Raw genomic sequence first — 57,671 nt, forward strand, 5'->3', positions numbered from 1 at the left:
GACCATGAGACACCGCGCGAGTTCCTCGCCGCCAACGATCGCAATGCCAGCAAAATAGCGGGCCATGGCATTGACGAAGAGGATCAGTGTTATGGCGACGAGCATAAGCCCGAGCATCCAGGCCGTAAGCTTGTCGGTCAGTCTCAGTGGAAATTCGAGCCAGCGCATCAGGGGTCTCCGACATTGGCAGAAAGGGAAGGTGGCGGGACGAGCCGCCACCTTGTGCCTTTACTATTCGCCAGAGGCGATGGCAGCTTCAACCGATTCGAGAACCTGCTGACCGTTGTCTCCATTCTGCGACAGGAAGAGCTCACGGACGGGCGGAAGCGTAGCTTCTTTGAGGGCTTCAAGCTGCGCGTCGGTCAGCTCGATGATTTCCACGCCCTGATCTGCGAAGGCCGTCATTGCCTCGTCTTCAATCCGCAGCGTTTCGTCGATGACCACCTGCTGCCCTTCGCTGACAGCAGTGCTCAACTCATCCTGACATTCCGGCGTCAATCCATCCCACCAGGCTGACGAGACCATGAAAATCTGATCGAGATTGCCATGGTTGGTCATCATCAGGTGTGATTGAACTTCCTGGAAGCGCATCGAGTAGGTTGTCGGCACGGGGTTTTCCTGAGCGTCAATGGCGCCCGACTGCAGTGCCGAATAGGTTTCCGCAAAAGGCATGTCGACAGGTGTCAGGCCGAGCGCTTCCTGCTGCTCGATCAGCACCGCAGAAGGCATCACGCGCGCCCGCAGCCCTGCGTAATCGGCAGGCTCGACCAGGGCCGAATTTGCAGTCCATTGCTTGTATCCGGTGTGCCAGACAGCCATCGAATACACGCCTTGCTCATTGGTGGAGTCGAGCAACCCGCGAAGAGCGTCTGAATTGTGCAGCGCAACGAGCTGGTCGAGATCGGTGGGCCAGAAATAGGGGAAATCAAACAAGCCCATGAGTGGCTGAAAGCCAACGAGGAACGAGGCGGGAAGCACGACCGCTTCGATCGAGCCGATCTGCATGCCTTCAATCAGGTCAGTCGTCTGCCCCAGCTGGCCCGCCGGGTAGACATTGGCTTCAACCGAGCATGTTTCCGAGCCGTTCATGGCGTCGGCAACGTGACGAGCGGCGGTATCGCGGGGGTCACCCTGCGGCACCACGTGGGCAATCTTGAGGGTGAAATCTTGCGCAGCAGCCGGCAGGGCGGCTCCGGCCAGACTGGCGGCAATCGAAACGCCGCATAGCGCACGCACCATCAGGGACGTTTTCATATCTTGTTTCCTTCACTTTGATTGGGGCCCCGGGCTTGAAGCCCGAGGCACTGGACTGTTTACTCAACTGCCCCGTTGACCGAGGTTCTTTCGAATTAATTCTTGATCACGCAGGCTTGAGCTTGCTCTGATCGATGCCCAGCTTTTCGGCGAGCCAGTCATTGACCAGTTCCTGGCCCAAGGTGGGATTGTCGTGCTGGCAGTGTTCGGCACCTGTCTCTTCCTCACCCACCAACCGCAGCGTCACATCCACGCCGTTGGCTTTGGCATAGTCGTAGACCTTTTGTGCCTGATCGACGCCGAGGACGTCATAGCCGCCATGTACGATGAGGTAAGGACAGGCAATCTTGTCGATCACCCCTTCGAGCTTGAAGGCCTCACCCTTCTTGAGCGCCTCAGCCATGTTGTCGGCACCGAAGACCCAGGTGATGTGGCCCGCCAGGCCATGGCTGTCATCAGCATCGCCCCAAAGATCGTTTACCGACCAGATGGCGCCATGGGATACCGCGGCGGCCAAACGGTGCTCGAAGGAGGCGGCGCGTGCGGCGTAGTACCCACCAAGGCTCGAACCACTCATAGCGATACGGGACGCATCGACGTCATCACGGGTTTCGAGATAGTCGATGCATTTGCCGACCGGGACTTCATAGTCATGACGATTGGTCAGCTTGTGACGTCGTATGGTGCCGCCCTGACCCGGGCCATCCACCATGAGCACCGACATGCCGCGCTGTATGGCGCCATGAGCGACCATGAACCACATCTCGTCCTTAAACGAGTCAAGGCCGCCAAAGCACATGAGAACCGGCTGACGCTCCTCGGTGGAATTGGGTGAGCGCAGGAAATAAGCGTAGAGCGTCTTGCCATCGAGATAGGGAACTTCGACCGATTCCATCGGCGGATTGAAATAGCTTCCCCATTTTTTCGAGCAGTATTCAAGCTGGTCGAAAATTTCCAGGCGGCGCGGGTCATTGCCCTCGAGCCAGAACTCGGCTTCTCGATAATAATCGACGGCCCGAAGCCAGCAATTGCGCGCGGTCACGATGTGACCGGCGGCCTCTTCCTGGTCGCCCCGAAGGCGGTTGCGGTCACCAATCGCTCTCCATTCGCGACACCAGCTCTCGGAATCGGAGGGATCGATGCGCTCGCCCACCTGAAATACTTCCGAAATGGCGCCGCCACCTTCCTGGGTTTCTCCCAGTGCGCGACGGAACTGATAGGACATCCAGGGATAGTCCGGCCAGTGATGCCAACCGTAAGGTTTGTAGTGACCTTCCTTGCGGTCACTGACCTGGTTGATGAGCTTTTCTTCCATGGGTTTCCTCAGACTTTTTCGCGTTTCATATGTCCACCGCGTCCGAGCCTACTGGTTTGTTTCTTTAAATTCAACCTTGTTGAATTTAAAGAAACTTCATTTATTTTGATGGCTTGGCCGTGATCGATCACATTTGGGAAAACAGAGCGCGCACATGGTCATGATCAGCGCCACCAGCGATCAATACTTGCAGCATCAGGCGCGCTTTCACTGCGCCGAGGCTCCGACTGGGGATGACCCCCTTGCCGATGAGATCAATCTCGGAGCCCTTAAAGCCGTAGGTGTTTTCAAACACGGGGCCATTGACGACACGCGTTGCCAGGACAACCGGCATCGCGCCCGCCAGTTCGCTGATCCGCTCAGACAGCATTTCGGGGACATGACCGGCGCCCAGACCCTGGATCACGACGGCGGAAATGCCGTTTTGGTCCAACCCTCCCAGACTTCTTCCGCTGTCGCCAAAGCCGATACTGACAATGGCCACTTCAGGAATGGCGGACGTGGGAAAAGGCAAAGAGAGAGGCCCATGGGCCGGCTTGAGGGCAAGCAGAACTTTGCCCTCACTCACACGGCCAATCGGCCCGTACGGCGCTGATGTAAAGGCCGACGTCAGACCGGTATCGGCCTTGCGGGCGAGCCGCGCGCTGTGGATTTCGTCCGAGAAAATGACGACCGCGCCCAATCCCCTCCCGACTTCAGATGCTGCATATGTTGCAGCGCTCAGGATGTTGGCCGGCCCATCAGCGCCTGCGGCATCGGCTCCCCGCATGGCACCGGTCACAACGACGGGCCGCGAACTCGAGACCAGGCAATCGAGCAAGAAAGCAGTCTCTTCGATCGTATCGGTACCCTGGACGACGACAAAGCCCGCATAGTCTTGTTCTGCCGCGTTGATAAGGCGGGCAACCTCGGCGATATGGGTGATGTTCAGCGAAGCGCCCGGTATGCGGAACGGCGAGACGGCGCTGATATCACATACCTGATCGAGGCCCGGCACTGCGGCAACGAGATCGTCGCCCGACAGTTTTGGTGTGATGCCCGAACCGCCACCACCCTGCATCGAAATGGTGCCGCCGAGGGCAATGAGCAATACCGGCCGGGTCATCAGCTATACCGCTTTTGCTTGCCGTCTTCGGCAAACCAATCGAACGGTTCTTCGGATGTATTGAGGACGATCGATTGCATTCGGGTATAGCCCTCGTAGCATACGATGCCGTTTTCCTTGCCAATGCCACTGTCCTTAAAGCCACCCCAGGGAGAGGATGGATCAATGCGATGATGATCGTTGATCCAGACAATGCCCGCCTCGATGTCTTCGGCGACACGTTTGGCGCGGGCGATATTGCTTGACCAGACGCTGGCGGCGAGGCCGAAATCTGTGCCATTTGCCAGAGCGACGGCTTCCGCCTCGGTGGAAAATTTCATGACGCAGACGACGGGCCCGAAGATTTCTTCCTGGGCAATCCGCATATCGTTGCTAACATCCGCAAATATGGTGGGTGCGTAGAAATAGCCGCCATCCCTGCCCTCGCCGGACAGCCGCTCGCCGCCTGCGACGAGACGCGCGCCCTCGTCTTTACCGATTGCCACGTATTTTTCGACGGTTGCCAACTGACGATCGGAGACCACAGGTCCCATTTGTGTGCTTTCGTCATCCGGCGCGCCGACCACAAGTGCGTTCGCGCGGGCAATCAGCTTTTCGAGGACGGCGTCATGGATGCTTTCATGCACGAGCAGCCGGGCCCCTTGAACGCATGTCTGTCCAGCCGCGACAAATGAAGCAAACAATGTCGCCGCAGCAGCGCGATCGACTGAGACGTCGTCAAAGACGATGACCGAGGCTTTTCCACCCAGCTCGCCCGAAAACGGGATCAGCCGCTCCCCGGCCAATGCTGCAACCTTGCGACCGGTTTCGGTGCCCCCGGTCAGATCGATTTTTGCGATGTCGCGATGAGCCGTCAGCGCGGCCCCTGCCCCCGCTCCAAAGCCGGTCACCACGTTATAGACGCCCTCTGGGAGCCCAGCCTCTGAAAACACATCGGCCAGCATCAGCGGAGTGATGGGTGCAACTTCGGAAGGCTTGACGACGACAGCGTTGCCTGCGGCCAGCGCCGGAGCCAGTTTTTTGGTCAGGATGAGCAAAGGATGGTTCCAGGGCGTCACAAGGCCCACGACGCCCAAGGCCAATCGGCGGCCATAGTTGACGTGGTCGCCGCCAAAGGGGTGGACCTTGCTTTCATAGGTGCGCGCAACCGAGGCGAAATAGGAATACCATTCGGGCGTTCTGGCCAGTTGCGCCCGCATCTCGCGAATTGGCCTGCCCGTCTGAAGTACTTCGGCGTCGACAAAATCAGCCAGTCGCTCCTGAAGGATATCAGCGGCCTTCATCAAGATGCTGGCGCGCTGGAGTGCGGACATTTTGGACCAGATATCAAATCCTTTTTTCGCAGCGTCGACCGCGATATCGATATCGGCGGCGTCGCCTTCAGGGACCGAGCAGTAAGCCAGGCCTGTCGCGGGGTTGATGATGTCGAACCTTTTGCCGGACTGGGCCTCGACCTTTTTTCCGCCGATTATCATCGGCCACTGCGGTGCGTCGGTGTCGGAAGCCTGCATTGCCATCGTCATGTTGCGAGCCTTATGCCTTGTTTTTGGTGGCGTCGGTGTACCAGTCGAGAATCTCCGAACCGGTGCACATCAGCACACCGTCATGACCCAGAATGTAGTCATAGAGCTTTTCGAGATACCCGATCCGGTGCGGAGCACCTGTGAGGTAGGGATGAATCGAGATTGCCATGACGCGGGGAATATCGTGACCTTCCTGATAGAGGCGATCGAACTGATCTTTTCCGCGGCGGTATATTTCATCGGATGGTTGCTGCTGGACCGCCGACATCACGACATCGTTGATCTCCACAGTATAGGGGATCGAGGTGATCGACCCTGCGCGGGTGGCCAGGGTCACCGGAAGGTCGTCCATCACCCAGTCGCACACATATTCGATGCCGGCCTCGGCCAGGAGGTCGAGTGTTTCATCGGTTTCGGTAAGGCCAGGACTTTCCCAACCGCGCGGCGCCTTGCCGGTCATCGTCTTGATGGCAGCGATTGTGTCCTCAATGGCCTTTTTTTGATCCTCGACCTTGTGCATGGGGCCCTGGAGAAAGCCATGACCCATAAAGTCCCACCCCGCCTCATGGGCGGCGGTACAGGCGCGTGCATAGGTCTCGATCGCTGAGCCGTTCACCGCAAAGCTCGCTTTCAGCCCCCGCGATTCCAGGGCATCGAGGAACCGCCAGAAACCGACCCGCATACCATATTCATGCCAGGACCAATTGGGGACGTCGGGAAGAAGGGATTGCCCCATAGGGGGCGGCAGCACGGCGCGTGGCATGGCCCGCTCTGCACTCCAATTCTCGACATTGACAATTGTCCAGACTGCAACGCGCGCATCACCGGGTAATTTGAGCCTGGGACGATCAATGATTGGCAGGTAAGGCGTCCGGGCACGGACGGATTGGCCAATGGAATGACTCATAAAAGCTCCTCAAAATCATCGACTTGCCATGACGTTCAATCTAATATATCAGATATTGTATCAAGTCAATTGGAAGCGATGACGTCCTCCTCGCCCGAAAGTACACAGAGAATTCATGTCCAACGCAGATCAGTCCCTTTGCAGCTGCGCACACTGCGCATCCTCCGGCGTCATCGATATTCACGCCCATTTCTATTCCCAGGCCTATCTTGACGCCGTCGCCCACTACGGCGATGGGGCCGGTGCGCGCTTTGTGGATATCGGCGGTGTGCAGGCGCTCAAGGTGGGGCCGCTCTTTACCGGGCCGATTGCCCCTAAATTCATAGATCTGGATCTGCGTATTGCCGATATGGACGCGACCGGTGTGCACAAACAGATCCTCTCTCTCACCCAACCCATGGTGTATTGGGCCGATGAGCAGGTCGCCGATCGGCTATGTGTGGCATTCAACGATTCATTGGCGGAGGCCAATGTTAAGGCGCCGGAGCGGCTTTTCGGATTTGCCACGCTGCCAATGCAGCATCCTGCGCGCGCGATCGCCGAAGCAGAACGCGTCTCAAAACTTCCCGGTATCAAGGGCGTCTATCTCGGCACTGCTGTGAACGACACCAATTTGTCGGACCCGATGTTCTGGCCGGTTTACGAGCGGCTCGAAGCGCTGGGTCTGCCGATCTTCCTTCATCCGCTGAAGGTCGTGGGCATGACCGATCGGCTAAGCGAATATTTTCTGGCGAACCTTCTTGGAAATCCGTTCGATACAGCCATTGCGGCTGCTCACCTGATTTTTTCCGGTGTTCTGGACAAATTTCCCAATCTCGAGATCGCATTGCCGCACGGCGGTGGAGCGTTGCCGTTCCTGCTCGGGCGCATTTCCCACGGATGGTCGGTCCGACCGGAATGCAAACACCTCGAACGCGATCCTCGTGATTATGCATCGCGCTTTTACTACGACACGGTGACCCATGACGCGAGCGCTCTTGATTTCCTCATCGATCAGGTCGGCGCCGACAGAGTCATGCTCGGGAGCGATTACTGCTTTGACATGGGTGTTGAAGAACCCCGCCAGCCCGTCGAAAGGCTCGCAAGCCTAAGCGGCGGACAGAAAGACCAGATCCTGGGGGGCAACGCCCAGCGGCTGCTCGGTCTATGAAGGAACGGGCCGGACGTTCCGGCTCCTCCAATGGGCTTCAGGACTTGGACTTTGCCTGGTTGGCGGTTTCGATGGACATGACCAAAAGGCCAGCCGTCGAATTGGAATGAAGCTCGATGAGCCGTTCGGCTTCCGGCCTGTTCCGGGCTTCGAGCGCACCAAGAAGCGCCCAGTGCTCCTTTTGAGACTGCTCACGCCCCCCTATCGAGAAATAAAGGCGAACATAGCGATCGAGTTTGTCCCGATAGACGCCAATGGTTTCGAGAAGGCGCGGCCAGCCGCTTGCAGCGTTGATCGTGTCATGAAACGTGCGATTGAGCGCTGACCAATCATCGGTTTCCTGGGGATTGGTGACCATGTGGTCCATCTGTTCCAGAACAGACCGGAGTTGAGCAAAGCTTTCGGGACGGAGGGCATCGATGGCCTGCGCCACTGCAAGTCTTTCAAGCGCGCCGCGAATAGCGAACAGTTCGCTTACCTCGGAAACATCAAGACGGGCCACCTCAACCCCACGATAGGGATAGACAACGACCAATCCCTCGGCCTCGAGCTGCTTGAGCGCTTCGCGGACCGGCATCCTGCTGACGTTGAAGTTTGCAGCAATTTCATTCTGATCGAGCTTGAGGCCTGGCGCCAGTCGGCCGTCTATTATTGCGCCGCGCAGCAGTTTGAGCACAACATCCTTTCTGCTCAGATGCTGATCTACAATGCGGCGTTCGGATTCGGACAAGACTATCATGATGAACCGGCTATGATGGCGACGGAAAAACTTCGCTCTCTTATCTGCTAAACGAGCATGGTGCCATAGTGAGGCGGCATTGCCGATAGCTCAATTGCAATCGCCATTCCGCGATTGATCCGAATAGCGTCCCGCGCCCTGATGGTCGGGGCACTGCGAGATGCCCCGACCCAACATCTTAATTCTACAGCGGCTTCTCGGACGCCACGATCTCGATATTGACTACGGCAGACGTTCCCCCTTCGACCACCTCAAGCGCTTCTGCCAATGTCGAATCGAGAGCGTCGATGCTTGTGACCCGACGCCCCCAGGCGCCGCAAGCTTCTGCAATGGCTTCAAATGCGGGTGGATCGGAGAGATCGACACCAACATAGCCCTGTGTCGCCTGAATTCCTTCAGGGTAGCTATCACGCGTGGCAAGGCGTACCGAGTTGTAGCATGCATTGTTGACGACGATGATGAGCACGGCAATTTTATGAGTCTTTGCCATCCACAGCGCCGCAGTCGGCACCCCGAAAATAAAAGAACCATCGCCTACAACACAAACGACTGTCTTTTCAGGGTCAGCGAGCTTGGCGCCCAGCGAGGCGCCTAGACCCCAACCCAGGAACGAACCACCGTTCCGCATGTAGGTGCCCACCTCTGAAGGACGAAAGCCGAGAGCCAGAGGGTTTCCCGAGGTCACCGCTTCTTCGTAAAGCTGGGCGTCAGGACAGAGCTTTGAAAGCGTTCTCCCGACCATGAACGGGGTAATTGCATTCGCGCCGGGAGTGGCCTCCTGAGCGTCGAGTTCGGACATCAGATGGTCATGATGACGTCTTGCCTGATCGCCGCGTGCAGACAGGCGGTCACGCTCTTCCGACGATATGGCGTCAACCGCCTTTTTGGCCGATCGTCCTAATGCCCGCAGGGCTGACAAAACGTTGCATTTAATCACTTCGTCTGCTGGGAACCCCCAGACAAGCAGATCTTCCTGGATCGGGTCCGCTCCGAGGTGGATCAATTGAACATCATCTCTGAGCGGGCGGTCCGCAGGCACAAACGGAACGTCATGATCGACCACAAGGATCAGATCGGCGTCTCCGACCCACCGTTCGGGGTTAAAGCCAAGATGGAGCTCGTGCTCCAGCGGCGCGCTGAAGCGTCCGCGATATTCGGTTATCGGGATTTGCAGCGTCTCGGCGAGCTCCACAATCGCGTGCCTGTGTTCTGCGGTGCGCCCGCCATATCCTGTGACCAGCAGCGGTGCTTTGGCGGCCACAAGACGCCTGGTCAAATCTTCAGCCGTATCTTCGTCCAGTCCCTGCAGCATTGCGGGCTTGGCCCGTCCGGGCCCCAGCACGAGTTGGTCGGGCACTTCTTCCATGAGAACTTCGCGGGGGAAGGCGAGGTAGACCGGCCCCTCGGGCTCGCTCCGGGCCATCTGAAAGGCGCGGTCGACCGCTGGCCCGACAGCGGATGCGTGCGTGACGACATTTTGCCATTTGACATAGTTCTCAACCAGTGCGCCCTGATTGGGCACGTCTTGCATCCAGTTGATGAACTTCGCGCGTGATCCAGGAACGCGGCTATCGAGAGAAACAGGGCTCATGCCTGCGCACAACAAGACCGGGATGCGCGAAGCGCGAGCGTCGTTGAGCCCGCCGGCTGCATTGGCCGTTCCCACATCGACATGGACGAAGGCAACCTGGGCGCGACCGGTGGCGAGATAATAGCCCTGGGCGGCGGTCACGGCCACGATTTCGTGGGGGCACAGAACGAGTTCGGGCACTTTGGCCCCCTCGCTCTTGAGCTTGGCCCACGCCTCCTGTAGTGGCGGAGTGTCGGTGCCGGGATTGAGGAATATGGCATCACACCCGTGGTCGATCAGGCTCCTCAGGAACCATTCTGCTACTGTCGGCATCGATATTATTCTCCTTTAAGTCGATCGGGCCGCCCCAAAGTCATGGCATGGGCGTGGCACTAAGGCGTTACGCGGACTGAATGATCCGACTGCGCTTTTCGCGATAGGTTTTGATTTCACGCCAGACGGCATATCCGAGCACCACGATCGTGATGCACAGAAACGCTCCCGAAAGCGGTCGCAAAAAGAACATGCTGAAATCGGCACCGGGCAACATGAGCGCCGACCGAAAATTGGACTCGAGGATGGGGCCTAATATCATGCCCATGGCGACAGCCAGAACCGGAACGTTCGCGCGCTGGCAGACATAGCCGATGATGCCGAAAGCGACCGTGAGCCAGAAATAATAGACATGCCCATACGCCATGGCAGGGCCAGCTATCGAGATCAGAATGATCGCGGTCGCGAGGTATCTTTTCGGCACGGCGGCAATTTTTGAGACCCAGCCGGTAAAGGCAAAGCCAAGGATCAAGATCAGGACATTGGCCAGAACCATGGTTCCAAAAATGACATGAACCAGCTCAGCTTCGTCCCGGAACAATGCGGGCCCCGGCACCAGACCGTGCACGAACATCGCACCAATGAGCAAAAGCGTGTTGATGTCGCCGGGGATGCCCAAGGAAAGCAATGGGATCATCGTGCCGCCTGTCGATGCGTTGTTGGCCGATTCAGACGCAGCAACGCCTTCTTCGGAGCCCTTGCCGAACTGTTCCTTGTGGCGTGAGAACAGGCGCTGAACGTTGTAGGCCAGATAGGATGCAACAGTCGCACCGGTGCCGGGCAGAATTCCCACACCCACGCCCACGAGACTTGAGCGGGTGATGGTTGGTATCAGCTTGGGCAAACCTGCGATGGTCTTCATCATCCCGGTAAAGCGCGTTTCAGTGCTTATCGACTCGTTGGGACGCTCGAGCATGCGAAACGCCTCAGCGACGCAGAACAGTCCCACGGTGGCCGGTACGAGCGGCAGACCAATGGCGAGTTCGGACATGCCAAACGTAAAGCGCGGGAACGGGGTAATCGGGTCGACACCCACGGTGGACAGCAAAATACCCAGGCAGGCGGCAATGATGCCCAAGGCAAGCGAAGGTGAGGAAAAGACAAAAACCACCACGATGGCGAAGATGCAGAGAGAAAAATACTCTGGCCCACCAAACTGCAACGCCACACGCGCCAGGGGTGGAGCAAGAAAGATCAGCAGCACGCATGAGATGATCCCGCCGATGGTCCCCGACAGTATGGAAATGCCGAGCGCCTTTCCAGCTTCACCCTTTTGCGTCATGGGATAGCCGTCCAGAGTTGTGACGGCGGCCGAGGGCGTTCCAGGAAGGTTCATCAATATCGCGGGAACAGACCCCCCATACATCGAGCCGACATAGATGCCGAGCAGCAATATGAAGGCCTGGCTGGAATCGAATGCGAAGGTGAACGGAATGAGGATTCCGATGGCGATGGCGGGCGTCAGTCCCGGTATTGCGCCCACGATGATCCCTGCCATGACGGACACGACCAACAGCATGAGGTTGAACGGCTGGACCAGGATCGTAAGTGCGGAAAGAACCGTATCCATAGGGGCAGCCTTAAAAAATCACGTATCGGGCTCTAGAAAAGCCGTTCGATCGAGACGTTGAACAAAATGCCGGTGGGAATGCGCGCGTTCAGGAGAGCCCCGAAAAGCACTTCAAGGAGCGCGGGCAAAAGCACTGCCATGGCTACTATGCCGTACCAACTGACAGAGCAGACCAGCCCGATCAGCCCGACCAGCAGGGCCGACGCGAGATAAAACCCGATGAGGTGAATGCCGAGAGGGTATAGCAGGCACAGCGTCATTGCCGCGGCGACCCTGGCGTGCTGGGAGCCGTCGGCCCGCAGGCCGGATCGCGCTTCTGAGGCAAACCCCTTGAAGGTTTGCGCAATCGGCTCGGACAAGTGCCGCAATCGCCAGGTTCTCAGAAGTTCAAAGGTTGCGGCAACCGCGATAATCACCGCGACCACCCGCGGTACGATGGCGGGGCCGCCAGGGTCGGCCATCAAGGTATTGAGCCCGAAACTGCCCCAGAAAAACAGGCCCGCCATAGCCATTGACGTCAGACATACGAGAAGCACCGAAAACACAAAATCACCTCTGCGCCGAACACGTGTCGACGGCGGCCGGCTGAAGGGCGCGGCCGCCGAAATGCTTACTGCTGCATGATCTCGACGACCCGCTGCATTTGCACTTGAGTGTCGAGCAGCTCGGCACGGTACTCTTCGGGTCCACGCACGTGTAGCGAGAGGCCTGCAGCTTCAAGATCGGCTGCGAAGTCGGGATTTTCCCTCACTGCCTCAAGGGCGGTCTGCAGCGTCTGCTTGACCTCGTCGGACGCCCCTTTTGGCGTGGCCACACCATACGAATGCTCCCAGATGATGTCGTAGCCAAGCTCGCTGACTGTGGGCACATCCGGCAGGGCTTCCATCCGCTCTGCACCAAAATAGGCGATGTAGCGCATGTCGCCTGACTGAACATTGCCCAGCGATTGTTGAGCAAAGCTGGAAATCATATCGATATGGCCGCCGAGAAGAGCCGCGTTGACCTGCGGAGTGCCATCATGGGCGACAACGCGGAAATCGAGGTCCAACGCATCGCCGAGCAGAATCAGTGGCTGGTGATGAATTCCACCAAGATTGGTGACGCCGATTGCCAGTTCGCCGGGATTTTCCTGCGAGGCCGTCACGAAATCTTCAAGCGTCTCGATATCACTGGCGGTCGGCGCCACAAGCACGGGAGCTTCAACAGCAAAACTCCCGATAATGTCGAAGTCATCGACATCGATGCCTGGCGTGCCGAGCGGCTTGTATTTGGGCAGATCACTCAGGGCCGTCGTGAGCGTATAGCCATCGGGCTCGGCATCGCGTGCCGTCATATATCCCACTGAGCCGGCGGCTCCCGTCACATTTTGAACCGTGATGTCCTGCCCCAGCTCTTCTGCATAGTAGCGCGCGAAAATCCGGGTGGCCGTATCGGCGCCACCTCCAGCGGACCACATAATGATCCAGTCGATAGAGCGGTCTGGATAATCGCTCTGCGCCATAGCGGGCGCAAGGTTGGCACTCAATGCCGTGATGAGCACTGAAAGCCCTATACCAAAATTCCTGCGTTTCATTCCGTCGTTCCCTTTGAGACATGGCCTGCGTTGGGCCGTGATCGCCTTGAGGCGCATATTGCGAGCTAACGATAGTCTCAAAGCAACCCGGCATCAAGTATCTAATATACTAGATGTCACTTTGTCGAACGAAGCCTGGACTGGCGGTGACGGGATGTGCTCGACCGCATTGGCGACAAGTGGTCGACGCTAATCCTTGGTACCCTTGCCCAGGGCCCGCACCGCTTCAGTGCCGTCCAGCGCGCCATTCCCGACATTTCCAAGCGCATGCTCACCCAGACCCTGCGCGATCTCGAGCGCGATGGCCTGATCTTGCGAAAAGTGTTTCCCACCAAACCGCCCAATGTCGAATACAGGCTGACCTCGCTCGGCGAGACCATACTCGAGCCGCTGACCGTTCTCGTCCAATGGGCCGACCGCAGCCACGCCGCCATCAGAACGGCCCGATCAGCCTTCGACGACGCCAGCTAGCATCGGGAGCTGATCTTTTGCGCAAAGCGTCTCAGGCTATTGCGGACCGCTGGCGGTAGGCGCTGGAGCCCATGCCGGTGATGCGGGTGGAACGGCTTTCGCAAGGCAGCCGGGTCGGCGATCTGCTCGACCGCCTGATTGGCTGCCTCAAGCTTTTCGCGCACCGTATTCCGGGGTTACGAAACCGAAGGCATCCGCGTCTTCGACGATAGTGCCCCGGCGCTTTGTGTGATCGTGATTGTATTGGTGTCTGGCGGAGTGGGTGCCCGCGTCGAGCAGCGGTCGGCTTGAAGGGCTTTTCGGCACCCGACCCTCCGCGAAGGCATGTTGAGGCACCGACCAGAATTGGGCCGGCCTGCATTCGAGCAGCAGGCGCTATCGGGTTGTCTGCGCATCTTGACCGCAAGAGGAAACGCGGAGGTCGTCGGAAAGACATGGGGCCAAAAAGAGCTTGCCCTGCCAAGCCTGACCGAGAGTTCTTACGATCACGGCGATCCAAACAAGTGCGAGAGCGGCAACCAGAGCGCCTCCTACCCAGGCAATAAAATCGAGGGCCAAGAGGTCGCCCAGTTTGATGCTCGCCAGAGCGAAGACGCCGAGTGGAAAAATATAAGCCCACCAGCCGAGATTGAATGGAACCGGGTTCCGAAAATACCACGCGGTCACGAGTGAAGCCATGACGGCCCACCATATTCCATAACCCCAAAGGATGAGGCCGGTCAGAAAACTTGCCCCTCCGATGGCGGTGGCAAGCGTGCCCAGCTCACTGGCGGCGAGGACCGCCGGCCCGTTCTCGGCCAAAACGAACATTGCAAGCGCACCGGTGGCGATCGGACCCAACGCCAGCCAACTGGACGGCGCCATCCCAGCGTGCGGCAGTTTATGGATAGCCAACCGCAGGAACAGAATGACGATAATGCTGAGAGCAAGGGGCACCGAGCAGGCCCACAGGACATAGCTGGTCATCAAAATCGAGAGTTGCAGATTCGCGTCCCCGATTTGCGGCAGAAGCAATGCGCCACTCGTCGCGACGACCTCGCAGGCCACAACGGGCAAGAGCCAGACCGCGGACATCTGTTCAATTGTGTGGGTCTGACGCGTGAACATCAGGAAGGGCACGCCCAGGCCGCAGGCGAAGGCCAATGCAACATCCACCCACCAAAGCGCCAGAGCAATATCAACAGCCATGTTTCCCGCATGGGCACCGCCAAAAAGCAAAAAACCGTTGACGATGGTGGCGAGCCCCATGGGAATACAGCCCAAGAACATGGACATGCTGGAGTGACCCAGAATACGGCAGGCGCCATCGAAATGAAGGACCCAGCGCGCCAGGTAGAGCGCTGAAAAGCCAACGAACAGCACCATGTTGGCGATCCAGAGCGCTTCACCGGTTCCGAAAAGCACCCTGGACTGCGGGAACTGGCCGAGCGCGACGGCCAAAATGCCGGTGCCCATCGTGACGGCGAACCAATTTGGCGTGAATTGCCGCACAATCTCCCCCGGCCCTGACAAAGCGCCCAAGAAGCGTCTGCCCTGCCCTTCCTCGATTGCCGCCATTGCCATCTCCTGTTGAGCCCTCCTCATGAGCGTGATCGCTCACTGTTTCCATCACCAAATTCAGGCCATTCTGATCGGCAAAATCGAACGATTGCGGTCGCAGCGCAGCCGAAAAGCGACCGCCCCGGCACATCGAGGTAGGCAGCAGACCGATTGCCGGAGCGTGTCCAGCAAAACCATGTCCTCGACGCGATCGGGGATGGAAACGGTTTTGCGGTTCGCAACACGCGACAAAACAAGGACTTAGAGCCAAGGATTTGAGTCAATCAAATCCTGAACGGCTCTAAAAAGAGCGGTTGATTTTCGCCGGCTGACTTTTTGCAACGACCTCAAGAAATGCACTGGACGCCCGGGTGCGATAGCGCTCCTTGTGGTGCAGGACATGGAATTCGCGCGCACGGCTCCAGCCCGGAACGATTTGAAGCGTACCTGCCTCAAGCCGCGTGCGAGCAACCAGCCGCGACATCAAGCTGGCGCCCAGGCCGGCTTCGACGGCTTCCAGAACGGCTTCATTGCCCGGCAGAACCATGGCGACAGGCAGATGCTTGCCCTGCGCCATTTGCTCAAATGCCTCGCGTGTGCCCGAACCCTGTTCGCGAACGACCCAAGGGACCGCATCCAGTTGGGCGTTCGTTCCCGATGCCCAGGGGTGACCGACTGCTACAACGACGTCCATGACATCGTGACCAACCGGGTCGGATGCCAGCGCCGGGCTGTCGACCAGCCCTTCGACGAGACCGAGTTCCGCGCCGCCACTTTCGATGGCGGCGGCCACGCCGTTGGTGTTGGCAAAGGTGACGTCGACATCAATATGGGGATATTCCGCATGATAGGCCACAAGGAGCCTGGGCAGCCAATAGCTGGCAATCGTCTGGCTCGCCATGATCGACAGTCGCCCGCGCAGCAATACCGACAGATCGGTCAACGCCGCTTCCGCGGCCTTGGCCCTGTCCAGCACGGCCTTGGCCTCGCCAAGAAAATCGCGCCCGGTCTGGTTGAGAACTATGGAGCGGCCAACACGGTCGAACAGCGTAACTGCATGCCTGGTCTCGAGGGCCGCAATTGCCGAGCTTACCGCCGACTGCGACAGGTTGAGGGTCTCCGAAGCCCGCCGAATATGCTCGAGTTCGGCCACGGCCACAAAAATTCGCAGTTGTTCGAGTGTCACGAAGTATCCCACGGAAATGCGTTGGCAACGCTAGCCTAACCGATAGCATCATTTCAGCCGGTGTGAAGAGCGCAGTCCCGGGAAGCCAGTACGCTGACAAAATCATTGAGGGACCGCGCACCCTTGTCAGCGCGCGGTCCCGAAGAGCAATTCTAGTGTTCGGGCGCGTCCTCGCGCTCGGGTTTGAAGTCGCCGAGTTGGGCGAGCTTGATCTGCATGAGCAGGCTCAGTTCGTCATAGACATTCCACTCGTCGACAATCTTGCCGTTCTTGTAGTGGTAGTGGGTCATGCCCATCACCTGGACGCGCTTGCCGGTGGGATCGCCCAGTTCCTGGAGCATCCCATATCCCAGATGGTGACCCTCCATTACCCAGCGCACGGCCACCTTGGTGCCGCCCTCCTCGCAGGGGACCGAACAGATGTGCTGGGGCATGAAGGACGCGTCGGGGATCGAGCCAAGCAGGCCCAGATATTGATGCGTGACCGCGGCAACGCCGTAGAGTTCGCGCAGCATGGGGCCGTGATACTGGACGTTGGACGCGTAAACGTCCTTGATCTTTCCGAACATGCGCTTGTTGAAGACCTCATGCATCCAGACAAGGGTTTCACGCTCGATATCGTTGCTGGCCAGTTCCAGATCGGCCTCCGCCTCGGGCGGATACTGACCAAGCAGGCGACGGTTTTCCCCAATGTCGAGAGCGACCAGTCCCTTGTCGAACTGGGCCTTGGCGAGCTTTTCGGCAAAAGCGTGCGGATCGAGCCCGAGTTGCTTGATGATGGCCATATTGTCGCCCACGAGCCATTCGCGGTAGATCTTGTTCTCGAATATGAGGCAATCGGCGATGGTGCGGGTGTTGAACACGCGGCCGGTCGGCGCACCATAATGACCATATTGCGTATGGCGTCCGGTGCCGGTCACCATGTGCGAGGTGTAGAACCCATCCACATCATTGCCCTTCCAGATGACGTGGGTGGCCATGCCGCGGCGCTCGGGAAGCGTAACGAGCCGCTGGATGGTATCGCGAACCACCGTTTCGCGGTCATAGATGGTGCCGAGCGTGCCATAAACGACGCTGTTGTGGGTGTAGTGTGTGTAGATCAGCCCCACATCGCGCTCGTCCCAGATCTTGTGGGTGCAGCGCACGATATAGTCGACGATGTCCGTATAGATTTCGTCGAACCCGCTGAGCGACTGGCTGCGGGGACGATCGGTGGGCACAAGGTCAACGAAGTCTCGGCGTTCGACCTGCAGAACCTGTTCGGGGTTGTCCTTGCGCTGGGCTGGCGTGCCTTTGGATTTTGATGTGTCGCTCTCACTCATGGATGCTCCTTGGCCCAATTTTCCGGGGCCGGTCTTGTGGGATTGGGATGTGCCCTGAACGCGCCCAAGCCACTCGAGCATATGGGGCGCCAAAGCGGCGGGGTTTTCAAGCGGGGAAAAGTGCCCCGCTGCCGGAATGGTGACGTAGCGTGAACCAGCGATGCCATCGGCGAGATCCTGATGGGCCTCAAGAGGGCAGACGGCCTCCTCCTGGCCGGCAGCAATCAGGGTGGGCACTGAAATGGCAGCCAGCCGCTTGCGGCTATCGGCCCGGTTGATGGCGATTTCCGCTTGGGATGCGAGCACGTCCGGACCGGCACTTCTCGCCATGTCGAGAACTGTCGCTTTTAGCCCCTGATCCTCGCGATTTGCGGGAGAAACCAGTTTGTCCCAGGCATCAAGAATATAGTCGTCCATACCGTTTTCGCGCGCCTTGCCGACCGCCACGCGACGGCTGTCCGCGTTGGCCGGCAGATCGGGGCGCGGCGTGGTATCGATCAGCGCGAGCCCGACCACCCGCTCGGGTGCTTGAGCAATAATCTCCAGCGCGACGATACCGCCAAGCGAGAACCCGGCGAGCGCGAACCGTTCAGGCGCGCCGAGCAAAATCCGGGCAGCCTGTTCAGAAGCCGATTGCGCGCCGCTCATTTCGCCATAGACGACCGGCTGATCGCCCAGCCGTTCGACCAGCGGGGCAAACAGGCGCTCGTCACAAAGCGTACCCACGAGCAGGACCAGCGGGAGGGCATCGCTATTGGCCCCGGTTTCGGCACTCGGTATCATGCGGGCGCCTCGATGACTGCGCGACCAGGTACACCTTCCTCGAGCCCTTTAAGCGCCGCATTGGCCCGGACCAGCCACCCCTTGCCATAAGGACCCGGGATTTTGGTGATGTCGCGGTCGGACACGCCGCCGCCACAGATCGAACTCAGCGGGTCGGCGATGACGACATTCCCGATCTCAAGATCACGATCAAACATGAAAAGAACAGCGGTCTTCATGCTGTCGCGCCCCGGATCGAGACAAAGCGGGTATCTATCATCTTCCGAATGGCCGCCATGCTACCCTCGCCACATCCTGACCGTCGCCATCGTCCGGCGATCAGAAGATTGGTGTCAGGATAGCGCATGAAAATCTCCGGCAAAGAGCCTGACGCAAGGTGATCACCACCCCCGTTTTGCTCCGTCGCAAAAAAGACTGGCAAATTTTGAATACGTATGCAAGAACTTTGTCAGCCCGATTTACGTGCCGGTTTCAGGCCGTTTGTCGCAGGAATTGTGTGTTCCTGCGCGCGGGCAGACATGCGCAGTTTTCCCGGGCACACCCCGGCACACAGGAGTTGGAACGACAATGAGCGATGGCGCGAGCACGGCGCAAAAGGGCGTCACCTTCATCAAATCCCCCCAACGCAGCTCGGCGAGCGACAATGCCCCCGTCGAAAAGCTGGTCGGTGAAATCATTGCCCAGGTGCGCGAACGGGGCGACGCGGCGGTGCGTGAATATTCGCAGAAATTCGACAAGGCCGACGTCGAGGTCTTCGAGGTGTCCGAGGCCGAGCGTCAGGAGGCGCTCGATGCGCTGGACCCGCAAACCCGCACCGACACCGAATTTGCCATCGCCAATGTGCGGGCGTTCGCCGAGGCGCAATTGGCAACCATCCTGCCGCTTGAAGTCGAGCCCCTGCCCGGCCTGCATCTGGGTCATCGGGTCATCCCGCTCGAACGCGTTGGGTGCTATGTGCCGGGCGGGCGCTATCCGCTGCTTTCGGCGCCGGTGATGACCATAGTGCCAGCCAAGGTCGCGGGCGTCGACGAAGTGATCGCATGCCTGCCGCCCAACGCCCATAAGGCGATGATCGCTGGCTGTCATCTATCGGGCGCAGACCGTATCTTCCGGATCGGCGGCGCCCAGGCGATTGCCGCGATGGCATATGGCACAGACAGCGTACCGGCCGTCAACAAGATCGTGGGACCGGGCAACGCGTTCGTGAATGAAGCCAAGCGGCAGGTGTTCGGGCCTGTAGGGATCGACCAGTTGGCCGGACCGTCCGAGATTTTCGTCGTGGCGGATTCGTCGGGCGATGCGGAAATGATCGCGACCGATCTGCTGGCGCAGGCCGAGCACGATGTGCGCACGCGGGTCGGGTTGATCACCACCGACCGGGCGCTGGCCGATGCCACGCTCAAGCAGGTCGAACGGCAGCTCGAGGGTCTGTCGACCGCCAATGTGGCGGGCGAGGCCTGGCGCGACTATGGAGAAATTGTCGTGTGCGAGAGCGAGGAGGCGATGATTGCCTATTCCGACTGGGTTGCGGCCGAGCATTTGCAGGTGCACACCACCGACGCTCAAGCGTTTGCCACCAGGCTGCGCAACTACGGCTCACTGTTTATCGGGGAAAACGCCTCTGTGGTCTATTCCGACAAATGCTGCGGAACCAACCACACCCTGCCCACCATGGGCGCGGGCCGCTATACAGGCGGGCTGTGGGTCGGGGCCTATGTGAAGATCGCCACCCACCAGTGGCTCGACGAGCGCGGGGTTAGGGCCGTCGCACCTCCGGCCGCGCGTCAGAGCGCTTCTGAAGGGCTGGAAGGTCACAGGCGCGCCGCGCAATTGCGGCTCGATCGCATGCAGGCCTAGGGCCGTCCAGTATTGACTGAATCAAATCCTCGGCTCCAAGCCCTTGTTTTGTCGCGTGTCCGAACCGCAAAACCGTTTCCACTTTTGCCACGCTCTGATCGAAAAAGAAACCAGCGCTCCGCAGGGGGCGCTGGGTGCAGTTTGTGGTGGGAGGCTTTGTTATCGGGTCGCTGCGGTGGGCGCACCGACCGTCCTTTTGTTCAGTGAACGTCTTCGGCGTCGCCCCAGGCCTTCTTGAGCTTTTCAACCGTAAAGCCGGGCGCACGCGCCGCTTGGATGATCGGGCGCTCCTTGCGGATAACGAGATCGATGCAGCGAGCCATATCAGCTATGAAGCGCTCGGGAATAACCACCGCCCCGTGGCGATCGGCGTGGATGAGGTCGTCGGGGTTGACCGCCATGCCGAAGACGGTGACAGGACAATCGATCTCGGTGACATGAACGAAGGCGTGGCTGGGGCCAATGGCCCCGGCCACGACCTGGTAGCCCGCATCGAGCATGCCCAGATCGCGCAGGATGCCGTTGGTGAGAGTGCCGGCAAGGCCGAGCCCCTTGTGGATCGCCACATTGACCTCGCCCCAGAACCCGCCGATGGGCCGCGGCCAGTCGGTGTCTTCGATGACCACGACGTTAGGGCCATCGCCCGACGCGACATAGTCGTAATAGGCCATGCGCAGCGCCTTGACCTCGTCGGCCGGCTTCTGGGCAGGTGATGAAGCGCGGATCTTTGCGGTGCGTGCAAAGCCCACGATCGGCGGCAACGCGGGATCAGCGCAAACGGTGGGGATCTTTGTAAACCCCTCGGCGGTGCGCCCGCCCATAGCGTGCTCGAGCGCGTTGCATACGGTTGGCGTGTCAGTCTTTCGCAAGAGCTCGAGAATATCGGCGGTCAGTGCGGTCATGGTTTAGATTCCAAATTGCAGCGCCCGGCATCTGGCATGCCGGGCGCGTCTCTCCTCTATTCCGCGGCAACCGAACTGGACGCAAACCGGGGAGCCTGCGGATCGTCGGAGCCGCGGATAATAAAGGCGGTAAGGGGTGCCGAAGCGGTATTGCGGAAGCCGTGAGCGAGCCCGATGGGAACGCTTAGCGTATCGCCCGCGCCCATGATGATGCTGCCGCCGTCCCACGTGACTTCGAGGGTGCCTTCATGCACGAAGATCACCTCCTGCTCGGCGCGCGCGTGCATGGGCACGCTTGCCCCGGTCTCCATACGCAACTGGCGCAGCGCGAAACCATGCTCCCACCACCCCGAAATCGGTCCGGGCTCGAAGCCGTCGCCTGTCGATTTTTCACCGATAACACCGGCCTCGGCGACACCGTCATGGGCGAGAGGTGAATTGGCGTTGGCCACCATCTTTGCCGCCGCCGCATAACACTGGGCCATTTTTTCAGCGGGTGGGGTCTTGAGCTTTTCCATGACCTCGGCGGAAGGGGGTTGTTCGAGTTCGGCGCCTTCGGGCACCGTTTCCCCCAGCGTCGTATCGACCAGCTTGCCGCCCTTTAAGAGCTTGAGTCCATAGTCTTCTGCCATCTGGAACACCGAGGGCGCCCAGACCACCTTGCCGGGATCGTCCCGGCCCAGCACAACAAAGAGAAACCCGGTGCCTTCGTCGCGCTTTTCGAACCCGCGAAACATGTGGGTGGGGACAGAGGCGACGTCGCCCGGCTCGACATCGAGATAGCCTTCGTCCTTGTTGGCACCAAACAGCAGGCGCCACTTGCCGGTATGCACGACGAACACCTCGGCCGTGAGATGGCTGTGCTGGGAGTTGATGCATCCGCCGGGCTGGCGCGCCGCCCCGACATTGAAGCCGTGCGGCTCGGGCAGATGCACGACCTGGGCGGGATTTTCCGAAACGCCCGGCCCGATGATGGTGAAGTTCTCCTTCCGATCCGAACCCGGGGTGCGGGCATCGATAAAGGCGTTGCGCAGTCCTTTGAGATCGGCATAGCGAATGAGCCGCTCTTCCATCGCTTTTTGAGTCCACGCGGTCATGGTGCTCTCCTTGGCTTGATGTTGGGAGCCGGATTGTCCGCACGCATGCATTCGTATGCACAGACCCTCAAAAAAAGGGTTGCGTGTGCTGACAGGTCCGGGCTGCCACGGACAAGAGAACCGTGGCTGTCAGTATGGGCGTTGGCCGGGGCGATCATTGCGCCTCCGGACGGTAAAGGTTCTGGCCATCGACGGTGACAATGCCGTTTCGGGGCCGTATTGCCGACGTGCGTACGATCAGTTCGCCCGGCAACAATTCGTGCTCGGAGATCATCTCTCCACTGGCGATCTGGGTCATGAGGATGCGTACCGCCGCTTCCACCATGCCCTCGATCGGCTGGGTCACTGTGGTAATGCCGTAGGCGGGCCAGCGCGCAGGGCCGACATCGTCATACCCCACGACCGAAAGGTCGTCAGGAATGGTCAGCCCGAACTCGTAGCGTGCCACATCCATCACCGCGACGGCCATGTGGTCGTTGGCAACAAAGACAGCCTCGGGCCGGTTTTCCAGAGCGAACAATTGGCGCGCGGCAGTTTCGGCGTCGGCGCGAGAGTAATTGCCCGTGCGAACGATGATGTCGGTAAAGCCATGGGCGGCCAGACCTTCACGAAAGCCCTCGAAACGGTCGCGGTTGGTCGATGAATTTTCCAGCCCCGAGATATAGCCGAAGGTCTTGTGCCCGCCCGCGACGAGGAAATCGGCCAGCTTTCTGGCCCCTTCCCGGTTCTGGGTGGTCACCGAAGAGACGGCGTCGCGTTCGGTGGTCCGGTTGAAAAGGACGACGGGAATGCCCGCTGCCGCGCATTCCTCGGACAATTCCGAGGACAGCGAGGTGGATGCTAAAATGATACCGTCGACGCGATATTGCATCAACTGATCGAAGACCGGATCGGAATCGCGGTCCTTGAAGCCGGTAAACAACAGCAGGTGATAATTTTCCGCCGCCAGTCTGCGCCCCAGTTCCTCGAGCACGTCGGGATAGAACAGGTTTTCGAGATAGGCCATCACCACTGCGATGATGCGCGAGCGAGAGGTGATGAGCGAGCGGGCGATGGCATTGGGTCGGTAGCCCAGGGCTTTCGCCGCTTCGAGCACCTTGGCGCGGGTTTTCGGGGCAATGGACGCGCCAGGGGTAAAGCTGCGCGAAACAGCGGACTGGGACACACCGGCGAGGCGTGCCACCTGCGATGAGGTCACCGGTCCCTTCTTGCCTACTCCGCCGTCCATCCGCCATCCACCATCAGGGCCGTGCCCGTAACCATCGCCGAGGCGTCGGATGCCAGAAACAGCACCGGCCCCATCATATCCTCGACCTTGCCCAGCCGTCCGAGCTTGATCTTTGAAAGCACCCAGGACCGGAAGTCGGGGTCCGAGAGGGCCGCGCTGGTCAACTCCGTTTCGACAAAGGTCGGGCAGACAGTGTTGATCCGAATATTGTGCGGGCCAAGCTCGATGGCCATGGCCTTGGTCATGCCTTCAACAGCAAATTTGGTTGCGCAGTAAACCGTGCGCCCCGGCCCGCCCACATGGCCCATCTGCGACGAGAGCGTGATAATCGATCCCGGCATCCCTTCAGACACGAGGCGCTGTGAAACCGCCTTGGCCAGAAACAGGGCTGCGCCGACATTGACATCGATCACTGCGCGATAGTCGACTGGGGTGATTTCGGCAACTGGCGCATGACGCCCCGTTCCAGCGCTATTGACCAGGATATCGAACGGCTCCGTGCGGGCGACGAACGCCTCGACGGCATTGAAGTCTGTGACATCGAGCGCTTCGCCCGTGGCATCGAACCCCGCTTCGCGCAGGGCGAGGACGGCCTTTTCCACCAACGGGCCCGTACGGGCTGCAATGGTGACGGCTGCTCCCGCTTCGGCCAGCGCGACGGCACAGGCCAACCCGATTCCGCGCGTACCGCCGGCGATCAGTGCGCGCTTGCCATCGAGCCGAAAACTGGGCGTGCGGGGGAGATCCATTCTCTTACTGCGCAGCCTCGGTCTTTGGGGGAACCGCTGTGCCATAGGGAACGTTGCGCCCACCATAACGGCGTACGCGTATATTGGCCTGCTCGGCGTGGCCGACAAAGCCCTCGAGCATCGACAGCCGCGATCCGTATTCACCGATGGTCGCCGAGGCGGCATCGGTTTCCACAATTTGCCACGTGCATGTCTTCATGAATTTCCCCACCCACAAGCCACCAGTGTAACGGGCTGCCTTCATGGTGGGCAATGTATGATTTGTGCCGATTACCTTGTCGCCGTATGCCACATTGGTGCGCGGGCCCAGAAACAGAGCGCCGTAGTTGGTCATGTTATCGCGGAACCACAGATCACGATCGGTCATCACCTGCACATGCTCGGAGGCAATACGGTCGGCCTGGACCAGCATTTCCTCGTAGCTTTCGCACACGATCACCTCGCCATAATCCTCCCAGGAGCGGCGCGCCATCTCCCCTGTCGGCAAGATTTCGAGGATACGCTCGATCTGTTCGATGGTGTCGCGGGCGAGCTTTTCGGAGTTCGTGAGGAGAATCGCGGGCGAATTGGGTCCGTGTTCGGCCTGTCCCAGAAGATCGGTGGCGCACAATTCGCCGTCCACCGTCTGGTCGGCAATGACCAGGGTTTCGGTCGGTCCGGCAAACAAATCGATTCCGACCCGGCCGAACAATTGCCGCTTGGCTTCGGCCACAAACGCGTTGCCCGGCCCCACCAGCATGTCGACCGGATCGATCGATCTGGTACCGATCGCCATGGCGCCAACGGCCTGGATTCCGCCCAGAACGAAAATCTCGTCGGCCCCCGCCATGGCCTGTGCGGCCACGATGGCCGGGGCGGGTTTGCCGCCGAAGGGAGGGGCACAGGTGACCACGCGCCTGCACCCGGCAACCTTGGCGGTGAGGACCGACATGTGCGCGGAGGCAAGAAGAGGATATTTGCCGCCGGGCACATAGCAGCCCACGGCGTTGATCGGTACGTGTTTATGCCCAAGCGTTACGCCCGGAAGCGTCTCGATGGCCAATTCGCCCATGGTGTCTTTCTGGGCCTGGGCAAAGTTGCGAACCTGGGTCTGGGCAAATTCTATATCCGCGAGATTCTGATCGGAGAGCTGGTTCTTGCAGTCTTCGATCTCTGCAGGAGAAAGCCGGAAATCATCACGTTCCCAATTGTCGAACTTGCGCGAAAGATCACGCACCGCGTCATCGCCGCGCTTTTCGATATCGGACAGGATGGTTTCAACGGTTGCGCGGACTTCGCGGTCGGCCTGCGCGCGCGCTTCAACATCTTTCCCGCGTTTTAGCCAGACCGGCATTGCTTACTCCTCTTGATTGACCTTTACGGCTTACGCACAATTTTTGCATACGTATGCAAATATGTAAAGCCGCGATCTCGATTTTCCCTCACACGGTGTCCGCCGCATGCGGTGGCTGCTGGGCGGAAAAATCGCTGGCGCGCTCGAAAGCCGCGCCGATCCGGCATAAAAGCGCCTCGGAATACGCCGGCCCCGCAATCTGCAGACCGATGGGCAGACCGTCCACAAAACCTGAAGGAATGCTGATGGCGGGGTGACCGGTGACATTGAAGGCAATGGTGCGCATCGGGGTCCACACGGCCGAATCGCCCCTGAAGGCCGCAAGTGCCGGTGCGGGCGTAAGCGTGGTCGGCGCGATCAGTGCATCGCAGCGGGCGAAAACCTCATCGTTGAGGGCCCGTTTGAGGCGCGATGCGGCGCGGGTGGCAACCGCAAGATCGTCCTTGTCCAAACTGGCTCCGGCAATCAGGGTGCGAAAGGCTTTCGTGCCGAACTTTTCGGACTGGCGTGCGAGCCGCTCTCGGTGCAGGGCAAACGCTTGGGCATGAAGAATAGCGGCACCGGCCGCTTCAAACACGCCATAGGGCGGCATTTCGACTTCGACGACTCTGGCCCCGAGCATCGATAGAAGCGAGGCTGCGGCATCGATGGCGCCCAGCACGCCCGAATCTGTCTGCGGGTCGGAGGCGAACCAGTCCCGCGCATAGCCGATGGTCAGGTCCGCAAGGTTTGTTTCGTGCCTCGTATCAGGTTGGCTGCTGTGGTCGAGCGCGGCCATTGCCAGGCCCGCTTCGGCTGCGCTGGCTGCAAGAATGCCGACATGATCGAGGCTGGAAGACAGAGGAAAGACACCCCGTTCGGCGACAAGCCCGAAGGTGGGCTTGAGCCCGACGATGCCGCAATATGAGGCCGGGCTGCGCACCGAGCCGCCGGTGTCGGTGCCGATGGCGATCCGCACCAGACCTGCCGCCACCGCCGCCGCACTGCCTGAAGATGAGCCACCTGTTATCCGCTCGAGATTCCAGGGATTGCGCGCGGGAGGAAATGGGGTGTCGAAACTCGGGCCAACCGTTGCAAATTCGTAGGTGGCGACCTTACCCAGGATGATCGCACCTGCCTTCTTGAGATTCTCCACACAGGTGGCGTCGGCCTCCGGCGTATGATCGGCGTAAAGTGCGGAACCATATCGGGTAGGGAAGTCGGCGGTATCGACCATATCCTTGATCGCCACCGGAATGCCGTGCAGAGGGCCGTGATCCACGCCCGACGCGAAATCGGCATCGGCTTTGCGGGCGGCAGCGCGGACTGCCGCGTCGTTGCGTGCAACAAACGCGTTGATGGCCCCATCACGGGCGTCAATCCGCGCCAGATGCGCTTCGATCAGGTCCTGAGCGCTCAATTGTCCGGCGCGCAGACGGGCGCCTGCGGTTTCGATGTCGAAGTCGGCGGGATTCATGGCGATGTCTTGCTGTTCGGCGCTTTCCCGTCGGCCTCGTAGCGTTCGAGCAGGCCGATGCCTTCTGCCAGCCAAAGCGCGGTCTGATAGCTCGCCTCGCGGTTATCGGAACCGGCTTCGATCCCCGCGGCGGCGAGAGACCTGGCAAAGGCTTCGACCTCCAGCGGAGCTCCGGCGGGTTTTTCACTCACGACGCGGTCCGGGTAAGAGCCCCTCGCGCGGTGATCCGGGCACCGGTTTCGGAATCGAACAGATGGCATATCTCCGTCGGAATCGTTGCCGACACGCTATCGCCGATCTCGGCGCGGAAATCCTTGGCCGTCTTGACCGAAACCAGTTCACCGGCGACCCGCATCGATATCATGGTCGCGTCCCCCAAAAGTTCGATGGAATAGATGGGGGCGGTGATCTCCCCCTCCCCCTCGTTCATGGCGGCGTCCTCGGCGCGGAAGCCCAGCGTCACCTTGCCCGAAAGCTCGGGATCGAACCCGGCCACCTTGATGTTTTTCGCGGTGAAGGTGCCTTGCGATATTTCCCCCGGCACCAGATTCATGGCCGGAGAACCGATAAAGCCGGCAACGAAGGTGTTGGCGGGGTTGTCGTAGATTTCGGTGGGCGTGCCCACCTGCTGGACGACACCCTTGTTCATGACCACAACGCGATCGGCCAGCGTCATGGCTTCGATCTGGTCGTGGGTAACATAGATGGTGGTGGTTTTGAGCGTGTGGTGCAGGTTCTTGATCTGGGCGCGGGTCGAAACACGCAGCTTGGCATCGAGATTGGACAGCGGCTCGTCCATCAAAAACGCGTTGGGTTCACGCACGATGGCGCGGGCGAGGGCTACACGCTGGCGCTGGCCGCCCGAAAGGGCCGCGGGGCGCCGGTCGAGAAAATCGGTCAGTTCCACCATTTCGGCGGCACGCATCACCCGCTCGTCGTGCTGGTCGCGCGGCACCTTTCGCACCCTCAAGGGAAAGCGGATGTTCTCGTAAACGCTCATGTTGGGATAGAGCCCATAGCTCTGGAACACCATTGAGATATCACGATCCTTGGGCTCGAGCCTGTTGACCATCTTGTCGCCAAGCCAGATTTCGCCCTCGGTGACCGTTTCCAGCCCGGCGATCATGCGCATGGTCGTGGTCTTGCCACAGCCCGAGGGGCCGAGAAGCACCAGGAATTCCTGATCGGCGATATCGAGGTTGAAATTGTCGACGCCGACAAAGCTGTCCCAGCGCTTGGAAAGATTTTTGAGGCGGATTTGAGCCATGTCTGGACCCTAACCTTTTACCGCGCCGGCGGTCAGGCCGCTGACGATCTGGCGTTGGAAGAAAAGAACGAGCAGGAACAGGGGAGCCGTTGCCGAAACCACGGCGGCCACCGCGAACATGATGGTGCCCTCGTCCTGGATCGAACCGAGGAAGCTGGCGATCTTGGGGACCATTGTCTGGTTGTTCTGGTTGAGCAGCATGGCCGTCACCGCAAAGTCGTTATAGGCCAGAAGGAAGCTGAACAGACCCGTTGTGATCACGCCCGGCCACATGACAGGAATGACCACCAGTCGAAACGCCTGAAACCGGGTGCAGCCATCGACCATAGCGCTTTCGTCGAGATCTTTGGGGATCGAAAGAAAGAACGAATGCAGCATCCAGAGGGTAAATGGCTGGTTGATCGCCACGAGCACGATGATCGAGGTGGGAAGAACACCCCAGATATTGAGCTCAAAGAACGGCAGCAGATAGCCCGAAACCAGTGTGATGTGGGGCATGGCGCGAAAAACCAGCGCCGCGATCAGGATCCAGAAGGTATATTTGTAGCCCGAGCGGGCCAGCGCATAGCCCCCAAGTGTGCCCAGCGTCAGCGAGATGGCGGTAACCGAGACCGTCACGATTGCGGTATTGACCACCGCCTGACCGAAGCCTCGGGTGATCCAGGCGCCGAAATAACCGTCGGTGGTGAACGCCGAGCCGGTCTGGATCTGGGTCCAGGTGCCCATGATCGCGTTCCACCAACTCTGGCGGGAGAAGAAGTCGGCTTCGACCTTGAGCGATCCCCAGGCCGTCCACAGGAAGGGAAAAGCGGCGACCACCAGCCACACGATCACGAACGTCGTGGACAGAATGGCCAGGGTTGCGGGGCGCTTGTGCGGCTGGCTTGTCGGTGTCATTTCGGTTGGTCCCTTACGCCTTGTGCTTGAAGTCGCGCCAGGTGCGGATCAGCACCGGGGTGAGAAGGATAACCACACCGATGATGGTGAGGATGGAAGTGGCCGCGGCAGACCCGAAAAGCTGGGCGCCCTGCCCGCGCAGATCGTTAAATACCAGCCAGCTCAGCGAGGTGGCGTTGGCCTCCGAGGAGAAGCCGACGATGGGCTCGAAGACCCGGAAATTGTCCATCAACTGCACGAGCGCAACGAAGGTCGCGAGCGGGATCAGATGCGGGATGATCACGAAACGCACCCGCTCCCAGCGGTTGGCACCATCGATCATTGCCGACTCGAGCGTATCGGCCGGAACCGTCTGCAACCCGGCGTAAAAGACCACAAACGAGAACGGTGCGGTGCTCCAGACGCCATAAACGATCAGCGTCACCCAGGTCAGGGCCGGAGAGGCCCGCAGCGAAAGATCGGGATCGTTGAAGATGGCCTGCAAGGTCGCCCCGATCACCCCTTGGGAGTTGATCATCCAAAACAGGATGATCGAGCCCACGAGCGGGGTGACGATCATGGGCAGGAGCGAAAAGAAGATCACCGGTCCCTTGAGCAGTGCAGGAATGGCGTTGATGGCCAGGGCGATGAAGAACCCCAGAACGATGGCGATCGGGGTAACGATGAAGGTATAGGTGAGCGTAAAGGCGAGCGCCTTGTAAAAGGGCAGATTGTAGAGCTGGCCAAGGAAATCGCCGAGACCGTTGCTGCTGGACAGTATCTGACCAAGCTGATCGAAGGCAAGGTGGCTGCGATTGGTGAAATTCTGCAAACCCACGAACCGCCCCAGGGGCTCATTCTCGTTGAGTTCGGCTGTCGCCTGGGCATCCACGCGCAACTCGGTTGTGCACCCGAACGGGCCGCAATTTTCGACCTCGACGAGCACCTGTTCGTGCTGGGCATAAACCGCCTGCACGATAACCGAGCCGATCGGCACCACGATGAACAGAATCATCGCGATCAGCGAGGGCAGGATAAAGGCAATAAAAGTCCTGTGCGGCACGGGTCACCCCTCCATCAACGCTGCGGGACCGGGGAGGAAGCGCTTTTCGGGGCGCTTCCTCGATTTTAGGGCTTATGCGGGATTAAAGGAAACCCGCTTCCTGCGCGGCGGAGCGATAGGCAGCCTCGACGTCCGCCAGAGCCTGTTCCGCACCTTCCTCGCCCTGCATGAACTGGGCAAGTTCGGCACCGAGCGCGGTGTGCATCAACTCCATATAGGGTGCCATCGGATAGGCCCGGGCACCCGCATTGGCGGTGGCCATCACCCCCACCGCGGTTTCGCCCGGCTCAACGCCGGCGGCCAGCCATGTCGCGGCAGTGGGATTGGCAGCTGCCACCTCAGGGCTTGCTCCGTACAGCATCGCCTGGAAGGAGGCAGCGGCATCCTCATCGGAAATGTTCTTGGCAATGGCAAAGCCATCCCACCACAGGGCGACGGCGGGAATATCGTTTCCACCGACCGTAGGGGCCGCGGCCAGAACGGTGTTGGACGTGACCTCCTCGTCGGGGCCGCCGAGGATGCCGCCGGCCATGGAGCCCCACTGGTTCATCATGGCGATCTGGCCGCCATCATAGAGGGCCTTGAGCTCGTTGGAGTTGAGCGTCATGTATTCGGACGTCATGTATTCAGTGAGCGCCTTCATCATATCGAGAGCGGCGATGCCCTGTTCATTGTTGACAGCCGGCTCTGCCGAACCGGGTTCAAAAAACTCTCCGCCATAGCCGAGATACATGTCGACAAATTCATTGCCCAGATACCAGCCGGCCATGTTGGCCGCGCCAAGCGGGTTCTCCATGATCCCTTGGGAGCGCAGTGTTTCGGCAGCTTCGATCATCTCCTCATAGGAGGTCGGCGGCTCGATGCCGGCTTCTTCGAGAATATCCTGGCGATAATAGGTGTGGAGCGAGTTGCCCATGAACGCGATCGCCATGATCTGCCCGTCAACCCGTATCAACTGGTTTGGCGCGAGATCCTGACCGTATTGTGCGACAAGATCATCGAGCGGACGCACAAGACCGTCATTGAGCAGCGGCACGAGCGAATTGTTGGCGATCACGGCCACTGTGTATTCGGCCGGATCGATCGAGAGCGCGGGCACCTGAATGTTTTTATGTTCGGTCGTCTGGTTCTTTGTGATGGTGACCGTGTCCGATGCGCATTCCTCTGCGGCGGCAGCTATGATGCGCAGCGCTTCAAAATCGTTGGAGAGGATGCGGACAGAGCCCGACTCGATGCCGCAATCGGCAAAGGCGGCGGTCGACATCAGCGTAAAAAGCGCGGTGGCGCCAAGGGCGGCCGGCACGAGTTGCTTGAGAGTTTTCATTGGTCCCTTCCTTTATGTCCCTGCGTATGCCTACCCACTCAAGGCACCGACTTTTTTGCTTCCGGCAAGGTCCCACCCTTTTGCGCCTTCGGCAGAAAGTCGTCTCGCATACGTATGCATGCAGGTTTTGCATTCGTATGCAAAATAGCTAAACACATATTTGTCGGGCGCGCAAGTGAGCTGTTTACGGCTGAAAACACGACCATGGAAACTCCCCTTCCCCTCGGAAACCTCGGGCCAATTGGCCATGGATGGTCGCCTGAATACACGCAAAGCCATGCAACGGTTGCCGGCTACAGGCCGAGCGCCTTGATTCTGGAATAGAGCGTTGTTGGCTTCACGCCGAGCAGTTCGGCGGCGCCGCTCTTACCTGCGACACGTCCCTGGGCCGCTTTGAGTGCCCGGCGGATGTTGTCGCGTTCGAGCACCATGAACTGATCCCGGGTGAGGATACCCGTATGACCGGCATCGGGCTGCAGGGTTGGCATGTTTCTCTCGGGCAAGGGCGGCCTGTCACTCAAGGCAAATTGCAGGCGTCCGTTCCGCGCAAGGATCGCGGCGCGCTCGATGAGGTTTTGCAGCTCACGGGCATTGCCGGGCCAGCTATAGGCCATGAGATCGGCGATATTGGCGCGGGTGAGCATGGGCAAGGAGATATTGAGCCGGGCGCAGGCGATTTTGAGGAAATGGTCGGCGAGCACGGGAATGTCGTCCTTGCGCTCACGCAATGGCACGCATTCGATGGGAAAGACGTTGAGCCGGAAATAAAGGTCCTCGCGAAATTCGCCCTTTGAAACCTCGCGCTCCAGATCCCGGTTGGTGGCTGCGATGACGCGGACATCGACTTCGCGGGTTGCCTCCTCGCCCAGCCTCTCGAAGCGGCGGTCCTGCAAGACGCGCAACAGTTTCGATTGCAGATCGAGCGGAATTTCTCCAACCTCGTCGAGAAATATCGTGCCCCCGTCAGCCAGTTCGAAGCGCCCGATCCGGTCGCGAAGCGCGCCCGTAAAGGCGCCCCTGGCATGGCCGAAAAACTCGCTTTCGAACAGCTCGCGCGGAATGGCCGCGCAGTTGACGCGGATCAGCGGTCTGTCCGAGCGCCGCGACGCCTGATGGATTGCGCGCGCCACCAGTTCCTTGCCGGTCCCGCTTTCGCCGGTGATGAGCACATTGGCCTCGGTCGGGGCGACGAGGTCGATCTGCTTTAAAATCCTGCGGATCGGCGCAGTCGAGCCGATGATGTCGTAGTGATTTGCCTGAGACAGGATTTCTTCCTGCAGATAGGCATTCTCCATCTCCAGACGTTCGCGCAGGCGTGCATTCTCGGCCATGGCCTCGCGCAGTTTTGCTTCGTTTTCCTTGCGCTGGGAGATATCGCGAAAGACGATCACCGCCCCGACCAGGGCCCCATTGTCCTCTATCGGCGTGGAGGTGTATTCGACGCGCAGCGACGTGCCGTCCTTGCGCCAGAAGCACTCGTCTTCGACCGTGTTGACAGTGCCGTTTCGGAAGGCGCCGTAGATGGGACAGTCGGACGCGTGATAGTGCGAGCCGTCCGGGTGTTTGTAGTGAACCATGTCGTGCATGTTCATGCCGACAAGATCCTCCGCCGCCCAGCCCAGCATCTTCTGGGCCGCCGGATTGACGAAGGTGGTGACCCCATCGGCATTGACCCCGAAAATGCCCTCGCCGGCCGCCGCAAGGATGAGCTGGTTTTCCCGTTCGATCTCACGGAAGAACCGCTCGGCCCGGCGCCATTCCTCCAGCCCCTGGCGATGATAATCGTTTGCTTCCTGATGGATGGTACGGCGACGGCGCTGTTCAAGAGAGGCGATGGTGATCATCACCAACGGACCATCGGCAGTCTCGATGGCCACCAGCTGATGCTCGATGGCCTCTGCTGTTTCGCTGCCGTCAGGCAGCAGGTCGCTGGCATAGTGGCAGCCATGCTCGAGCGCAGCCTCGGTGGCGACATGCAATTGAGGGATACAGGCGCCGTAAAGTGATCGCATCGCCCCCTCACCCGGCCGATCGAGCCGGGCACCGAACAAGGCGCGTGCCGCCGGATTGGCAAAGAGCAGCCTGTCGCGCATCGGGTCCACGACCAGAATGGGATCGGGCTTGCCCGAAATAAGAGCCTCGAGCATCTCCGTCACAACACACCCCTTTGCGCTAAAATAGAGCACGAAATATCGTAATGCGATTACGAAGCGCCGTAAAATACGATTTTTCGTAACACTCCCCTGGATGTCCTGCAAGCCAAAAACCCCGGAACCGGGGCGGTCTGGCGGTATGGCACACCGATTGCAATGAACCCGGCAACGGCAAAAGTCAGCAACCACAGGGGAATGGCATGACGATCAAAAGCTTGGGCAACCCGTTCGACGGCAAGACCGATCTTAGGCACACCAAGGGCTGTGGATGCGCCGACTGCAAGAGCGGCGCATCGACCACCGCACGCGAAGACATGTCCAGCGACGCGATGATGGAGCGGGTGATCGAGAGCGCCATCGTGCGCTCCACTTTCGGGCATCGCGATATTTCCCGGCGCAGCTTTGCCTCCATGCTCGGCGCGTCGACCCTGGCAGCCGCGTTCGCTTCGGTGCTGCCCATCGACAAGGTCAAGGCGGCAATTCTCGATGAGATCGGAACGCCCGAGAAAACCGACCTGCGGGTCGGCTTTGTACCCATTACCTGCGCAACGCCGATCATCATGGCCGAGCCCATGGGCTTTTACGAACGCTATGGCCTCAACGTCGAGGTGGTGAAGACCTCAAGCTGGGCGATCGCTCGCGACATGTCGCTTTCTGGTGAATACGACGCCTCGCACATGCTCACGCCCATGCCGCTGGCGATCACCCTGGGTGCGGGGTCGACGGCCGCGCCGTTCCTGATGCCGGCGGTTGAAAACATCAACGGCCAGGCCATCGTCCTGCGCAACGACCACAAGGACAAGAACGACGATCCCTCGGTCTGGAAGGGCATGACCTTCGGGGTACCGTTTGAATATTCCATGCACAACTTCCTGCTGCGCTACTATGTGGCCGAACACGGCCTGGACCCCGATCGCGACATCCAGATCCGCGTGGTCCCGCCCCCCGAAATGGTTGCCAACCTCTCGGCGGGCAATCTGGACGGCTACCTCTCCCCCGACCCGTTCAACCAGCGCGCCGTCTGGGAGAACGCCGGGTTCATCCACAAGCTCACCAAGGACATCTGGGAAGGTCATCCGTGCTGCGCGTTCGCGTGCTCAGCCGAGTTCGCCCAGACCATGCCCAACACCTATGGCAATCTGTTGCGCGCCATTGTCGATGCCACACAGTACGCAAGCGCATCGGAAAACCGGGTGGAAATTTCCGAGGCCATCGCGCCGACCAATTATCTCAACCAGCCGGTCGAAGTCATCCAGCAGGTTCTCACCGGGCGCTATGCCGACGGATTGGGCTCCGTCCAGGACGTGCCCGACCGCATCGATTTCGACCCCTTCCCCTGGCACTCGATGGGCGTGTGGATTCTCACCCAGATGAAGCGCTGGGGCTATATCGAGGGCGATGTCGACTATCGCACCGTCGCCGAGCAGGTCTATCTCGCCTCCGACTGCGCGGCTGTGATGCGCGATCTGGGCCTGACCCCGCCCGAAGAGACCTACAAATCGCATGTCATCATGGGCAAGACCTTCGATCCGGCCGAACCGGAAGCCTATGTCGACAGCTTTGCCATCAAGCGGAGCTAATTCCATGACGCTATCGCTCAATATCAAGGCGATGCTGGTGTCGGTGGCCATACTGATCGTGTGGCTGGGGGTCTGGGAGATTGCCACGCCCCGGGCCACCGCTGTTGGCGAGATGACCGAATATGAAATGCTGATGGGTGGCGGCGCGCCCAAAGCCGGCATTCCCGCGCCATCGGAAATCATCGCCAAGGCCGTCGAGGAGCTCTCCAATCCGTTCTATGACGCAGGGCCCAACGACAAGGGCATCGGCATCCAGATCGGCTATTCGCTGTTTCGCGTTCTCGCCGGCTATTTTCTCGCCGCACTGATTGCCCTGCCCGTCGGGTTTCTGATCGGGATGAGCCCGCTCATGCACAAGGCGCTCGATCCTTACATCCAGGTCCTGCGGCCCATTTCCCCGCTGGCCTGGATGCCGCTGGCCCTGTTTCTCATTCGTGACAGCCAGGCCTCGGCCATCTTCGTGATCTTTATCTGCTCGATCTGGCCGATGCTGATCAATACGGCCTTTGGAGTGGCCGGGGTGCGCAAGGACTGGGTCAATGTGGCCCGCACTCACGAGCTCGGGCCCTTGCGCACCGCGTTCCAGGTCATCCTCCCCGCGGCGGCGCCCACCATCGTAACAGGCATGCGGATTTCGATCGGCATTGCCTGGCTGGTGATCGTGGCCGCCGAGATGCTCGTGGGGGGAACCGGCATCGGGTATTATGTGTGGAACGAGTGGAACAACCTCGATCTCACCTCAGTGATTTTCTCGATCCTGACCATCGGCGTCGTCGGCATGCTGCTCGACGCCGCCTTCGGTCAGCTTCAGCGCGCCGTGCGCTATCAGGAATAGGAGAGCGGCATGGACAAACCATTTCTCGAAATCGACGGATTGGCCAAGCGTTTCCCCAATCCAAAAGGCGAAGACCTTACCGTCTTCGAGAACGTCAACTTCGATATCGACAAGGGCGAATTCGTCTGCATCATCGGCCATTCAGGGTGCGGAAAATCGACGATCCTGAATGTTCTCGCAGGGCTGGACGAGCCGACCGAGGGCGCGGTGACCATGGATGGCAAGGAGGTCTCCGGACCGAGTCTTGATCGCGGCATCGTCTTCCAGAACTATTCGCTCCTGCCCTGGATGAGCGCCATCAAAAACGTCGCCTTCGGGGTCAAGGCGCGCAATCCCAAATGGAGCCGGGCGCGGGTTTATGACCATGCCAAGACATTTCTCGACATGGTCGGCCTCAAGGATGGTGCCGAACACAGAAAGCCGGCCCAGCTTTCGGGCGGCATGCGCCAGCGCGTTTCGATTGCCCGCGCCTTTGCGATCGAGCCCAAACTGCTCTTGCTCGACGAGCCCTTCGGGGCGCTCGATGCCCTGACCCGCGGCACGATCCAGGACGAGTTGATCCGCATCTGGCAGGGCACCAACCAGACCGTGTTCATGATCACCCATGACGTGGACGAGGCGATCCTTCTGGCCGACCGCATCCTTTTGATGAGCAATGGCCCAAAAGCGCAGGTTGCCGAAAGCGTCGTCGTGGACATCGAGCGGCCGCGGCGCCGCGCCGAAATCATCCATGATCCCGCCTACTACAAGATCCGCAACCATCTGGTCGATTTCCTCTCCACCCGTTCGGCGCAGATCGCTCTTGGCGAGGGAAGTGCGGACGCCATGGCCCGGCCACGCACGGTCAACCCGGCGCGCGAAGGATCGCCCGACCCCGCCGACGACAGCGACCGCCCCGCCGGCAGACCCCGGCTGGTTGCCAATGCCTGACCATTTCAACAGCCAAGAAAAAGGAACAAACCGATGAACAAGGCTGATGTTACCGACATGATCCTCGAAAAGAAGCGCGCCACGGGGATCACCTGGGGGGAAATTGCCGAAGGGATCGGCATGTCGGATGTGTTTACGACCTCCGCGTGCCTGGGCATGAATGCCTTCCCGCGCGAAAAAGCCGATATCCTCGCCCGCAATCTGGGGCTTCCACAGGAGGCCGCCGTGGTGCTGGCCGAGTATCCGACCAAGGTTTTCAGCCAGTCTGTGCCGACCGATCCGGCAATCTACCGGCTATATGAGATCGTCGGCGTCTATGGCGACACGATCAAGGAATTGATCAACGAGAAGGCCGGCAACGGCATAATGAGCGCCATCGATTTCGAGATGAGCGTGGAAAAGGTGCCCAACCCCAAGGGCGACCGCATCGAGCTCAAGATTTCCGGAAAGTATCTCGAATACAAATCCTGGTGACGCTCAAACGGAGCCTTCGGGCTCCGCCATCACCCTAGCAAATCATTTTACCCCTACCCTCTCGCCTCCGCATCACGGCATCGCAGGTCGCTCAAGCGGTCAGCATCCGCAGGGCCGTGATGAACAGGAACACCGCAAATGCAATCTTGAGCATGCTTGGATTGAGGGCGTGTGCCAGTCTGACCCCAAAGGGTGCCATCAAATAGCTCACCGGAGCAATGATCATCACTGCGGCTAAATTGACATAGCCCAAGCTCAATGGCGGCCGGCCGGCAACATCCCAACCGCTCCAGACAAAGCCCAGAACACCGGGCACGGCAATCAAAAGGCCCATGGCCGCTGCCGTGCCGACGGCTCTGTGCACGGCGAAGGAAAATGCGCTCAGTGTTGGAACAGTCAACGTCCCGCCACCGATCCCCATCAGTGAAGAAATCAAGCCGATAACCACCGCAATCGTGCGGTTGGCAAGTTTGGATCCTGGCAGCGACTGGGCAATCACGAGCGTCTTGGGAATGGCCATGTTGATGGCAACGACAATCGCGACACTGCCGAAGACCAGCCGAAGACCGTCACCCGGTATGACCTTGGAAAGCAGGCCACCGATCAGTGCGCCCAGAACGATCGCAGGGCCCCACAGCTTGAGCAGAGACACATCTATCGTACCGCGCCTGGCATGCGCGCGCATGGAGGAGATCGATGTTGGAATGATGGTGGCCAGAGACGTCGCCACCGCCAGGTGACTGGAGATGTCGGGAGGGAAATCGAGAATGGTCAGGACCCAGAACAGCGCCGGCACCACCACGATGCCACCGCCAACGCCCAAAAGTCCGGCAAGAATGCCGCCGAAACAGCCCGTGGCCAGCAGTCCTGCGACCAGCGCAAGGATCGTGGGCACGTCGAGTTCGAAATTCATGTGGATGTCTCGATTTCAGGAAAATTTTCTATGATTTCGATCGAGGATCGAGAGCGTCACGGAGGCCGTCGCCGAGCAGGTTGAAGGACAGCACGGTGATAAAAATGATCATGCCGGGCCAAAGAGCCATCCATGGCGCGTTTGAAAGAAAGCGCTGCGCGCTGTTGAGCATGGAGCCCCAGGATGGTGCCGGCGGCTGCTGCCCCAGGCCGAGAAATGACATGCTTGCTTCGGCGATGATTGCCGTTGCGATCGTGATCGTCGTTTGTACGAGGAGCTGCGGCAGGATGTTGGGCAGCACGTGCCGCAGGGCCACGCGCCAGCCTGGGTTCCCAACAGAACGGGCAGCCTCGACATATTCCTCCGAGCGCAGAGACAGAACCTGCCCGCGTGTAAGCCTGATGAACAGTGGGGTGGCCGTGATGCCGATCGCTAACATGGCGTTGGTGAGGCTCGGTCCCAGAAAGGCGGCAAACGCAATCGCCAGTATGAGAAAGGGGCACGCAAGCATGGCATCGGTGAACCGGCTGATCAGTCCGTCCACGAACCCACCCACAAAGCCTGCTGCCAAACCAAGCGGCACACCCAGTGCGATGGCGATACTCACCGAAATCACGCCCGCCATCAGTGATGCCCTTGCCCCGAAAACCAGGCGCGAAAAGATATCCCGGCCGCTCTCGTCGGTCCCCAGCCAAAATTGTGCAGACGGGGCCTGACGAACGGCCGTCCAGCTCTGGGCTGCCGGATCATAGGGCGCCAGAAGCGGCGCAAAGATCGCGACCAGGACCACGATGGCTACCACCACCAGACCAAAAACCGCACTCTTGCTCTTGGAGAATCGGCGCCAGACGCGGCTTTCCAAAAGCCGGGAGAACGGTATGGCGGGAAGGGCTTGGGTTTGAGCCATGGTTCAGTTCCTAAGCCTGGGATTGGCAAGAATATAGCCAATATCGGCAAGCAGATTGAGCAAGACATAGAACAGGGCCGTGATGAGCACGACGCCCTGCACAACCGCATAATCGCGCGTGAACACGGCATCGACGATCAGCTTGCCGAACCCGGGAATGGCAAAAATCTGCTCGGTCAGAACGGCACCGGAAAGCAGGGATCCGAATTCGAGCGCACCAAGCGTGATAATCGGGGTCAGGGCATTACGCATGGCGTGCTTGATCACCACGACCGAAGGCGCCAGCCCTTTCGCCCTTGCCGTGCGGACATAGTCGCTCTCGAGCGCCTGGATCATGGCCGATCGCGTATGACGCATGATGACGCCGGCAATCGCGGTCCCGAGGACGAAGGCGGGCATGACGGTCGTTGCAAGGCTCATCTGCCAGTTGACGAATGGGCTTACATAGCCCGAAGCCGGCAGCCAGCGCAGATAGATCGAAAAGAACAGGATGAGCATGATGCCCAACCAGAAATTGGGTATGGATATGCCGGCCAGCGAGACGATGTTGGCCACATAATCGGTTTTCGTGTTACGGCGCACCGCGGAAACAATTCCACCCAAAACGCCCAGGACAAGGGCCAGGATGATCCCCATGACCGCCAGTTGAAGCGTGACCGGCAGCTTTTGCACGATCAGCGTGGTCACGGGCAGGTTATGACGCATCGACATTCCCAGGTCGCCCGTCATGACACCGCCAACCCAGTAAAAATACTGCATGAAGATTGGCTGATCGAGGCCATAGCGCGCCCGAATGGCCGCCACGGTTTCAGGGTCGGGATTTTCCCCCGCCAGGGCCAGCGCCGGATCGCCGGGCAGCAGATGCTGGAGAGAAAAAATGATCAGCGACAGGATAAAGATGGTGGGCACGAGCTGAAGCAGGCGCCGTCCGAGCAGTTTGATCATGGCGTCGGCTCCCTCGCGGCCAACGGCCTGGAGAACGCCGCGAAAAGCCTTTCAAGCCTTGGATCGGAAGCGGTGCTCTTGGGCAGGAGATCATCGGCGGGTGGCAATTCCCGCCAGAAGGCGCATGCATTAGCGTGACCATCGGGTTCTGCCTCGAGTGTCATCGAAACTTCGCTGCATTGGGGCCGCGCATGCGGACAACGCGTGTGAAGCCGGCACCCGGAGGGCGGATCGATCGGGCTGGGCAGATCACCCGAAAGTGCATGCGCGCGGCCGTGCTGCTTTCGATCCGGCGTTGCCACCGGAATGGCCGAAAGCAAGGCCCTTGTATAAGGATGCCGAGGGGAAGCGAAAATCTTGTCCGTCTCCCCGACCTCAACCAGCTTTCCCAGATACATGACGGCAACCCGGTCCGAGATGTGTTTGACCACGCTCAGGTCATGGGAAATGAAGACATAGGCCAGTCCGAGCCGCTTCTGGAGGGACTTGAGAAGATTGAGAACCTGCGCCTGGATCGAAACGTCCAGCGCCGATACCGCCTCGTCGCAAACCAGTATCTTGGGTTCGGATGCAAGAGCGCGGGCAATCACGACCCGCTGGCGCTGCCCGCCGGAAAATTCATGGGGGAACCGGTGGGCATGCTCACGGCGCAGACCGACCATTTCGAGGAGTTCGCCGACACGTGTCATGCGCTCCGCTGGCGGCACTATGTGATGCAACATCAGCGGCTCGGCGACGGTCTGCCCGATCGTCATCCGCGGATTGAGCGATGCATACGGGTCCTGGAAAACGAGCTGGATCTTGCTGCGCAGCGCCAGTATTTCGCGCGCGTTAAGGCTCGTGATATCGGTGCCATCAAGAATGACGGTTCCGGCGCTGGGTTCGATCAGGCGCATGAGCATGCGCCCGATGGTGGACTTTCCGCAACCCGATTCGCCCACGATCGCCAACGTTTCTCCTGCCGCAAGCGAAAGCGAGACGCCATCCACTGCGCTTACGCGCGCGAGCGGGCGACCGAAAACCGAACGTTTGACCGTAAAGTGCTTTTCGAGATTGGAGGCGGTCAGGACCGGATCTGCCACAATTTCCGCAATAGGCTGGCTATGCATCGGCGAGTTCCTCAAGCGGTGCGCGCCAGCAGCGGCTTGAATGACCATCGGCAATTTCGCGCAAGGGCGGCATCTGGGCGCATTTTTCGATGCGGAACGGGCAACGCGACTGAAAGCGACATCCGTCCGGAGGATTTGTCATATCGGGCACACTGCCGCTGATGGCCACGAGTTCATCGCGATCTTCATCAAGTCTGGGCAACGAGCCGAGCAGACCAATCGTATAAGGATGCTGGGGGAATCTGAAAATCTGCTCCACCGCCCCCCCTTCTACCACCTGGCCGGCATACATGACGATCACGTCATCGCAGGTTTCGGCAACAACGCCCAGATCGTGCGTAATGAGTACGATCGCGGTGCCGGTCGTGGTCTTGAGATCATCGAGAAGCGCCAGAATCTGGGCCTGAATGGTCACATCGAGCGCTGTTGTCGGTTCATCGGCGATCAGTACTTCTGGCTCGCACGCCAGAGCGATCGCGATCATGACACGCTGCCGCATGCCGCCGGACAGGTTATGGGGAAACTGCCGCGCGCGCGTTTCAGGCGAGGGCATGCGCACCATGCGCAGCATCTCGACTGCGCGGTCCCAGGCTTCTTTTCTTGAAATCTGACGATGGCGCAGGATCGTCTCGGCAATCTGATCGCCGACTGTGTAGGAGGGGTTGAGCGAAGTCATCGGCTCCTGAAAGATCATGGAGATCCGATTGCCCCTGAGGTTTCGCATGTCCGGCTCGCTGATCTCAAGGAGATCGCGCCCGTCGAAGGTAATTGCACCCGATATCCTGGCACTCTCGGCCGGTAACAACCGCATGACTGCAAGCGAGGTGACGCTTTTTCCGCTGCCGGACTCGCCCACCACGCCAAGGCTGCGCCCCTTGCCGAGAGAAAAGCTGACCCCGTCGACCGCGGTTGTGACAGTTCGATCGCCCTTGAAAGCGACGCAAAGGTTTTCCACCGTCAAAACCGCGTCCGTGGGCACGCCGGCCCGGAGAGTCCGGGCCGGCGGCTCATGGGAGAGCGGTGGATGCTTTTCGTCCATCGCCACGACCTGAATTACTCGGTCATCGTGACGCCGCCCAGACGGATGATCCCGTCCGGGAAGGGATCGAACCCTTCAAGTGCCGCGTCATGAGCGAAAATCCACTGCGAGTGATACAGATAGACGATCGGCAGATCAGTGAGCAGCAAATCGACCGCTTCGGAATACTTTTCCTGGCGGGTCGCCACGTCGCCGACTGCGCGGGCTTCGGTGAGAATGGTGTCCAGTTCTTCGCTGCAATAATGCGCATCGTTGCCGGCGGCGCCGCAGCTGAGCATTGGCGTGATGTTGAGATCGGGATCAACGCGGCCGGACCAGCCAACCAGATGCGCCTCGAAATTGCCCTCACGAGCGGTATCGAGCAACGTCATCAGCTCGGTCGGACGGATTTCGACATTGATACCGATTTCCGCCACCATCGACTGGATGAGGGTCGCAACCTGCTGACGCTCTGCGTCCGTTGGCACCAGAAGCTCAAGGTCGATCTGATCGATGCCGGCTTCCTCCATCAGCGCCCTTGCCGCCTCGACGTCGCGCGGCTGCACGGGCATGTCCTGATTGTAGTAAGGGCTGGTGGGCGGGAACGGCTGATTGCCGACGGCAAACTGACCCTCGAATACCACCTGATTTATCGCTTCACGATCGATGGCGAGACTGAAGGCTTCGCGAACCGCCTGTTGCTGGCTGAAGTCGGGGTCGGCCCCCTCGCCACCGATGTCGATCGTGATGCCGTAATAGCCCAGGCCGACGACCGGAGCGGTTTCCAGCGCCGGATCGTCATCGACCGACGCCACGTCGGTGGCGGCAAGACGCTCTATCAGATCGAACTGGCCCGAGCGCAGATTGAGCAGTCGCGTATTGCTGTCGGGCATGCCGCGGAAGATCAGGCGGTCGAATGCATAGTCATCGGCAGCATAGTAGTCATCGAATTTTTCGAGCTCGATATAGTCCTGCGCGACACGCTCGACGAACTCATAGGGCCCGGAACAGACCGGGTCATTGGTAAAGTCCTCACCCAGTTCTTCGCCAGCCGCCGGGCTGATGATCATGCCTGCACGATCGGTCAGCGCCGCCAGCAGCGGAACTGACGGTTCGGAGAGATTGATCTGAACTGTGAATTCGTCAACCACCTCGACCGATTCTATGGCGCTGATTTCCGAAGCGCGGCGCGAGATTTCCAGGGTAAGGGCGCGATCGAGATTATACTTGATCGCCTCGGCATTGACCGGAGTGCCGTCGTGGAAGGTCGCGTCTTCACGAACATTGAGGGTGAGCTGGGTGCTGTCCTCGTTCCAGGTCCAGTCGGTCGCCAGCATCGGCACGATTTCGTTGTTGCCGTTGATGTCGACGATCTTGTCGCACATCTGCTGGAGAACGTGGCGACCCACAAAGCTCCAATTGGTCGCCGGATCGAGCGTATCGGGATCGTCCTGCAATCCGATGTTGAGCACGGTGCCACCGTCCTGCGCGCTTGCGGGCAGAGCGGTGAGGCCGGTCATGGCAATGGACGCCATGAGTGCAAGATAAAATGGTTTTCGCATCTTTGTTTCCTCTCTTTGATGATGGTTAGCGGGCTATCGCGTAACCCTGCATCCCTCTGGGATTGGAGCCGGCCATTACGATCTGGTCGTCTCCATCCAGTTCTCGACCGACAACACTCAGGCGCCCTTCCGCCCAAGGGTCGGCGATTTTCACGTCGTGGCCGCGCGCGCGCAGGTTCTCGACGGTTTCAGGCCCGAACCGCTCCTCGAGCGTGAGCGAGGCGAGCCCCACCTCGCGCGGCCAGAACGAGCTGGGCAGATGGTCTGTGTGAAAGGCCGGCGCGTCGATAGCGTGCTGGATATTGTAGCCGGCATGGATGTGGCGCAGCAGGAACTGAAGCTGCCACTGATCCTGCTGGTCCCCACCTGGTGTACCCAACGCAAGATAGGGCATCCCGTTTCTGAACACCGTGGTCGGCGTCAAGGTCGTCCGCGGACGAACCCCCGGCCGCAGGGACGAGGCAAGACCTTCCATGAGCCAGAACATCTGCCCGCGAGTCGTCAGTGAGAAGCCCAGGCCGGGAATGACCGGACTGGACTGAAGCCATCCACCAGAAGGCGTGGCCGAAACCATGTTGCCCCAGCGATCGACGGCACTGACCTGCACCGTGTCGCCCCGTTGCGCCCCTGTTTGATCGAGCGCGGGCTCCCCCATTCTGTCCGTCGGAGGCGTGATATCTTTTGCCACCGTCGGCTCGCCACCACCCATCCCAGGTTGCTTGATGGTCCCAAACGGACGCTGCGGCGGGAAATTCGCATTGCGCCCATCGGGCGCCCCGGGCTCGATGACCTGCGACGCGGTCTCGCCGATCAATGCTTGCCGCTGGGCAGTATATGGCGCGCTCAACAGCGTTTCGATCGGCACGTCCGCGTCGTCGCCATACCAGGCGTCGCGGTCCGCCATCGCCAGCTTTGTGCTCTCGGTGACCAGATGCACGAAATCGGCCCCGAGCGGATCGACTTCGGCAATCGCGGTGCCAGAAAGAAGGTTCAACGCCTGGAGCAACACCGGGCCTTGGGACCATGGCCCGCACTTGAAGACCTCGTAGTCATCATATTGGACAGAGAGCGGCGCTTCGATTTTCGGGCGCCAGCCCGACATGTCATCTGCGCGCAGCAATCCTTTGTGATGGCGACCGGAAACGTCCCATACGGACTCGGTTTCGCAATACTGGCCGATCCGTTCGGCTACCGGGCCTTCGTACCAATAGGCCAAGGCTGCCTCTATCCTCGCCTCCCGGCTCTGTGCCCCGTTCGCCTCTTGGAGAATCAGACGATAGAGCTTTGCCACCTCGGGATTGCGGAACAGCTTACCGGCCTGCGGCACCTTACCATTGGGCAGATAGAGAGCCGCGGAAGACGGCCAATGGGTATCGAACAGCTCGCGCATCGTGCCGATGGTATTTGCGATGCGCGGAACTATGGGATGACCGTGCTCGGCATAATGGATGGCTGGCGCCAGAACGTCCTCCAGCTCGGCAGTTCCGTAGTCGCGCAAGAGCGTCAGCCAGGCGCCGAATGCCCCCGGCACGCATGCGGGCAACAAGCCGGTGCCCGGCACGAGGTCCAGACCGAGTTCTGCGAATTTGGCCAGTGTCGCACCGGCCGGGGACGGCCCCTGACCCGAAATCACGATGGGGCGCTGTCCTGCGGGTGTCACGATGATGGGCACCTCGCCACCGGGGCCGTTAAGATGAGGCTCCACGATCTGCAGGACGAAGCCGGCAGCAACTGCTGCATCAAAAGCCGTATGGCCACTCTCGAGCAAGGACATGCCTGCGGTCGAAGCAAGCCAGTGCGTTGCCGAAACAGCGCCAAGGGTGCCGCGAAGCTCCGGTCGGGTCGTAAACTGGCTCATGGGCACACCTGTTGCGTCGGTCGACAAAAGCGAATGAAAAATGCCAATTTGCACACAAAAATGTCGGTTGTTGCTTTGAGATCGATAAGTGGGAAGAGGCTGTCGCCCCTTTGACGACATATTGTATACTTTGATTGCGGATTGCAACAGTCTTGTATACTCATTGCCGACATTGACGGGTTTCGCGGCTGGAAAAGTCGGATATTGCGAAGGGAGGCAGGCATGCTTGATGACGTTACGAGAAGTCGCAGAGTTCAGAGCGATATCCTCGTTGAACAGCTCGAAGCCGATATCATTTCAGGTCGAATCGAGCCGGGAACCAGGCTCGACGAAAATTCGCTCGCCCAGCGTTTTGGCTTGTCGCGCACGCCCGTGCGCGAGGCGTTGCACGCTCTGTGTGGACGTTCGCTCGCAGAGCGCGTGCCATACAAGGGCGTTCTCGTCGCCGCGCTCTCTCCTGAGCGTATCGATCAGATGTTCGAGGCCATGGCGGAGATGGAAGCGACCTGTGGAAGACTCGCGTCACAACGCATGACAATGAGCGAACGCGCGCGTCTGGAGGCCATGCATCGGGATATGAACGCCCTGGCGGAAGATGGCGATTTCAACGCCTATGAGAGCGTCAATTCCGACTTTCATTCGCTGATTATGGCGGGGAGCCATAACCTCGATCTGGTGGCGCTGGCTGACGCCATGCGGCTCAAGCTGAGGCCCTTTCGAAAGTACCAGTTGCAGGACCAGGGCCGCTTGAGGCGTTCGTGCCAGGAACATCAGGACATCATTGATGCCCTGCTGGACCAGGATGCACAGCGCGCCGGAACAGCGCTGCGAAGGCATCTGGTTTCCGCCGCTCAGGAATTCCTGATGCGTCGCACCGCGGAGCAAGCCAATGAGCGATAGGCAGGAGATCGCCGCCATTTACGCGGTGATGGCAAAGATGCAGGCTGCGTGGAATACAGGCGATTTCGCCGGCTACATGAAGGGATTTTCCAATCCCGATGTAATTTTTGTTTCCCGGGGTCAAATTCAAAGCGATTGGCAAGCGACTCTCGATCACTACGAACGCGATTATGGCGGTGGCCCGGGTCGCCGCGGTCACCTTGAATTCTCGGACATGAACGTCGTGGTGTTGGCCCCCGGCGTCGCACAACTGGTCGGGGCTTACACCCTCGTCCGGGACACTGGCACCCAAACGGGCATCAATACGCGAATATTGCACAAGCGCGCCGAAACCGGCTGGGTCATCACCCTCAATCACGTCTCGGCCCGCACCTAAGGCCGGAACACATTCTCCCATCCAAAAAAGAAAAAATCGCCATGGCTACTCTTTTCGATGAACGCATCGCTCGTCTGCGCCAGCGTATGCAGAAAACGGGCACGGATCTCGTCGTGCTGGGACCGCACTCCCATCTGCTCTGGCTTACTGGCGTCGAGGCCCATGGGGACGAGCGTCCATGCCTACTACTGGTTTCGGACGACCGCGCCGGATTCCTGATGCCGCGCCTTAATGCGTCAGACTGCCGAAAGGACACCGACCTGCCGTTTTTCGAATGGTCCGACGCAGACGGACCGGCCAAGGCCTTTGCCGACCTTTTGGACCATATGGACGCCGCCAGAGCCTCGACCGTGGTGATCGATGAAACAATGCGCGCCGATTTTGCACTTTTCGCGCTCGACGCGCTGCCGGGTGTGTCTCGGCGTTTTACCGACGATACAATCGGTTATCTTCGCCGGCGCAAGGATGCGTTCGAATACGAGCGTCTCAAAGACAGCGCCGGCGTCAACGATCGCGCATTTCAGGCTGCGGTTGCAGGGATCCGTCCAGGCATGAGCGAACGTGAGCTGGCCAAAATCATTGCCGACCACTATCCGCTCGAAGGTGCACGTGCTGCCTTTTCCATCGTTGGCGCTTCCGAAAACGGCGCCTATCCTCATCACGCGAGTTCGGAGCGCACATTCCGCGCCGGCGATGCGATCGTGGTTGATATCGGCGGACGCAAGGCCGGCTATCCATCCGACATGACACGGATGATCGTTCTAGGTGAACCGCCGGCGCAATATGAACAGGTGCATGAAACCGTTGAGCGCGCAGTTCAGGCCGCGCTGGCCGCCGCCCGGCCGGGTGCTCGGGCGTGCGATGTCGACAACGCCGCCCGCACGGTGATTGCCGATGCCGGGTTCGGCGAGTTTTTCCTGCACCGGACCGGGCATGGAATGGGCCTCGACATCCATGAGCCGCCCTATATTACCGAAACCAGCGACACGACGCTTGAAACGGGAATGGTGTTTTCCATAGAACCGGGAATCTATTTGCCGAACCGGTTCGGCGTGCGCCTCGAGGATATCGTGATCTTGCGCGAGGACGGCCCAGAAATTCTCTCCACGCTGCCCCGCACCGCTGCGCGGGTTGACGTTTGAAAGACGTCATTCTCCTTTTGCATCAGGCCCGCACCTCGGTGCCGGCAAGCTGACCGAGGATGGGGCAGTCGGGACGGTTGTCGCCTGAGCAGCAATGGGCGAGGTGCTTGAGGGTATCGGCCATTTCCTGAAGCTCGGTGATCTTATTTTCGAGCTCGGCAATATGGTTGGTGGCAATGGCCTTTACGTCGGCGCTGGCGCGGGACTTGTCCTGCCACAGGCCCAGAAGCGCCGCTGTTTCGTCCATGGAAAAGCCCAGCGTGCGGGCGCGTTTGATGAACCGCAACGTGTGGATGTCGTCAGCACCATAGACGCGGTAATTGCTCTCGGTCCGGTCGGCGGGGGTGATAAGGCCGATGGATTCGTAGTAGCGAATCATCTTGGCCGTCACGCCCGACGCTTTTGCAGCCTGTCCGATGTTCATGCTGTCGTGCTCCTACGGTCCGCGACCAGCGGTGGCCGATAGCCCCGCAGACGCAGGGCATTTGTGACCACGCAAACGCTCGAGAGCGCCATGGCACCTGCCGCCAGCATGGGCGAAAGCAGGACGCCAAAGGCGGGAAAGAGTACCCCGGCGGCGACCGGGATCAGCAGCGCGTTATAGCCGAAGGCCCAGCCGAGGTTTTGGCGGATATTGCCCATCGTGGCGCGCGAGATCGCGATGGCCTGCACCGCCCCGCGCACATCGCCCCCCACCAGCACCACGCCGGCGCTTTCGATGGCCACGTCGGTGCCCGTGCCGATGGCGATGCCGACATCGGCGGCGGCCAGCGCAGGCGCGTCGTTGATGCCATCGCCGACGAAGGCGAGCTTTCTGCCCTCCGTCTTGAGCTTCTCGATGGCTGCGACTTTACCCTCGGGCAGCACCTCGGCCACCACGTGGTCGATGCCGAGCTGGTCTGCTGTGGCGCGCGCCGTGTTGACGTTGTCGCCGGTTATCATCGCCACCTGCAAACCGAGCGCATGGAGATGGGCAATCGTTTCGGCGCTTGTGGGCCTGATGGGATCGGCCACAGCAACGATGGCCGCCAGTTTGCCATCGATAGCGGCGAAAAGCGGGCTCTTGCCTTCGCGACCCAGTCTCTCGATGTCGGGCGTGAAAGCGGCAAAATCGATACCAAGACGCTCCATGTAGCGGTCTGCGCCCACCTCGATCCTGCGGCCCGAAACGTTCGCGACAACGCCAAAGCCGGGCACCGAGTCGAAATCTGCACTGTCCGGCATGACCAAATCCCGGTTGCGGGCTGCTGTAACGATAGCCTGGCCGATCGGATGTTCCGAGTTGGCCTCAACCGCCGCGATGAGCGAAAGTACCTCGCCGTCCTCGAACCGATCAGCAACGATCAGATCGGTCAATTCGGGCACGCCCTTGGTCAGTGTTCCGGTCTTGTCGAAGGCGACGATGCCGACGGACTGGAGAAGCTGCAGCGCCTCGCCCTTGCGGAACAGCACGCCGAACTCTGCCGCCCTGCCCGTCCCGACCATGATCGAGGTCGGGGTGGCCAGTCCCATGGCGCAGGGGCAGGCGATGATCAGCACCGCAACGGCGTTGATCAGCGCGAAAGTGTATGCCGGGTCGGGCCCGAAAACGGCCCACACCACAAAGGTCAGTGCCGCGATGGCCATGACGGCCGGTACGAACCACGCCGTCACCTGATCGACAAGCGCCTGAACCGGCAGTTTGGAGCCTTGCGCCTGTTCGACGAGCTTTATGATCTGGGCGAGCATTGTATCGCCACCGATTTTGGTGACTTTAAACCGAAAACTGCCGGTCGTGTTGATCGTGCCGCCGATCACGGTATCGCCCTCGGCCTTGGCCACGGGTGCCGGCTCGCCCGAGATCATTGCCTCGTCGATAAAGGACGTGCCCTCGGTCACAATCCCGTCGACCGGGATTTTCTCGCCGGGACGGATGATGATGATATCGCCGACGCAAACGCTGTCGAGCGCGACTTCGATGGTCTCACCACCCCGCAACACGCGGGCCGATTTGGCCTGCAGACCGACGAGCCGCTTTATGGCGTCGCTGGTCCGCCCCTTGGCGCGGGCTTCAAGCAAGCGCCCGACCAGAATGAGCGTGACGATGACCGCCGCCGCCTCGAAATAGATGTTGCGCGCCGTATCGGGCAGAAATTGCGGGGCGAAAGTGACGACACTCGAATAAAGATAGGCTGCACCGGCTCCGAGCGCCACCAGAGAATTCATGTCGGGAGTGCGCCGGAAAAGCGCCGGAACGCCTTTGACAAAGAACCGCCGTCCCGGCCCGAACAGCACGGCACTGGCCAGCACGAAATAGGCCGGATAGAGCCATCCCATGGGCACCGTCTGCATCAGCCATTGATGGAAGGGCGCGTAGAAATGGCTGCCCATTTCCAGAACGAACAGCGGCAGGGTAAGAAGGCCGGAAATGACGACGTCGCGCTGCAGCGCGCCGATTTCATCGGCCTTTGCCTGTTCGCGACTTTGGGTGTTCTGGTCCGACAGACGATGGGGCGTGTAGCCAGCCCCCGTGATCGCCGCTTCCGCCGCGGCAAGACCGGCTTGGCCACCCACGATATCGAGCGTTGCCCTTTCGGTCGCCAGATTGACAGAGGCGGACACGATTCCGGGCGCACCAGCCAACGCGTCCTCGACGCGTTTGACGCAGGAAGCGCAGCTCATCCCTTCGATGCCGATTTCGAGCTTTTCGACCGGCAGTTCGTACCCGGCGTCCTTGATGGCCGCACGCAAGGCAGTGGCGTCGAAGTCGGGGCCAGGGCTGACGGTCAGGGTTTCATTGGCAAAATTGGCCCGCGCCTCAACGACGCCCGGCAGTTTGGCAGCCGCCGTTTCCACACGCTTGACACAGGACGCGCAACTCATCCCTTCTACGGGAAAGCTCAGCGTTGTCGACTGGCGGGAAACCGGGGCGTTCATGGCGTAATCCTTGACTGTGTGAAGCCACGGTAAGGCTTCCCATCATGGTAAGGTCAAGCCTTCATATAGGGTGGTCGAGGCGACAATTACAGGGCGAAAATGGCGCTGGTGCTCGAGTTGCGCACGCGGTCGACGCGCGTGCCGTCCCAGTGGAAATCGAAATGATCACCCTGAACCGGTATTTCCATGAGGTCTGGCCAGAAGATGCCGACGCATTCGCCGCCCGGCGCGCGCACGCTGCGGTAAACGACGCCATTGCTGCCGGCCGCGCGCAACGTTTTGCCGAGCGCTTGGGGCAGTCCGTAATCGTCGGGCAGGTGACAGTCGGGCCGCTCACGCACATCGTGCAGGTCGAGATCGAGCGCGTTGACCAGAACGCGAAATTGCGCGGTCCAGCCGGGCTCCTCGGCGCTGGCCGCCATGGCGATGGCGTGGTGGTGGGCGACCTCGCGGATGGCCACTTCCTCACTGCTGCCGGCGCTGTAAACGCCGTAGGTTCCGTCGGTAAACCGACCCGGTCGATCGGTGCTGACATGAACGAAAGGCGCCATCAACCAGCTTGCCCCCTGCCCGGCCACGCGGCGATGCGGCGGGATCAGATCGAGCCGGCCCAGGTGCTCCCAGACACGCGGGTTGGTTTTCGATTCCGCCGAAGCCAGCGCCTCCCAATCGGCCGGGTCGGCGATGTCCTCGAACAGGTCGATTGGCGGATAGATCGTGCGGATAATCCGAAACGCCCTGCCCCATTTTATGTGGGCAACCGCAACGCTCACCAACCGCCCCGTTCAGCGTCGAGATAGCTGCGGATGCGGGCCAGCGCGAAAATGGAGCCCTCCGCCATGATATCGACCGGAGTGCGACCGCCGAGCGCGCTATTGGGCTTTTTGACCCACCCATAGCCGCGTGCCGGATCGGTAAAGAGATAGCGCAACCCCTTGTGGATACCCATGAGCAGCGACAGGCGGGTCGCCAGATCGCGGTCGATCCGCCCCACCTCCCCTGCTTTCCAGCGCGCATAGGTGCGGGCAGCAAGGCCGCCGAGGATTTCCCGCGCCTCGGCGTCCGAGAGATCCCAGCGGTCAAACAGATTCACGACCGTGCGCGCCATGGCGGCGGCCTCAGCCGCCGTGATCTGGGGCCGCTCGGGGGCGGCGTCGGCTCTGGGCAGTTCGTGCAGCATGACTTCACCTCTTGGCATAAAATATGAGGAATAATGCCATTTGGCAAGATCAAGGACGAACGAGACCGCCAGCTAATCGTTCAGGGCGGCTAAAACAGCAGTTCGGAGGTGACTTCGAGGGCCTTGTCGTCGCGCACGGCGATATCGCCCTCGGGGCGATGCGCGGCCAGGGTCCGGTCGCGTTCGTGAACCAGAGCCCGGATTTCATCGTCATAAGCGGCCAGCACCGCCGTCAGCCAGCGATTGACCAGATAGGACGGGCGCGGCATGTGGACGTCGAATTTTTCCAGCAGCGCAATTGTGGGCTCTGCGTCGAGCCAGTCGTCGCCCACCACCCACTGATTGACCGTGAACAGCCGTTTGAGCTTGCCGAAGGGATCGACGCCAATGGCGATCAGATGGTGGATCGGGCCGTTGGTGCCCTGCGGGCGGACGAAACAGTGAAAATGACCGTGCTCGATCGCCCCGTCAGGGTCGTCGGCGGGGTGCGAATGGTAGAACCATTGCGCCCCGGTCTCGGGATCGAAGACGTCGTCTTTGGGATAATGGGTCCAGACCGAGATGTCGGATGCATCGCGCAGGGTTTCGGTCAGAACCGTGAGCCCGCCCTTGGCGAGCACGGATTCGCAGAAGGCGATTTCGTGCAGGGCCTGCTGGCGGGCATCACTCATCAGTTCACCACGAGATCGGGGGCTTCGGTTGCCCCCTCGGGCATCGTGGCTGGAGGCGGAGGTGGCGGGGCCATTTCGGGCTCGGCCTCCTCCGGTTCGGGCATGGGTGCGGGCGGCGGAGGCGCGGCGGCTAGCTGGCTCGCTGGTTCCTCGGGCATTGGTGCAGGCGGTGGCGGGGCGGAAGCCATCGGCGCTCCAGCCGCGCAGGGGGCCGTAGCAACGGGAGCCCCCGCCGCACAAGGGGCCGCAGCGACCGGCGCACCGGCCGCGCAGGGGGCGCCGGCCGCACAAGGCGCAACGGCGGGACTGGCGGTGCCCGCCTCGCTTTGCGCCACGGGATTGGAGGCACGGACGACCGGGTTGGAGATATGATCGGCGGCGATAGCCACCGTGCCGACGGCCAGCGCCGCGCCAAACAGGAGGGTGTTACGTCCGGTGGTCATTTTTTGGCAAATCCATCAAGTCCGAACAGGGGGCGGGCCCAGATGCCGATGAACGAACCGACAAAGGCACAGATAAACCACAACCAGCCATGCAGGCTGCCCGAGGCGATGCCGGAAAACAGCGCACCGATGTTGCAGCCGAACGAGAGCCGGGCACCATAACCCATGAGGATACCACCGACGGCGGCGGCGATCAGGGAACCGAGGGGCAGTTTTGCCTTGGGGGCGAACTTTCCGGCCAGCGCGGCGGCCAGACCAGCACCCAGTATGATGCCGAAATCCATGACCGATGTGTTGTCGGTCAGGACCGAGGAATTGAGCGCCTCTGCCTGAGCCGGCCAGGTCCAGAATTCCCAGGTCGCGACAGGAATGCCAACGGCATCGGCGATCTTGGCGCCCCACAACCCGAAGCCATAGGTGATCGACCACGGGTGGCCGGCCACCAGCAGGGTCGCGACATTGAGGATGGCCAGCACCAGCCCTGCCCCGACCAGCGGCCAGGGACCATAGAGCAGCCAGGTCCAGCCCGGACGCTTAGGCGCAGGCTCGGGTTCGAGATTGCCGTGCGCGCGCTTTTCGATCACCGCGGTAACGATGGCGACGAGCGCAAGGGCGATGATGGTCAGCCCGATGGCGGCAGGAAGGCCGAACTGCACCCGTGCGTCGATGACCCCGAGCGAGGGCGCTTCGAGCCAGAACGGCAGGTGGGCCGTGCCCAGGACAGCGCCGACGATAAAGAAGCCAAGCGTGACCAGCATGCGAGCCGATCCGCCGCCGACCGTAAACAGCGTTCCCGATCCGCAGCCGCCGCCCAATTGCATGCCCAGGCCGAACATCGTCGCGCCGACGATGACGGACACGCCCACCGGCGCCAATGCACCCACGAGCGGCTGTCCGCCGAGATTGCCGGCTGCAATCAGCGGCATCATGGCAATGGCGGTGACCCCGATCATCAGCATCTGGGCGCGCATACCGCGACCGCGTTTTTCCACCACCATGCGGCGCCAGCCGCCGGTAAAGCCAAAGGCACCGTGATAAAGTGCGGCACCCAAACCCCCGCCAATGGCGAACAGGGAGGCCTGGCGCAGATCGACGAGATACCAGATGGCGATAAAACCGAGGATCAGCCCCAGCCCGGTCACCAGCGTGGGAGCCCGATCGGACACCGCAGCGGGCAGATAGGATGGACGATCGAGAGCGACGTCAGACATGTCGGTCTTTCAAAGTATGAGGTCCTGAAATGAGACAGATGCCCCGAACGCCGGGGCATCTGCAAGGGTCAGACCAAAGGTCGACCGATTATTCGACCGGACGCGAGGAGTCCGCTGTCCATTCGGCCATCGAGCCGTCATACATCGATGCGTTTTCGTTGCCGAGGATTTCGTGCAGGCCGAACCAGGCGACCGAAGCCCAATGGCCGGTGTTGCAGAAAACGATGCTGTCTTCGTCCGATGTCACATTCACGGCTTCGAGCAGCGCAGCCACGGTATCGGGCTGGGCAAAGCGTGCATATTCCGAGCTGTAGAATTCGGAGTGCGGAATGTTGACCGAGCCGGGGATGGTGCCCGCGGTGGCAACCACCGGGCTCTTGGACTGACCCAGATGCTGTTCCACAGGACGGCCATCAACCAGCGCCGTGCCGTTTTCGAGCGCTTCGAGAACGTCGTCGGTGGTGGCGATCAACTCGGGGCGCACTTCGGCGGTAAATTCGGCCGCTTCGGGTGTTGCCAGTTCAGCGACGCGTTCGCCGCCGGCCGCGTCGAACTGGCGCCAGCCGCCATCGAGGATCGAAACCTCGTCATGGCCGAGATATTTGAAGGTCCAATAGACACGGGTGGCACCGCCGATTTCCGAAGAATCGGTACCCCAGGGCACGATCACAACGTGATCGTCATTGTCTATGCCGAGCGAGCCGATCAGTTCGGCAACCTGTTCGACGGGCGGAATCTGGCCCGGAACGCCCTGCACCTCGGTGCGCCAGCCGGCCGAACCGTAAGGCGCAACGACCGAATTGGCGACATAGGGCAATTCGCCCAGATCGGTGCCTTCGATATTGTCGCGAATATCGAGGATGACGACATTTTCGGCGCCGGCATTTTCGATCAGCCAGTTCGCATCGACCAATGGCGTGACTTCAGACTGAGCGATGGCCGGCACGGTCAGTGCTGCGGAAATGGCCATTGCCGTTAAGGTCAGGCGCATAAGAAATCTCCCGGTTTTGAGTTGCCCCATTATCGCTCAATGACGATGAAGGTGCGAGGGCTGGACGATCAAAATTTGCGTGAGGCGCAAAATAGCCTGCCAGCAAATCGTTCGCCGAGAGCATGAAATTGCACGCCGCGACAAATCCCTATTGTTCTGGTAGCGCTTGGCCAAACGTTTGGAGCCGTCTAGACAAGGACATTCCTCGTTATCCGGACATCCATGCTCGCCCTTATCTTCTCGGCTCTGTTGCCCATCGCACTCATCATCACACTTGGGCACCTGCTCAGGCGCTTCGGCTTTCTGGGCGAGGGTTTCTGGCCCCAGGCCGAACGGCTGGCCTATTTCGTTCTGTTGCCGCTGCTGTTCGCGCACGGTCTTTACAGGGCCGACCTGTCCGACGCCCCCATAGGGTTGATCGCCGCAGGGCTGGTCGGCCCGGCGGTTCTGGGGACGCTGGTTCTGCTTGCGGCCAATCGGCTGACCCGGTTCGACGGCCCGATCCTGACATCGGTGGTCCAGGGCGGCATAAGGTTCAACAATTATGTCGGTGTCACCGCCGCGGTGGGGCTGCTGGGCGTATCGGGCGCGGCGCTGGCCGCCGTGGCCAACGCCATTCTGGTTCCCACCGTCAATATCGTGTGCTCACTGGTCTTTGCCCGTTACGGCAGTCGCCAGCCATCGGCCGTGAGCGTGATCAAGTCCATAGCGCTTAATCCGTTGATTCTGGGGTGCGTGGCCGGCATCGTCCTGCGTTTGACCGGCATCGTGTTGCCCGCCGGCATCGAAGGTTTCATGCAGGCGATGGGTCAGGCAGCCCTGCCGATCGGCCTGTTGTGCGTCGGAGCCGCGCTCAACTGGGAGGCGCTGGGGCGCGGCATCCGGCCTGCGCTGGCCGCAACGGCCGCGCGTTTCCTGCTCATCCCGGCAATCACTGTGGCAATCTGCTTGGCGGTCGGACTGACCGGCCCGGCGGCGCTGGTCGTGCTGTTGATCCAGTGTCTGCCCACGGCCTCGTCGGCCTATGTCATGGCGCGGCAACTGGGCGGCGATGCACCGCTCATGGCAGGCATTATCGCCTTCCAGACGGTGTTGGGGGTCCTGACCGTTCCGATCACCCTGGTGTTTCTCGCGCCGCTGATTGGCGCCGGGCTTTAGAGCGTGTCCAGCAAAAGTGGAAACGGTTTTGCGGTTCGGACACGCGACAAAACAGGGGTTTAGAGCCAAGGATTTGATTCAATCAAATCCTTGGCTCTAGCGCACCGACACATACCCGCCCTGCAGCCCGTCCTTGGAATAGACCACCTGCCACAGATGCACCCAGCGGGCCCGGAAGATGGCGGCGCAGCTGAGCAGGTAATAGCGCCACATGCGATGGAAGCGCTCACCGTAGTTTTCGGAAATCTCGGGCCATGCGGCTTCGAAATTCCGATACCACGCCATGAGCGTCGGATCGTAATCGGCGCCGAAATTGTGCCAGTCTTCCATGACCAGCTTGCCTTCCACAGCGGTCGTGACCTGTTTGGGTGATGGCAGCATACCGTTGGGGAAGATGTATTTTTCCAGCCACGGCTCACCGGCACGGCGGGTCAGGCTGCCCCCGATTGAGTGCATGAGGAACAGCCCGTCATCGGGCAGCAATTCACTGACCTTGGAAAAATAGGGCCGATAATTCTTGTAGCCCACATGCTCGAACATGCCGACCGAAACGATTCGATCGAACTGGCCATCGACGTCCATATAGTCGAGGAGCTTTGTTTCGATCGGCAGGTCTCCGCGGGTTTCATTGGCGTATGCCATCTGCTCCTTGGAGACAGTGATGCCCACTCCCGAAACGCCGTAGCGCTCGGCGGCAAATTTGAGCAAACCACCCCAGCCCGAGCCGATATCGAGGATGCGCATGCCCTCCTTGAGGCCGACCTTGCGACAGATCAGATCGAGCTTGGCTTCCTGGGCGGCATCGAGCGTTTCAGCCTCGCGCCAATAGCCGCACGAATAGATCATGCGCGGGTCGAGCATGCGCCTGTAGAGGTCATTTCCGATGTCGTAGTGTTTTTCGCCAACT

The 57,671-nt window shown here is 60.3% G+C and carries 53 protein-coding genes and 1 pseudogene (2 of these 54 running past the window's edge); 11 read left to right on the top strand and 43 right to left on the bottom strand.

Annotated elements, in window-relative coordinates; translation table 11 throughout:
- The 6 genes from V6617_RS12475 to V6617_RS12500 all read right to left on the bottom strand — a co-directional run.
- Positions 1-168 carry the beginning of a TRAP transporter small permease gene (locus tag V6617_RS12475; protein WP_338607283.1) on the bottom strand. It extends 390 nt beyond the left edge of the window, so the window shows 168 of its 558 coding nt (coding positions 1-168); the start codon lies at positions 166-168; the stop codon falls past the left edge of the window.
- A 63-nt stretch (positions 169-231) separates the two neighbouring features.
- Positions 232-1,254 (bottom strand): TRAP transporter substrate-binding protein, encoded by a 1,023-nt coding sequence (locus V6617_RS12480; RefSeq protein WP_338607284.1) that lies wholly within the window; start codon positions 1,252-1,254, stop codon positions 232-234.
- A gap of 106 nt (positions 1,255-1,360) precedes the next feature.
- The gene (locus V6617_RS12485; RefSeq protein WP_338607285.1) at positions 1,361-2,569 is read right to left on the bottom strand and encodes an alpha/beta hydrolase family protein; all 1,209 of its coding nucleotides are present in this window, start codon (positions 2,567-2,569) and stop codon (positions 1,361-1,363) included.
- A 127-nt stretch (positions 2,570-2,696) separates the two neighbouring features.
- Positions 2,697-3,674 carry an asparaginase gene (locus V6617_RS12490; RefSeq protein ID WP_338607286.1) on the bottom strand — a complete coding sequence of 326 codons (978 nt, stop codon included), beginning with the start codon at positions 3,672-3,674 and terminating at the stop codon, positions 2,697-2,699.
- Positions 3,674-5,185 carry an aldehyde dehydrogenase gene (locus V6617_RS12495; protein ID WP_338607287.1) on the bottom strand — a complete coding sequence of 504 codons (1,512 nt, stop codon included), beginning with the start codon at positions 5,183-5,185 and terminating at the stop codon, positions 3,674-3,676. The genes V6617_RS12490 and V6617_RS12495 overlap by 1 nt, the downstream gene beginning before the upstream one ends.
- Positions 5,186-5,207: 22 nt before the next feature.
- Positions 5,208-5,960 (bottom strand): polysaccharide deacetylase family protein, encoded by a 753-nt coding sequence (locus V6617_RS12500; RefSeq protein WP_338607288.1) that lies wholly within the window; start codon positions 5,958-5,960, stop codon positions 5,208-5,210.
- 259 nt (positions 5,961-6,219) lie between these two features.
- Between V6617_RS12500 and V6617_RS12505 the strand changes: the two genes are divergently transcribed.
- Positions 6,220-7,254, top strand: coding sequence for an amidohydrolase family protein (locus V6617_RS12505; RefSeq protein WP_338607289.1), 1,035 nt, complete (start codon positions 6,220-6,222; stop codon positions 7,252-7,254).
- A 37-nt stretch (positions 7,255-7,291) separates the two neighbouring features.
- Here the strand turns inward: V6617_RS12505 and V6617_RS12510 are convergent, their stop codons facing one another.
- The 5 genes from V6617_RS12510 to V6617_RS12530 all read right to left on the bottom strand — a co-directional run bounded on the left by V6617_RS12510 (position 7,292) and on the right by V6617_RS12530 (position 13,039).
- Positions 7,292-7,984: a GntR family transcriptional regulator gene (locus V6617_RS12510; protein ID WP_338607290.1), complete on the bottom strand. Its 693-nt coding sequence runs from the start codon at positions 7,982-7,984 to the stop codon at positions 7,292-7,294.
- Positions 7,985-8,177: 193 nt separating this feature from the next.
- Positions 8,178-9,896, bottom strand: coding sequence for a thiamine pyrophosphate-requiring protein (locus V6617_RS12515; RefSeq protein ID WP_338607291.1), 1,719 nt, complete (start codon positions 9,894-9,896; stop codon positions 8,178-8,180).
- Between the two features lie 67 nt (positions 9,897-9,963).
- Positions 9,964-11,466 carry a tripartite tricarboxylate transporter permease gene (locus V6617_RS12520; RefSeq protein WP_338607292.1) on the bottom strand — a complete coding sequence of 501 codons (1,503 nt, stop codon included), beginning with the start codon at positions 11,464-11,466 and terminating at the stop codon, positions 9,964-9,966.
- 32 nt (positions 11,467-11,498) lie between these two features.
- Positions 11,499-11,978 carry a tripartite tricarboxylate transporter TctB family protein gene (locus tag V6617_RS12525; RefSeq protein ID WP_338607293.1) on the bottom strand — a complete coding sequence of 160 codons (480 nt, stop codon included), beginning with the start codon at positions 11,976-11,978 and terminating at the stop codon, positions 11,499-11,501.
- Between the two features lie 98 nt (positions 11,979-12,076).
- A complete protein-coding gene (locus V6617_RS12530) occupies positions 12,077-13,039 on the bottom strand; it encodes a tripartite tricarboxylate transporter substrate binding protein (RefSeq protein ID WP_338607294.1) in 963 nt (320 codons plus the stop codon).
- A gap of 150 nt (positions 13,040-13,189) precedes the next feature.
- Here V6617_RS12530 and V6617_RS12535 point away from each other — a divergent pair.
- Positions 13,190-13,510, top strand: a pseudogene (locus tag V6617_RS12535) (winged helix-turn-helix transcriptional regulator); the annotation flags it as partial.
- Between the two features lie 375 nt (positions 13,511-13,885).
- Here the strand turns inward: V6617_RS12535 and V6617_RS12540 are convergent.
- The 4 genes from V6617_RS12540 to V6617_RS12555 all read right to left on the bottom strand — a co-directional run bounded on the left by V6617_RS12540 (position 13,886) and on the right by V6617_RS12555 (position 18,558).
- Entirely contained in the window at positions 13,886-15,094 is a 1,209-nt protein-coding gene (locus tag V6617_RS12540) for a TDT family transporter (protein ID WP_422394781.1), read from the bottom strand.
- Between the two features lie 256 nt (positions 15,095-15,350).
- Positions 15,351-16,235: a LysR family transcriptional regulator gene (locus V6617_RS12545; RefSeq protein WP_338607296.1), complete on the bottom strand. Its 885-nt coding sequence runs from the start codon at positions 16,233-16,235 to the stop codon at positions 15,351-15,353.
- Between the two features lie 152 nt (positions 16,236-16,387).
- Positions 16,388-18,340, bottom strand: coding sequence for an alpha/beta fold hydrolase (locus V6617_RS12550; protein WP_338607297.1), 1,953 nt, complete (start codon positions 18,338-18,340; stop codon positions 16,388-16,390).
- Positions 18,337-18,558 (bottom strand): hypothetical protein, encoded by a 222-nt coding sequence (locus V6617_RS12555; protein ID WP_338607298.1) that lies wholly within the window; start codon positions 18,556-18,558, stop codon positions 18,337-18,339. Before V6617_RS12555 ends, V6617_RS12550 begins: the two co-directional genes overlap by 4 nt.
- Positions 18,559-18,907: 349 nt before the next feature.
- Here V6617_RS12555 and hisD (V6617_RS12560) point away from each other — a divergent pair, with 349 nt between their 5' ends.
- Positions 18,908-20,197: a histidinol dehydrogenase gene (hisD, locus tag V6617_RS12560; RefSeq protein ID WP_338607299.1), complete on the top strand. Its 1,290-nt coding sequence runs from the start codon at positions 18,908-18,910 to the stop codon at positions 20,195-20,197.
- A 200-nt stretch (positions 20,198-20,397) separates the two neighbouring features.
- Here the strand turns inward: hisD (V6617_RS12560) and V6617_RS12565 are convergent, their stop codons facing one another.
- The 12 genes from V6617_RS12565 to V6617_RS12620 form a co-directional block, all read right to left on the bottom strand.
- Entirely contained in the window at positions 20,398-21,099 is a 702-nt protein-coding gene (locus V6617_RS12565) for an RraA family protein (RefSeq protein ID WP_338607300.1), read from the bottom strand.
- 56 nt (positions 21,100-21,155) lie between these two features.
- A complete protein-coding gene (locus tag V6617_RS12570; protein WP_338607301.1) occupies positions 21,156-22,196 on the bottom strand; it encodes a cupin domain-containing protein in 1,041 nt (346 codons plus the stop codon).
- A 154-nt stretch (positions 22,197-22,350) separates the two neighbouring features.
- Positions 22,351-23,424, bottom strand: a complete 1,074-nt coding sequence (locus V6617_RS12575) for a LacI family DNA-binding transcriptional regulator (RefSeq protein WP_338607302.1) — start codon at positions 23,422-23,424, stop codon at positions 22,351-22,353.
- Positions 23,409-24,173 carry an SDR family NAD(P)-dependent oxidoreductase gene (locus V6617_RS12580; protein ID WP_338607303.1) on the bottom strand — a complete coding sequence of 255 codons (765 nt, stop codon included), beginning with the start codon at positions 24,171-24,173 and terminating at the stop codon, positions 23,409-23,411. The genes V6617_RS12575 and V6617_RS12580 overlap by 16 nt, the downstream gene beginning before the upstream one ends.
- Positions 24,174-24,177: 4 nt before the next feature.
- Positions 24,178-25,506, bottom strand: a complete 1,329-nt coding sequence (hisD, locus tag V6617_RS12585) for a histidinol dehydrogenase (protein WP_338607304.1) — start codon at positions 25,504-25,506, stop codon at positions 24,178-24,180.
- Between the two features lie 88 nt (positions 25,507-25,594).
- Complete coding sequence (locus V6617_RS12590; RefSeq protein ID WP_338607305.1) at positions 25,595-26,962, bottom strand: amidase; 1,368 nt, start codon at positions 26,960-26,962, stop codon at positions 25,595-25,597.
- Positions 26,959-27,153, bottom strand: a complete 195-nt coding sequence (locus tag V6617_RS12595; protein WP_338607306.1) for a hypothetical protein — start codon at positions 27,151-27,153, stop codon at positions 26,959-26,961. The genes V6617_RS12590 and V6617_RS12595 overlap by 4 nt, the downstream gene beginning before the upstream one ends.
- Positions 27,150-28,229 carry a sn-glycerol-3-phosphate ABC transporter ATP-binding protein UgpC gene (locus V6617_RS12600; protein ID WP_338607307.1) on the bottom strand — a complete coding sequence of 360 codons (1,080 nt, stop codon included), beginning with the start codon at positions 28,227-28,229 and terminating at the stop codon, positions 27,150-27,152. The genes V6617_RS12595 and V6617_RS12600 overlap by 4 nt, the downstream gene beginning before the upstream one ends.
- Positions 28,230-28,238: 9 nt before the next feature.
- On the bottom strand, positions 28,239-29,126 hold the full coding sequence (locus tag V6617_RS12605; RefSeq protein ID WP_338607308.1) for a carbohydrate ABC transporter permease: 888 nt from the start codon (positions 29,124-29,126) through the stop codon (positions 28,239-28,241).
- A 13-nt stretch (positions 29,127-29,139) separates the two neighbouring features.
- Entirely contained in the window at positions 29,140-30,168 is a 1,029-nt protein-coding gene (locus V6617_RS12610) for a sugar ABC transporter permease (RefSeq protein ID WP_338607309.1), read from the bottom strand.
- An 82-nt stretch (positions 30,169-30,250) separates the two neighbouring features.
- The gene (locus V6617_RS12615) at positions 30,251-31,492 is read right to left on the bottom strand and encodes an ABC transporter substrate-binding protein (RefSeq protein WP_338607310.1); all 1,242 of its coding nucleotides are present in this window, start codon (positions 31,490-31,492) and stop codon (positions 30,251-30,253) included.
- A 293-nt stretch (positions 31,493-31,785) separates the two neighbouring features.
- Entirely contained in the window at positions 31,786-33,639 is a 1,854-nt protein-coding gene (locus V6617_RS12620; protein WP_338610716.1) for a sigma 54-interacting transcriptional regulator, read from the bottom strand.
- A 212-nt stretch (positions 33,640-33,851) separates the two neighbouring features.
- Here V6617_RS12620 and V6617_RS12625 point away from each other — a divergent pair, with 212 nt between their 5' ends.
- From V6617_RS12625 to cynS, 4 genes are read left to right on the top strand one after another with little or no spacing between them, the layout of a single operon-like run.
- Positions 33,852-35,225, top strand: a complete 1,374-nt coding sequence (locus tag V6617_RS12625; RefSeq protein ID WP_422394831.1) for a CmpA/NrtA family ABC transporter substrate-binding protein — start codon at positions 33,852-33,854, stop codon at positions 35,223-35,225.
- 4 nt (positions 35,226-35,229) lie between these two features.
- Positions 35,230-36,060, top strand: coding sequence for a nitrate ABC transporter permease (gene ntrB / locus V6617_RS12630; RefSeq protein ID WP_338607311.1), 831 nt, complete (start codon positions 35,230-35,232; stop codon positions 36,058-36,060).
- Positions 36,061-36,069: 9 nt separating this feature from the next.
- Positions 36,070-36,990, top strand: a complete 921-nt coding sequence (locus tag V6617_RS12635; protein WP_338607312.1) for an ABC transporter ATP-binding protein — start codon at positions 36,070-36,072, stop codon at positions 36,988-36,990.
- 33 nt (positions 36,991-37,023) lie between these two features.
- The gene (gene cynS, locus V6617_RS12640) at positions 37,024-37,464 is read left to right on the top strand and encodes a cyanase (protein WP_338607313.1); all 441 of its coding nucleotides are present in this window, start codon (positions 37,024-37,026) and stop codon (positions 37,462-37,464) included.
- 91 nt (positions 37,465-37,555) lie between these two features.
- Here the strand turns inward: cynS and V6617_RS12645 are convergent, their stop codons facing one another.
- The 7 genes from V6617_RS12645 to V6617_RS12675 all read right to left on the bottom strand — a co-directional run bounded on the left by V6617_RS12645 (position 37,556) and on the right by V6617_RS12675 (position 45,776).
- Positions 37,556-38,377 carry a sulfite exporter TauE/SafE family protein gene (locus V6617_RS12645; RefSeq protein ID WP_338607314.1) on the bottom strand — a complete coding sequence of 274 codons (822 nt, stop codon included), beginning with the start codon at positions 38,375-38,377 and terminating at the stop codon, positions 37,556-37,558.
- A 28-nt stretch (positions 38,378-38,405) separates the two neighbouring features.
- Entirely contained in the window at positions 38,406-39,284 is an 879-nt protein-coding gene (locus V6617_RS12650) for an ABC transporter permease (protein ID WP_338607315.1), read from the bottom strand.
- Between the two features lie 3 nt (positions 39,285-39,287).
- Positions 39,288-40,229 (bottom strand): ABC transporter permease, encoded by a 942-nt coding sequence (locus V6617_RS12655; RefSeq protein WP_338607316.1) that lies wholly within the window; start codon positions 40,227-40,229, stop codon positions 39,288-39,290.
- Positions 40,226-41,338: a dipeptide ABC transporter ATP-binding protein gene (locus V6617_RS12660; protein ID WP_338607317.1), complete on the bottom strand. Its 1,113-nt coding sequence runs from the start codon at positions 41,336-41,338 to the stop codon at positions 40,226-40,228. Before V6617_RS12660 ends, V6617_RS12655 begins: the two co-directional genes overlap by 4 nt.
- Complete coding sequence (locus V6617_RS12665; protein WP_422394832.1) at positions 41,331-42,317, bottom strand: ABC transporter ATP-binding protein; 987 nt, start codon at positions 42,315-42,317, stop codon at positions 41,331-41,333. Before V6617_RS12665 ends, V6617_RS12660 begins: the two co-directional genes overlap by 8 nt.
- 74 nt (positions 42,318-42,391) lie before the next feature.
- Entirely contained in the window at positions 42,392-43,918 is a 1,527-nt protein-coding gene (locus V6617_RS12670; protein ID WP_338607319.1) for an ABC transporter substrate-binding protein, read from the bottom strand.
- Positions 43,919-43,943: 25 nt separating this feature from the next.
- A complete protein-coding gene (locus V6617_RS12675; protein ID WP_338607320.1) occupies positions 43,944-45,776 on the bottom strand; it encodes a gamma-glutamyltransferase family protein in 1,833 nt (610 codons plus the stop codon).
- Positions 45,777-45,998: 222 nt separating this feature from the next.
- On the opposite strand from V6617_RS12675, the gene V6617_RS12680 reads away from it, so the two are divergent.
- Genes V6617_RS12680 through V6617_RS12690 form a run of 3 tightly spaced genes read left to right on the top strand, consistent with a single transcriptional unit; the run spans position 45,999 to position 48,194 of the window.
- Entirely contained in the window at positions 45,999-46,676 is a 678-nt protein-coding gene (locus V6617_RS12680) for a GntR family transcriptional regulator (RefSeq protein WP_338607321.1), read from the top strand.
- On the top strand, positions 46,666-47,052 hold the full coding sequence (locus V6617_RS12685; protein WP_338607322.1) for a YybH family protein: 387 nt from the start codon (positions 46,666-46,668) through the stop codon (positions 47,050-47,052). Before V6617_RS12680 ends, V6617_RS12685 begins: the two co-directional genes overlap by 11 nt.
- 41 nt (positions 47,053-47,093) lie before the next feature.
- Entirely contained in the window at positions 47,094-48,194 is a 1,101-nt protein-coding gene (locus V6617_RS12690) for a Xaa-Pro peptidase family protein (protein ID WP_338607323.1), read from the top strand.
- Positions 48,195-48,216: 22 nt separating this feature from the next.
- Here V6617_RS12690 and cueR read toward each other — a convergent pair whose 3' ends face one another.
- The 8 genes from cueR to V6617_RS12730 all read right to left on the bottom strand — a co-directional run bounded on the left by cueR (position 48,217) and on the right by V6617_RS12730 (position 55,585).
- Positions 48,217-48,618 (bottom strand): Cu(I)-responsive transcriptional regulator, encoded by a 402-nt coding sequence (gene cueR, locus V6617_RS12695; RefSeq protein WP_338607324.1) that lies wholly within the window; start codon positions 48,616-48,618, stop codon positions 48,217-48,219.
- A complete protein-coding gene (locus tag V6617_RS12700; protein ID WP_338607325.1) occupies positions 48,615-51,110 on the bottom strand; it encodes a heavy metal translocating P-type ATPase in 2,496 nt (831 codons plus the stop codon). The genes cueR and V6617_RS12700 overlap by 4 nt, the downstream gene beginning before the upstream one ends.
- An 86-nt stretch (positions 51,111-51,196) precedes the next feature.
- Positions 51,197-51,883 carry an RES family NAD+ phosphorylase gene (locus V6617_RS12705; protein WP_422394782.1) on the bottom strand — a complete coding sequence of 229 codons (687 nt, stop codon included), beginning with the start codon at positions 51,881-51,883 and terminating at the stop codon, positions 51,197-51,199.
- A complete protein-coding gene (locus tag V6617_RS12710; RefSeq protein WP_338607327.1) occupies positions 51,880-52,290 on the bottom strand; it encodes an MbcA/ParS/Xre antitoxin family protein in 411 nt (136 codons plus the stop codon). Before V6617_RS12710 ends, V6617_RS12705 begins: the two co-directional genes overlap by 4 nt.
- 89 nt (positions 52,291-52,379) lie before the next feature.
- The gene (locus V6617_RS12715) at positions 52,380-52,964 is read right to left on the bottom strand and encodes a DUF6969 family protein (protein WP_338610718.1); all 585 of its coding nucleotides are present in this window, start codon (positions 52,962-52,964) and stop codon (positions 52,380-52,382) included.
- Positions 52,961-53,404 (bottom strand): hypothetical protein, encoded by a 444-nt coding sequence (locus V6617_RS12720; RefSeq protein WP_338610808.1) that lies wholly within the window; start codon positions 53,402-53,404, stop codon positions 52,961-52,963. Before V6617_RS12720 ends, V6617_RS12715 begins: the two co-directional genes overlap by 4 nt.
- Positions 53,401-54,615 carry a YeeE/YedE family protein gene (locus V6617_RS12725; RefSeq protein WP_338607328.1) on the bottom strand — a complete coding sequence of 405 codons (1,215 nt, stop codon included), beginning with the start codon at positions 54,613-54,615 and terminating at the stop codon, positions 53,401-53,403. The genes V6617_RS12720 and V6617_RS12725 overlap by 4 nt, the downstream gene beginning before the upstream one ends.
- An 88-nt stretch (positions 54,616-54,703) precedes the next feature.
- A complete protein-coding gene (locus V6617_RS12730) occupies positions 54,704-55,585 on the bottom strand; it encodes a sulfurtransferase (RefSeq protein WP_422394833.1) in 882 nt (293 codons plus the stop codon).
- A gap of 243 nt (positions 55,586-55,828) precedes the next feature.
- Between V6617_RS12730 and V6617_RS12735 the strand changes: the two genes are divergently transcribed.
- Positions 55,829-56,764 (top strand): AEC family transporter, encoded by a 936-nt coding sequence (locus tag V6617_RS12735; RefSeq protein WP_338607330.1) that lies wholly within the window; start codon positions 55,829-55,831, stop codon positions 56,762-56,764.
- A 96-nt stretch (positions 56,765-56,860) separates the two neighbouring features.
- Here V6617_RS12735 and cfa read toward each other — a convergent pair whose 3' ends face one another.
- On the bottom strand, positions 56,861-57,671 hold the 3' portion of the coding sequence (gene cfa / locus V6617_RS12740; protein ID WP_338607331.1) for a cyclopropane fatty acyl phospholipid synthase. It continues 305 nt past the right edge of the window; the window shows 811 of its 1,116 coding nt (coding positions 306-1,116); its start codon lies off the right edge, out of view — the gene reads right to left on this strand; it ends in the stop codon at positions 56,861-56,863.

It is taken from the genome of Pelagibacterium nitratireducens, from assembly GCF_037044555.1.
Lineage (GTDB): Bacteria > Pseudomonadota > Alphaproteobacteria > Rhizobiales > Devosiaceae > Pelagibacterium > Pelagibacterium nitratireducens.

Bases quoted from the DNA above. Each gene is read 5' to 3' on its own strand.
- V6617_RS12635 (WP_338607312.1), top strand. From the start codon at position 36,070: ATGGACAAACCATTTCTCGAAATCGACGGATTGGCCAAGCGTTTCCCC.
- V6617_RS12725 (WP_338607328.1), bottom strand. From the start codon at position 54,615: ATGTCTGACGTCGCTCTCGATCGTCCATCCTATCTGCCCGCTGCGGTG.
- V6617_RS12540 (WP_422394781.1), bottom strand. From the start codon at position 15,094: ATGAGGAGGGCTCAACAGGAGATGGCAATGGCGGCAATCGAGGAAGGG.
- V6617_RS12675 (WP_338607320.1), bottom strand. From the start codon at position 45,776: ATGAGCCAGTTTACGACCCGACCGGAGCTTCGCGGCACCCTTGGCGCT.
- V6617_RS12590 (WP_338607305.1), bottom strand. From the start codon at position 26,962: ATGAATCCCGCCGACTTCGACATCGAAACCGCAGGCGCCCGTCTGCGC.
- V6617_RS12550 (WP_338607297.1), bottom strand. From the start codon at position 18,340: ATGATACCGAGTGCCGAAACCGGGGCCAATAGCGATGCCCTCCCGCTG.
- V6617_RS12525 (WP_338607293.1), bottom strand. From the start codon at position 11,978: ATGGCTATGGCGGGCCTGTTTTTCTGGGGCAGTTTCGGGCTCAATACC.
- V6617_RS12500 (WP_338607288.1), bottom strand. From the start codon at position 5,960: ATGCCACGCGCCGTGCTGCCGCCCCCTATGGGGCAATCCCTTCTTCCC.
- V6617_RS12575 (WP_338607302.1), bottom strand. From the start codon at position 23,424: ATGGACGGCGGAGTAGGCAAGAAGGGACCGGTGACCTCATCGCAGGTG.
- hisD (WP_338607299.1), top strand. From the start codon at position 18,908: ATGAGCGATGGCGCGAGCACGGCGCAAAAGGGCGTCACCTTCATCAAA.
- V6617_RS12730 (WP_422394833.1), bottom strand. From the start codon at position 55,585: ATGGCCATTTCCGCAGCACTGACCGTGCCGGCCATCGCTCAGTCTGAA.
- V6617_RS12735 (WP_338607330.1), top strand. From the start codon at position 55,829: ATGCTCGCCCTTATCTTCTCGGCTCTGTTGCCCATCGCACTCATCATC.
- V6617_RS12650 (WP_338607315.1), bottom strand. From the start codon at position 39,284: ATGGCTCAAACCCAAGCCCTTCCCGCCATACCGTTCTCCCGGCTTTTG.
- V6617_RS12485 (WP_338607285.1), bottom strand. From the start codon at position 2,569: ATGGAAGAAAAGCTCATCAACCAGGTCAGTGACCGCAAGGAAGGTCAC.
- V6617_RS12620 (WP_338610716.1), bottom strand. From the start codon at position 33,639: ATGCTCGAGGCTCTTATTTCGGGCAAGCCCGATCCCATTCTGGTCGTG.
- ntrB (WP_338607311.1), top strand. From the start codon at position 35,230: ATGACGCTATCGCTCAATATCAAGGCGATGCTGGTGTCGGTGGCCATA.
- V6617_RS12580 (WP_338607303.1), bottom strand. From the start codon at position 24,173: ATGGATCTCCCCCGCACGCCCAGTTTTCGGCTCGATGGCAAGCGCGCA.
- V6617_RS12690 (WP_338607323.1), top strand. From the start codon at position 47,094: ATGGCTACTCTTTTCGATGAACGCATCGCTCGTCTGCGCCAGCGTATG.
- V6617_RS12655 (WP_338607316.1), bottom strand. From the start codon at position 40,229: ATGATCAAACTGCTCGGACGGCGCCTGCTTCAGCTCGTGCCCACCATC.
- V6617_RS12685 (WP_338607322.1), top strand. From the start codon at position 46,666: ATGAGCGATAGGCAGGAGATCGCCGCCATTTACGCGGTGATGGCAAAG.
- V6617_RS12680 (WP_338607321.1), top strand. From the start codon at position 45,999: ATGCTTGATGACGTTACGAGAAGTCGCAGAGTTCAGAGCGATATCCTC.
- V6617_RS12495 (WP_338607287.1), bottom strand. From the start codon at position 5,185: ATGCAGGCTTCCGACACCGACGCACCGCAGTGGCCGATGATAATCGGC.
- V6617_RS12720 (WP_338610808.1), bottom strand. From the start codon at position 53,404: ATGACCACCGGACGTAACACCCTCCTGTTTGGCGCGGCGCTGGCCGTC.
- cueR (WP_338607324.1), bottom strand. From the start codon at position 48,618: ATGAACATCGGACAGGCTGCAAAAGCGTCGGGCGTGACGGCCAAGATG.
- V6617_RS12670 (WP_338607319.1), bottom strand. From the start codon at position 43,918: ATGCGAAAACCATTTTATCTTGCACTCATGGCGTCCATTGCCATGACC.
- V6617_RS12600 (WP_338607307.1), bottom strand. From the start codon at position 28,229: ATGGCTCAAATCCGCCTCAAAAATCTTTCCAAGCGCTGGGACAGCTTT.
- V6617_RS12710 (WP_338607327.1), bottom strand. From the start codon at position 52,290: ATGCTGCACGAACTGCCCAGAGCCGACGCCGCCCCCGAGCGGCCCCAG.
- V6617_RS12555 (WP_338607298.1), bottom strand. From the start codon at position 18,558: ATGAAGACCGCTGTTCTTTTCATGTTTGATCGTGATCTTGAGATCGGG.
- V6617_RS12605 (WP_338607308.1), bottom strand. From the start codon at position 29,126: ATGACACCGACAAGCCAGCCGCACAAGCGCCCCGCAACCCTGGCCATT.
- V6617_RS12645 (WP_338607314.1), bottom strand. From the start codon at position 38,377: ATGAATTTCGAACTCGACGTGCCCACGATCCTTGCGCTGGTCGCAGGA.
- V6617_RS12570 (WP_338607301.1), bottom strand. From the start codon at position 22,196: ATGACCGCGTGGACTCAAAAAGCGATGGAAGAGCGGCTCATTCGCTAT.
- V6617_RS12480 (WP_338607284.1), bottom strand. From the start codon at position 1,254: ATGAAAACGTCCCTGATGGTGCGTGCGCTATGCGGCGTTTCGATTGCC.
- V6617_RS12700 (WP_338607325.1), bottom strand. From the start codon at position 51,110: ATGAACGCCCCGGTTTCCCGCCAGTCGACAACGCTGAGCTTTCCCGTA.
- V6617_RS12490 (WP_338607286.1), bottom strand. From the start codon at position 3,674: ATGACCCGGCCGGTATTGCTCATTGCCCTCGGCGGCACCATTTCGATG.
- V6617_RS12615 (WP_338607310.1), bottom strand. From the start codon at position 31,492: ATGAAAACTCTCAAGCAACTCGTGCCGGCCGCCCTTGGCGCCACCGCG.
- V6617_RS12660 (WP_338607317.1), bottom strand. From the start codon at position 41,338: ATGCATAGCCAGCCTATTGCGGAAATTGTGGCAGATCCGGTCCTGACC.
- V6617_RS12530 (WP_338607294.1), bottom strand. From the start codon at position 13,039: ATGAAACGCAGGAATTTTGGTATAGGGCTTTCAGTGCTCATCACGGCA.
- V6617_RS12520 (WP_338607292.1), bottom strand. From the start codon at position 11,466: ATGGATACGGTTCTTTCCGCACTTACGATCCTGGTCCAGCCGTTCAAC.
- V6617_RS12505 (WP_338607289.1), top strand. From the start codon at position 6,220: ATGTCCAACGCAGATCAGTCCCTTTGCAGCTGCGCACACTGCGCATCC.
- cynS (WP_338607313.1), top strand. From the start codon at position 37,024: ATGAACAAGGCTGATGTTACCGACATGATCCTCGAAAAGAAGCGCGCC.
- V6617_RS12565 (WP_338607300.1), bottom strand. From the start codon at position 21,099: ATGACCGCACTGACCGCCGATATTCTCGAGCTCTTGCGAAAGACTGAC.
- hisD (WP_338607304.1), bottom strand. From the start codon at position 25,506: ATGCCGGTCTGGCTAAAACGCGGGAAAGATGTTGAAGCGCGCGCGCAG.
- V6617_RS12515 (WP_338607291.1), bottom strand. From the start codon at position 9,896: ATGCCGACAGTAGCAGAATGGTTCCTGAGGAGCCTGATCGACCACGGG.